This window comes from Micromonospora sp. MH33 (assembly GCF_003013775.1).
Classification (GTDB): Bacteria; Actinomycetota; Actinomycetes; order Mycobacteriales; family Micromonosporaceae; genus Micromonospora; species Micromonospora fulviviridis.
Genome location: NZ_MUYZ01000012.1, coordinates 1 through 53,845 on the forward strand (window position 1 = coordinate 1; position 53,845 = coordinate 53,845).

General features: G+C 72.8%; 52 protein-coding genes and 1 pseudogene. 30 read left to right on the forward strand and 23 right to left on the reverse strand.

Annotation, left to right across the window (positions count from 1 at the left end; translation table 11 throughout):
* Window positions 1-405 (forward strand): helix-turn-helix transcriptional regulator (locus B0E53_RS04055; protein ID WP_146167583.1); only part of this gene is annotated, 405 nt, incomplete at its 5' end.
* Between the two features lie 19 nt (window positions 406-424).
* Here the strand turns inward: B0E53_RS04055 and B0E53_RS04060 are convergent.
* Entirely contained in the window at window positions 425-1,699 is a 1,275-nt protein-coding gene (locus B0E53_RS04060; RefSeq protein ID WP_348639643.1) for a multidrug effflux MFS transporter, read from the reverse strand.
* Window positions 1,700-1,812: 113 nt separating this feature from the next.
* Here B0E53_RS04060 and B0E53_RS04065 point away from each other — a divergent pair, with 113 nt between their 5' ends.
* Both B0E53_RS04065 and B0E53_RS04070 read left to right on the forward strand, forming a co-directional pair.
* Entirely contained in the window at window positions 1,813-2,577 is a 765-nt protein-coding gene (locus B0E53_RS04065; protein ID WP_107074728.1) for a DUF427 domain-containing protein, read from the forward strand.
* A gap of 191 nt (window positions 2,578-2,768) precedes the next feature.
* On the forward strand, window positions 2,769-3,539 hold the full coding sequence (locus B0E53_RS04070) for an alpha/beta hydrolase (protein ID WP_246835230.1): 771 nt from the start codon (window positions 2,769-2,771) through the stop codon (window positions 3,537-3,539).
* 96 nt (window positions 3,540-3,635) lie between these two features.
* Here B0E53_RS04070 and B0E53_RS04080 read toward each other — a convergent pair whose 3' ends face one another.
* Genes B0E53_RS04080 through B0E53_RS39035 form a run of 4 tightly spaced genes read right to left on the reverse strand, consistent with a single transcriptional unit; the run spans window position 3,636 to window position 5,356 of the window.
* Complete coding sequence (locus tag B0E53_RS04080; protein WP_107074731.1) at window positions 3,636-4,403, reverse strand: NAD-dependent deacylase; 768 nt, start codon at window positions 4,401-4,403, stop codon at window positions 3,636-3,638.
* 23 nt (window positions 4,404-4,426) lie between these two features.
* Window positions 4,427-4,714: a DUF1905 domain-containing protein gene (locus B0E53_RS04085; protein ID WP_107074732.1), complete on the reverse strand. Its 288-nt coding sequence runs from the start codon at window positions 4,712-4,714 to the stop codon at window positions 4,427-4,429.
* Between the two features lie 4 nt (window positions 4,715-4,718).
* On the reverse strand, window positions 4,719-5,204 hold the full coding sequence (locus B0E53_RS04090; RefSeq protein ID WP_246835219.1) for a DUF998 domain-containing protein: 486 nt from the start codon (window positions 5,202-5,204) through the stop codon (window positions 4,719-4,721).
* Window positions 5,162-5,356: a hypothetical protein gene (locus B0E53_RS39035; protein WP_246835220.1), complete on the reverse strand. Its 195-nt coding sequence runs from the start codon at window positions 5,354-5,356 to the stop codon at window positions 5,162-5,164. The genes B0E53_RS04090 and B0E53_RS39035 overlap by 43 nt, the downstream gene beginning before the upstream one ends.
* A gap of 132 nt (window positions 5,357-5,488) precedes the next feature.
* Between B0E53_RS39035 and B0E53_RS04095 the strand changes: the two genes are divergently transcribed.
* Complete coding sequence (locus B0E53_RS04095) at window positions 5,489-6,778, forward strand: histidine kinase (protein WP_107074733.1); 1,290 nt, start codon at window positions 5,489-5,491, stop codon at window positions 6,776-6,778.
* Window positions 6,766-7,425 carry a response regulator transcription factor gene (locus B0E53_RS04100; RefSeq protein WP_107074734.1) on the forward strand — a complete coding sequence of 220 codons (660 nt, stop codon included), beginning with the start codon at window positions 6,766-6,768 and terminating at the stop codon, window positions 7,423-7,425. Before B0E53_RS04095 ends, B0E53_RS04100 begins: the two co-directional genes overlap by 13 nt.
* 5 nt (window positions 7,426-7,430) lie before the next feature.
* Here the strand turns inward: B0E53_RS04100 and B0E53_RS04105 are convergent, their stop codons facing one another.
* The 4 genes from B0E53_RS04105 to B0E53_RS04120 form a co-directional block, all read right to left on the reverse strand.
* On the reverse strand, window positions 7,431-7,853 hold the full coding sequence (locus tag B0E53_RS04105; RefSeq protein ID WP_107074735.1) for a thioesterase family protein: 423 nt from the start codon (window positions 7,851-7,853) through the stop codon (window positions 7,431-7,433).
* Between the two features lie 41 nt (window positions 7,854-7,894).
* Window positions 7,895-8,734: an amino acid ABC transporter ATP-binding protein gene (locus tag B0E53_RS04110; RefSeq protein ID WP_107074736.1), complete on the reverse strand. Its 840-nt coding sequence runs from the start codon at window positions 8,732-8,734 to the stop codon at window positions 7,895-7,897.
* 4 nt (window positions 8,735-8,738) lie between these two features.
* A complete protein-coding gene (locus B0E53_RS04115) occupies window positions 8,739-9,533 on the reverse strand; it encodes an amino acid ABC transporter permease (RefSeq protein WP_107074737.1) in 795 nt (264 codons plus the stop codon).
* Window positions 9,534-9,612: 79 nt separating this feature from the next.
* The gene (locus tag B0E53_RS04120; protein ID WP_107074738.1) at window positions 9,613-10,431 is read right to left on the reverse strand and encodes a basic amino acid ABC transporter substrate-binding protein; all 819 of its coding nucleotides are present in this window, start codon (window positions 10,429-10,431) and stop codon (window positions 9,613-9,615) included.
* A gap of 218 nt (window positions 10,432-10,649) precedes the next feature.
* Between B0E53_RS04120 and B0E53_RS04125 the strand changes: the two genes are divergently transcribed.
* Window positions 10,650-11,249, forward strand: coding sequence for a TetR/AcrR family transcriptional regulator (locus B0E53_RS04125; RefSeq protein WP_107074739.1), 600 nt, complete (start codon window positions 10,650-10,652; stop codon window positions 11,247-11,249).
* Window positions 11,246-12,874 carry an isovaleryl-CoA dehydrogenase gene (locus B0E53_RS04130; RefSeq protein WP_107074740.1) on the forward strand — a complete coding sequence of 543 codons (1,629 nt, stop codon included), beginning with the start codon at window positions 11,246-11,248 and terminating at the stop codon, window positions 12,872-12,874. Before B0E53_RS04125 ends, B0E53_RS04130 begins: the two co-directional genes overlap by 4 nt.
* A gap of 21 nt (window positions 12,875-12,895) precedes the next feature.
* Here B0E53_RS04130 and B0E53_RS04135 read toward each other — a convergent pair whose 3' ends face one another.
* The 3 genes from B0E53_RS04135 to B0E53_RS04145 form a co-directional block, all read right to left on the reverse strand.
* Window positions 12,896-13,198 carry a hypothetical protein gene (locus tag B0E53_RS04135; RefSeq protein WP_246835221.1) on the reverse strand — a complete coding sequence of 101 codons (303 nt, stop codon included), beginning with the start codon at window positions 13,196-13,198 and terminating at the stop codon, window positions 12,896-12,898.
* Complete coding sequence (locus B0E53_RS04140; protein WP_210405913.1) at window positions 13,192-13,503, reverse strand: hypothetical protein; 312 nt, start codon at window positions 13,501-13,503, stop codon at window positions 13,192-13,194. Before B0E53_RS04140 ends, B0E53_RS04135 begins: the two co-directional genes overlap by 7 nt.
* Window positions 13,504-13,871: 368 nt before the next feature.
* Complete coding sequence (locus tag B0E53_RS04145; RefSeq protein ID WP_107074770.1) at window positions 13,872-14,468, reverse strand: TetR family transcriptional regulator; 597 nt, start codon at window positions 14,466-14,468, stop codon at window positions 13,872-13,874.
* Between the two features lie 141 nt (window positions 14,469-14,609).
* Here B0E53_RS04145 and B0E53_RS04150 point away from each other — a divergent pair, with 141 nt between their 5' ends.
* The 8 genes and pseudogenes from B0E53_RS04150 to B0E53_RS04185 all read left to right on the forward strand — a co-directional run bounded on the left by B0E53_RS04150 (window position 14,610) and on the right by B0E53_RS04185 (window position 21,405).
* Window positions 14,610-15,380: an SDR family oxidoreductase gene (locus B0E53_RS04150; protein ID WP_246835222.1), complete on the forward strand. Its 771-nt coding sequence runs from the start codon at window positions 14,610-14,612 to the stop codon at window positions 15,378-15,380.
* On the forward strand, window positions 15,380-16,162 hold the full coding sequence (locus B0E53_RS04155) for an SDR family oxidoreductase (protein WP_107074741.1): 783 nt from the start codon (window positions 15,380-15,382) through the stop codon (window positions 16,160-16,162). Before B0E53_RS04150 ends, B0E53_RS04155 begins: the two co-directional genes overlap by 1 nt.
* Window positions 16,163-16,173: 11 nt before the next feature.
* The gene (locus B0E53_RS04160) at window positions 16,174-17,187 is read left to right on the forward strand and encodes an NADPH:quinone oxidoreductase family protein (RefSeq protein WP_246835223.1); all 1,014 of its coding nucleotides are present in this window, start codon (window positions 16,174-16,176) and stop codon (window positions 17,185-17,187) included.
* A 29-nt stretch (window positions 17,188-17,216) separates the two neighbouring features.
* Window positions 17,217-17,405: pseudogene (locus B0E53_RS38480) on the forward strand (SDR family oxidoreductase); the annotation flags it as partial.
* A 17-nt stretch (window positions 17,406-17,422) separates the two neighbouring features.
* On the forward strand, window positions 17,423-17,875 hold the full coding sequence (locus tag B0E53_RS04170) for a MaoC family dehydratase (protein ID WP_107074743.1): 453 nt from the start codon (window positions 17,423-17,425) through the stop codon (window positions 17,873-17,875).
* Window positions 17,872-18,900, forward strand: coding sequence for a phosphotransferase family protein (locus tag B0E53_RS04175; protein WP_107074744.1), 1,029 nt, complete (start codon window positions 17,872-17,874; stop codon window positions 18,898-18,900). The genes B0E53_RS04170 and B0E53_RS04175 overlap by 4 nt, the downstream gene beginning before the upstream one ends.
* A complete protein-coding gene (locus B0E53_RS04180) occupies window positions 18,900-20,150 on the forward strand; it encodes an acyl-CoA dehydrogenase family protein (protein ID WP_107074745.1) in 1,251 nt (416 codons plus the stop codon). Before B0E53_RS04175 ends, B0E53_RS04180 begins: the two co-directional genes overlap by 1 nt.
* A gap of 10 nt (window positions 20,151-20,160) precedes the next feature.
* Window positions 20,161-21,405, forward strand: coding sequence for a MalY/PatB family protein (locus tag B0E53_RS04185; RefSeq protein ID WP_107074772.1), 1,245 nt, complete (start codon window positions 20,161-20,163; stop codon window positions 21,403-21,405).
* A gap of 13 nt (window positions 21,406-21,418) precedes the next feature.
* On the opposite strand, the gene B0E53_RS04190 is transcribed toward B0E53_RS04185, so the two are convergent.
* On the reverse strand, window positions 21,419-23,080 hold the full coding sequence (locus tag B0E53_RS04190; RefSeq protein WP_146167584.1) for a hypothetical protein: 1,662 nt from the start codon (window positions 23,078-23,080) through the stop codon (window positions 21,419-21,421).
* A 674-nt stretch (window positions 23,081-23,754) separates the two neighbouring features.
* Between B0E53_RS04190 and B0E53_RS04195 the strand changes: the two genes are divergently transcribed.
* Window positions 23,755-25,716, forward strand: coding sequence for a CHAP domain-containing protein (locus B0E53_RS04195; protein WP_168215213.1), 1,962 nt, complete (start codon window positions 23,755-23,757; stop codon window positions 25,714-25,716).
* A gap of 176 nt (window positions 25,717-25,892) precedes the next feature.
* Here the strand turns inward: B0E53_RS04195 and B0E53_RS04200 are convergent, their stop codons facing one another.
* The gene (locus tag B0E53_RS04200; protein ID WP_107074748.1) at window positions 25,893-26,255 is read right to left on the reverse strand and encodes an STAS domain-containing protein; all 363 of its coding nucleotides are present in this window, start codon (window positions 26,253-26,255) and stop codon (window positions 25,893-25,895) included.
* Window positions 26,256-26,513: 258 nt separating this feature from the next.
* Here B0E53_RS04200 and B0E53_RS04205 point away from each other — a divergent pair, with 258 nt between their 5' ends.
* Window positions 26,514-27,266 (forward strand): GAF and ANTAR domain-containing protein, encoded by a 753-nt coding sequence (locus B0E53_RS04205; protein WP_146167585.1) that lies wholly within the window; start codon window positions 26,514-26,516, stop codon window positions 27,264-27,266.
* A gap of 22 nt (window positions 27,267-27,288) precedes the next feature.
* Here the strand turns inward: B0E53_RS04205 and B0E53_RS04210 are convergent, their stop codons facing one another.
* Together B0E53_RS04210 and B0E53_RS04215 are read right to left on the reverse strand one after the other, a co-directional pair.
* The gene (locus B0E53_RS04210; RefSeq protein WP_107074750.1) at window positions 27,289-27,954 is read right to left on the reverse strand and encodes a response regulator transcription factor; all 666 of its coding nucleotides are present in this window, start codon (window positions 27,952-27,954) and stop codon (window positions 27,289-27,291) included.
* Window positions 27,951-29,072 carry a sensor histidine kinase gene (locus tag B0E53_RS04215; RefSeq protein WP_246835224.1) on the reverse strand — a complete coding sequence of 374 codons (1,122 nt, stop codon included), beginning with the start codon at window positions 29,070-29,072 and terminating at the stop codon, window positions 27,951-27,953. The genes B0E53_RS04210 and B0E53_RS04215 overlap by 4 nt, the downstream gene beginning before the upstream one ends.
* A 146-nt stretch (window positions 29,073-29,218) precedes the next feature.
* On the opposite strand from B0E53_RS04215, the gene B0E53_RS04220 reads away from it, so the two are divergent.
* From B0E53_RS04220 to B0E53_RS04235, 4 genes are all read left to right on the forward strand, one after another.
* Entirely contained in the window at window positions 29,219-30,163 is a 945-nt protein-coding gene (locus B0E53_RS04220; protein ID WP_107074752.1) for an ATP-binding cassette domain-containing protein, read from the forward strand.
* The gene (locus tag B0E53_RS04225; RefSeq protein WP_107074753.1) at window positions 30,160-31,668 is read left to right on the forward strand and encodes an ABC transporter permease subunit; all 1,509 of its coding nucleotides are present in this window, start codon (window positions 30,160-30,162) and stop codon (window positions 31,666-31,668) included. The genes B0E53_RS04220 and B0E53_RS04225 overlap by 4 nt, the downstream gene beginning before the upstream one ends.
* The gene (locus tag B0E53_RS04230; RefSeq protein ID WP_107074754.1) at window positions 31,665-32,465 is read left to right on the forward strand and encodes an ABC transporter permease; all 801 of its coding nucleotides are present in this window, start codon (window positions 31,665-31,667) and stop codon (window positions 32,463-32,465) included. The genes B0E53_RS04225 and B0E53_RS04230 overlap by 4 nt, the downstream gene beginning before the upstream one ends.
* 212 nt (window positions 32,466-32,677) lie before the next feature.
* The gene (locus B0E53_RS04235) at window positions 32,678-38,137 is read left to right on the forward strand and encodes a carboxyl transferase domain-containing protein (protein WP_107074755.1); all 5,460 of its coding nucleotides are present in this window, start codon (window positions 32,678-32,680) and stop codon (window positions 38,135-38,137) included.
* Between the two features lie 110 nt (window positions 38,138-38,247).
* Here the strand turns inward: B0E53_RS04235 and B0E53_RS04240 are convergent, their stop codons facing one another.
* From B0E53_RS04240 to mmsA, 3 genes are read right to left on the reverse strand one after another with little or no spacing between them, the layout of a single operon-like run.
* On the reverse strand, window positions 38,248-39,354 hold the full coding sequence (locus B0E53_RS04240; RefSeq protein WP_107074756.1) for a sugar-binding protein: 1,107 nt from the start codon (window positions 39,352-39,354) through the stop codon (window positions 38,248-38,250).
* Window positions 39,355-39,409: 55 nt separating this feature from the next.
* A complete protein-coding gene (gene mmsB, locus B0E53_RS04245; RefSeq protein ID WP_107074757.1) occupies window positions 39,410-40,708 on the reverse strand; it encodes a multiple monosaccharide ABC transporter permease in 1,299 nt (432 codons plus the stop codon).
* Window positions 40,705-42,252 carry a multiple monosaccharide ABC transporter ATP-binding protein gene (gene mmsA / locus B0E53_RS04250; RefSeq protein WP_107074758.1) on the reverse strand — a complete coding sequence of 516 codons (1,548 nt, stop codon included), beginning with the start codon at window positions 42,250-42,252 and terminating at the stop codon, window positions 40,705-40,707. Before mmsA ends, mmsB begins: the two co-directional genes overlap by 4 nt.
* A gap of 338 nt (window positions 42,253-42,590) precedes the next feature.
* Between mmsA and B0E53_RS04255 the strand changes: the two genes are divergently transcribed.
* The 3 genes from B0E53_RS04255 to B0E53_RS04265 all read left to right on the forward strand — a co-directional run bounded on the left by B0E53_RS04255 (window position 42,591) and on the right by B0E53_RS04265 (window position 45,205).
* Window positions 42,591-43,631, forward strand: coding sequence for a LacI family DNA-binding transcriptional regulator (locus tag B0E53_RS04255; protein ID WP_107074759.1), 1,041 nt, complete (start codon window positions 42,591-42,593; stop codon window positions 43,629-43,631).
* A 107-nt stretch (window positions 43,632-43,738) separates the two neighbouring features.
* Entirely contained in the window at window positions 43,739-44,350 is a 612-nt protein-coding gene (locus B0E53_RS04260) for a hypothetical protein (protein ID WP_168215214.1), read from the forward strand.
* A gap of 111 nt (window positions 44,351-44,461) precedes the next feature.
* Entirely contained in the window at window positions 44,462-45,205 is a 744-nt protein-coding gene (locus tag B0E53_RS04265) for an N-acetyltransferase (protein WP_246835225.1), read from the forward strand.
* Window positions 45,206-45,214: 9 nt separating this feature from the next.
* Here B0E53_RS04265 and B0E53_RS04270 read toward each other — a convergent pair whose 3' ends face one another.
* Window positions 45,215-45,520: a DUF1330 domain-containing protein gene (locus B0E53_RS04270; protein ID WP_107074760.1), complete on the reverse strand. Its 306-nt coding sequence runs from the start codon at window positions 45,518-45,520 to the stop codon at window positions 45,215-45,217.
* A 424-nt stretch (window positions 45,521-45,944) separates the two neighbouring features.
* On the opposite strand from B0E53_RS04270, the gene B0E53_RS04275 reads away from it, so the two are divergent.
* From B0E53_RS04275 to B0E53_RS04295, 5 genes are all read left to right on the forward strand, one after another.
* Window positions 45,945-46,949: a hypothetical protein gene (locus B0E53_RS04275; RefSeq protein ID WP_246835226.1), complete on the forward strand. Its 1,005-nt coding sequence runs from the start codon at window positions 45,945-45,947 to the stop codon at window positions 46,947-46,949.
* A gap of 56 nt (window positions 46,950-47,005) precedes the next feature.
* Window positions 47,006-47,338: a putative quinol monooxygenase gene (locus B0E53_RS04280; RefSeq protein ID WP_107074761.1), complete on the forward strand. Its 333-nt coding sequence runs from the start codon at window positions 47,006-47,008 to the stop codon at window positions 47,336-47,338.
* A 273-nt stretch (window positions 47,339-47,611) separates the two neighbouring features.
* Window positions 47,612-48,559 carry an SRPBCC family protein gene (locus B0E53_RS04285; protein WP_246835227.1) on the forward strand — a complete coding sequence of 316 codons (948 nt, stop codon included), beginning with the start codon at window positions 47,612-47,614 and terminating at the stop codon, window positions 48,557-48,559.
* A gap of 10 nt (window positions 48,560-48,569) precedes the next feature.
* On the forward strand, window positions 48,570-49,745 hold the full coding sequence (locus B0E53_RS04290) for a zinc-dependent alcohol dehydrogenase (RefSeq protein WP_107074763.1): 1,176 nt from the start codon (window positions 48,570-48,572) through the stop codon (window positions 49,743-49,745).
* A 99-nt stretch (window positions 49,746-49,844) separates the two neighbouring features.
* Window positions 49,845-50,204: a hypothetical protein gene (locus tag B0E53_RS04295; RefSeq protein WP_107074764.1), complete on the forward strand. Its 360-nt coding sequence runs from the start codon at window positions 49,845-49,847 to the stop codon at window positions 50,202-50,204.
* Between the two features lie 47 nt (window positions 50,205-50,251).
* On the opposite strand, the gene B0E53_RS04300 is transcribed toward B0E53_RS04295, so the two are convergent.
* From B0E53_RS04300 to B0E53_RS04310, 3 genes are all read right to left on the reverse strand, one after another.
* Complete coding sequence (locus tag B0E53_RS04300) at window positions 50,252-51,082, reverse strand: S1 family peptidase (RefSeq protein WP_107074765.1); 831 nt, start codon at window positions 51,080-51,082, stop codon at window positions 50,252-50,254.
* A 111-nt stretch (window positions 51,083-51,193) separates the two neighbouring features.
* Complete coding sequence (locus tag B0E53_RS04305) at window positions 51,194-52,768, reverse strand: Na+/H+ antiporter (RefSeq protein WP_246835228.1); 1,575 nt, start codon at window positions 52,766-52,768, stop codon at window positions 51,194-51,196.
* 76 nt (window positions 52,769-52,844) lie between these two features.
* Window positions 52,845-53,465, reverse strand: a complete 621-nt coding sequence (locus B0E53_RS04310; RefSeq protein WP_107074766.1) for an L-threonylcarbamoyladenylate synthase — start codon at window positions 53,463-53,465, stop codon at window positions 52,845-52,847.
* Window positions 53,466-53,584: 119 nt separating this feature from the next.
* Here B0E53_RS04310 and B0E53_RS04315 point away from each other — a divergent pair.
* Window positions 53,585-53,845 (forward strand): hypothetical protein (locus B0E53_RS04315; protein WP_107074767.1); only part of this gene is annotated, 261 nt, incomplete at its 3' end.

The window sequence follows — 53,845 nt, forward strand, 5'->3', positions numbered from 1 at the left end:
GCCCGCGCCGCCGTGCCGGCGGACGTGCTGCCCCTGGACCGGGCCCGCTGCCTGCTGGTCGCCGGCCGCGCGTGCCGCCGGGCCCGCCGCCGTCGGGAGGCCCGGGAGGCACTTGAGGCGGCGGTCACCGAATTCACCGCGCTGGGGGCCGTCGCCTTCGCCGAACGGGCGCAGGCGGAACTGGCCCGGATCGGCCGGCGTGCCCCGACCGCCACCGCGCTGACCGCCACCGAGGAACGGGTGGCCCGGCTCGCCGCCGGCGGACGGACGAACCGGGCCATCGCCGACGAGCTGTTCATCAGCCCGAAGACCGTGGAGGCCAACCTCGCCCGGGTGTACCGCAAGCTCGGCATCTCCACCCGGGCGGAGCTGGGGGCGGCCATGGGCCGGCCGGCCCCCCGCTGAGCCCGGCCCGGCCCGGCGGTCAGTGCGCGGCGACGGCGACCGCGACCGGCTCGACCTCGGCCAGCCGCGCCGGCCGGACCACGGTGAGCAGCACGACCAGGGCCACCGCCATGCCGCCGGCGACCACGGCGGCCATCGCCACGCTGCCGGTGCCGAGCACGCCGACCAGCGGCGCGGCGAGCGCGCCCACGCCGAACTGGACCGCGCCGAGCAGCGCGGCGGCGGTGCCGGCCGCCTCCCCGTGCCGGGACAGCGCCAGGGCGGGCGCGTTCGGCATGGCGAGCCCGGCCGCGGCGAGCACCACCCAGAGCGAGGCCAGCACGGCCGCCAGGCCGCCGACGCCGGTGGCCGCGAAGCTCAGCAGCACCAGCCCGGCCGCGGTGCCGACGGCCAGCGCGGTGACCAGGATCCGCTGCGGGGTGTACCGGCGCAGCAGCCGCACGTTGAGCTGGGTGGCGGTGATGAGACCGACGGCTCCGGCGCCGAACGCCAGCCCGAACTGCTGCTCGTCCAGCCCGTACCGCTGCTGGAAGACGAACGACGACCCGGCCACGTAGGCGAAGAGCGCCGCCATGGCGAGCCCGGCGACCAGCACGAGCCCGACGAACGTCCGGTCCCGCAGCAGCGCGCGGTAGTCCCGGCCGACGGCGGCGACGCCGCCGTGGCGGCGGCGCGCCGGCGGCAGGGTCTCCCGGAGCCCGACCGCCGCGACCACGACCAGCAGCAGCCCGAAGACGGCGAGGGCCACGAACACGCCCCGCCAGTCCGACCAGCGCAGCAGCCCGGAGCCGAGGGTGGGCGCCAGGATCGGGGCCGCGCCCATCACGAGCATGAGCCGGGAGAAGAGCCGGGCGAAGGCGGCGCCGCTGAACAGGTCGCGGACCACGGCCATGGCGACCACCGAGGTGGCCGCGACGCCCAGCCCCTGGAGCACCCGGAGCACGCCGACCACCTGCACGGTCGGCGCGACCACGCAGAGCAGCGAGGCCAGGATGTGCAGCGCGATCCCGGCGAGCAGCGGCAGCCGCCGGCCGACGGCGTCGGAGAGCGGGCCGATCAGCAACTGGCCGAGGGCGAGCCCGGCGAGGGTGCCGGTGAGGGTGAGCTGCACGGCCGCCGAGGTGGTCTCCAGGTCGGCGGTGATGGCCGGCAGCGCGGGCAGGTACATGTCGATGGTCAGCGGCCCGATCGCGATCAGCGAGCCGAGCACCAGCACGAGGCGCAGCTCCTGCCCGCGGCTCAGGGCACCGGGTGTCTCGGCGGTCGGGGCGGGGGAAATCTGCGCACTGGTCACACCTGGCAGCAAACCCCGGACGGCCGGTCTCATTCCCACCGGCGGCGAAGGTGCCCCAGGTCACATCGGCTCGTTGAACCGTCCGCCGCACATTCCACCTGGGAGGAGACACCGTGCCCGACTACCCGCCGCCGGCCGCCGAGGTCGGCCGGATCGAGCCGTCGCCCCGCCGGATCCGCGCCTTCCTGGCCGGCGAACTGGTGCTGGACACCACCCGCGCCCGGTACGTCTGGGAGTGGCCGCCGTACCCCCAGTACTACGTCCCCGCCGACGACGTCCGCCGGGACCTGCTGGTCGACGAGGGACGCACCGAGGAGACGCGGCGCGGCACCGCGCGGGTGCACGGGCTGCGGGTCGGCGAGTTCGCCCGGGCCGGCTGCGCCCGGTGGTACGGCGACGACGCGCCGCCCGGGCTGGCCGACACCATCCGGTTCGACTGGGCCGCGCTGGACGCCTGGTTCGAGGAGGACGAGGAGGTCTTCGTCCACCCCCGCAACCCGTACTCCCGGGTGGACGCGCTGCGCTCCACCCGCCACGTCCGGGTCGAACTGGACGGGACGGTGCTGGCCGAGTCGACCTCGCCGGTGCTGGTCTTCGAGACCGGCCTGCCGACCCGCTACTACCTGAACCGCACCGACGTGCACTTCCGGCACCTCGCGCCGTCGCCGACCCGGACCGCCTGCCCGTACAAGGGCCGCACCAGCGGGTACTGGTCGGTGCGCGCCGGCGACCGGCTCCATCCGGACCTGGCCTGGTCGTACGACTTCCCCACCGCCGCGCTGCTGCCGATCGCCGGGCTGGTCGCCTTCTACAACGAGAAGGTCGACCTGGTCGTGGACGGGGAACGCCTCCCCCGGCCGCGGACGCACTTCTCCTGACCCGGCGCGGCGGGGCAGCACGGGGCCGCCGCGGCTGCGTAGGGTGAGGCCGCAGCCCGTGACCTCGCGGCCGGCGCCGTCGGGGTCCGCCACCCGCCACCACACCCCCGGACGGAAGGAGCGTCACCGTGACCGCCACCGACTGGACCACGGACGTCGCGGGCGTCGGCCGATACGCCGAGGTCAACGGCATCAACCTCTACTACGAGACGCACGGCACCGGGCACCCGCTGATCCTGCTGCACGGCGGGCTCGGGTCGGGTGAGATGTTCGGGCCGGTGCTGCCCGCGCTGGCCGCGCGGCACCAGGTCATCGCCGTCGACCTGCAGGGTCACGGCCGCACCGCCGACGTCGACCGCCCGCTCGACCTGCGCACGATGGCCGACGACATCGCCGCGCTCATCGACCACCTCGGGCTGGACCGGCCGCACCTGGTGGGCTACTCGCTCGGCGGCGGCGTGGCGCTGCGCGCCGCGGTGGCCCACCCGGAGAAGGTCGGCCGGCTCGTCGCGGCGTCCGCGCACGTGCGGTCGGACGCCATCTACCCGGAGATGCGGGCGCAACAGGGCCAGGTGACCGGGGCCGCCGCGGAGTTCATGACGGACACCCCGATGTACCAGCTCTACCAGCAGGTGGCACCGCGCCCGGAGGACTTCCCCCGGCTGCTCGACAAGATCGGCGCGCTGATGGCGGAGGACTTCGACCTGACCGAGGAGGTCAGTGACCTGCGGGTGCCGACGCTGATCGTCGCCGCCGACGCCGACATGGCGCCGCCGAGCCACTACGTGGAGGTGTTCCGGCTGCTCGACGGCGGCCTGCGCGACGGTGGCTGGGCGGGCGAGGGCCGGCCCAAGGGCGGGCACGCGCTGGCGATCCTGCCCGGGCTCACCCACTACAGCATCTTCAGCTCGCCGCTGTTCGCCGCGGTCACCCTCGCCTTCCTCGACGAGCCGGCGGGCTGATCACGGTCACCCCTTGCGGCCGGTGGTCGCGTGCCCAGCGACAGGTAGATGACCCCGGTGATCAGCAGCAGGTGGGTCCGGCTGTAGGCGTCCCGGTCACGCCGGGGCGGCGTCACCCCAGGCGGCCCGCACGAGGGCGGGGAGCACGCGGGCCGCCGCTCCCCGCAGGTTGACCTCGCACACCGCGTCCAGCGGCGTCTCCTCCGGGTTGACCTGGATCACCGTGCCGCCCCGACGCGCCGCGACCTGCGGGATCTCGGCGGCGGGATACACCAGGCCGGACGTGCCGACGGTGAGCAGCACGTCGCAGCGGTACGCCGCCTCGACGGCGGCCTCGAGCGCCTGCTCCGGCAGCGCCTCGCCGAACCACACCACCCCGGGCCGCACCGGCGCGGCGCAACGCCCGCAGCGGGGCGGCTCCAGCCGTCGGCCCTCCCCCGGCTCCGCCCCGCCGTCGGGCACCGGCGCCGGCTCGGCGCAGGCCGAACAGCGCGGCGCGAACAGGCTGCCGTGCAGGTGGATCGGGGCCGCAGAGCCGGCGCGCTCGTGCAGGTCGTCGACGTTCTGGGTGACGACCACGGTCTCCGGGACCCGCGCCGCCATGGCGGCCACGGCCCGGTGCCCCGGGTTCGGTTCGGCCCGCCGGACGGCGCCGCGCCGCCACTCGTACCAGCCCCAGACCAGCGCGGGGTCGGCGCGGAACGCCTCGGGGGTGGCGAGGGTCTGCGGGTCGACCTGTGCCCACAGGCCGGTCAGGGCGTCGCGGAAGGTGGGCACGCCGCTCTCGGCCGACATGCCGGCGCCGGTGAAGACCACCAGCCGCCGCGCCTGCGCGAGCAGCGTCGCCGCTTCCGCCAGGTCCATCCGCTCCCGTTCCCGTCGACCGGTCACCGCGTGACGCTCAGGTGGACGTCCACCCGGTCGCCCAGCGCGATCCCTTCGGCCCTGCGGACCGCCGTCTTCACGGGCACCACGTAGCGCCCGTCCTTCGGCCAGAGCGACGTCTGCCAGCCCGTCGCCCCGATCCGCGCGGTCACCGGGATCATCCCCCAGCCGTAGGTGACCGACGTCGAGGCCGCCTCCAGCTCACCGCACAGCTCGTCGGGGACGGTGACGAAGTGCCACGGCGCCGGCCCCCGCCAGAACCACACCTCACCGCTGAACTCCAGTTCCACCCGCTCAGGATAGGCGTCGATCCCGCCCGGCCCGGAACACCCGCGCCCCGACCAGCACCGTCCACACCAGCAGCGGGAACACCGCCACCCGCTCCATCCCGCCGACCCCGATACCCGCGTCGACCCGCGCGAGGAAGAGCACCACGCCGGCCACCCCGGTCGAGCCGAGGACCAGGCTCGCGGCACGCAGCCCGCCGAGCACCGGCGACCGCCCGGCCAGCGCCGCCACCAGCATCCCGAGGTTGCCCAGCACGAAGATCAGCAGCGCGCCCAGGAAGTGCCGGTTCTCGTCCACGTCGGCCGGTGCGGCGGCGGCCAGGGCGTACCCGGCAGCGGCGGCGAGCGTGAGCAGCCGCGCCGCGGTGGCGGCCGCCCCGCGGCCGAGCGCCGGCCAGGTGAGCAGCACCCCGAGTGCGAGCAGGGCCGCGGTGGCGCCCATCGCGCCGTTCATGGCGTCGTGCCAGGGCGAGCAGACCGGGTGCTGTCCCACCGGCCGCAGGTCACGTTGCCGAGGTCGCTGATGTTGTTGGTGGCCCAGCTGAACGGCGGTTGCCGCCAGGCCAGTCCGACGACCACGTTCGCGGCCAGGAACAGGGGTGTGGCGAGCAGCCAGCAGGCGGCGCCGAGGCGGTGACGATCCATGACCCCAGTCCAGCGGGCGGGGGCGGCGGCGCACTGGGCGTGGCGGGCCGGAACACGGTAGGGCCAGGCATACCCCGAGAGCGGGGTCCAGACGGCTGGGCTGCCCGAACACGACCTGGCTAGCGTGACGACATGACCTTGGACGAACCCCGGCACCTGGCGGAGGCCCTGCGCCGGCGCCGCTACCTGATCTCCGCGTGGCCCTGGCGCGCGCTCGCGTACGCCGCCACCACCGTGCCGCTCTCCGGCGTCCTCGCGGTCGGGTTGTCCGTGGTCGGGGCGCCACTGCTCGCGGTGGTCAGCGCGGCGCAGCGGGGTCGCCCCGTGGCCCTCCCCCTCGTCGTCCTCCTCACGGTCGTCGCCCTGGCCGCGCTGGCCGTCGCGCCGCTCGCGAGCGCCCCGCTGGCCGTGGTCGAGCGGTGGCGGCTCGGCGTGGTCGACGGGCGTCCACTGCCCGGGCCACGGGTGCGCGGGCTGGCCGCGCGGTACACGACCGCCGCCGCGTGGCGGGAGGTGGCGTACGCGGCCTGGCTGGGCGGTGTCGTGCCGCTGGCGTACGGGATGTTCGCGCTGCTCGCCCTGCTCGACGTCACGCTGGTCGCGGGCCCGTGGCTGGCCGGGGGCACCGAGCGGATCGTGCTGGTCTGGACCACCGTGGACACCCCGCGGGCGGCGGTCCCGTACGCGGTCGCGGGGGTGCTCGCCGTGCCGGGGCTGGGCTACCTGGCCGGCCTGCTCGTCGCGGTGCAGGCCGCGGTGGCCCGCTGGCTGCTCGCCGCCCCGCCCGACGGCACGGCCCTGCGCGAGGTCACCCGCTCCCGCGCCCGGCTGGTCGGCGCGTACGAGGCGGAACGCCGCCGGATCGAGCGGGACGTGCACGACGGGGCGCAGCCGCGGCTGACCAGCCTCACCCTCCAGCTGGGGCTGGCCCGGCTCGACGTGCCCGAGGACTCCCCCGCCGCGAAGCCCCTGGCCGTCGCCCACGAGCAGGCCAAGGAGCTGATGGTCACGCTCCGGCGGATCGTGCAGGGCATCCGGCCGCAGCAGCTCACCGAACTCGGCCTGGCCGGCGCCGTCCGCGAGCTGGCCGCCCAGGCTGCCGTCCCGGTCACCGTACGCGCCGACCTCGCCCGGCCGGTGCCGGAGCTGGTCGAGACCACCGCCTGGTACGTGGTCTCCGAGGCGTTGGGCAACGTCGCCCGGCATGCCGGGGCGAGCGGCGCCGAGGTACGGCTCACCCGCTCCGACCGCCGCCTGGTCGTGGAGGTGGCGGACGACGGCCGCGGCGGCGCCGACCCCTCCCGGGGCACCGGGTTGACCGGGCTCGCCGACCGGGTCGCCGCGGTGGACGGGCGGTTGCTGCTCGCCAGCCCGCCCGGTGGCCCTACCCTCGTCCGGGTGGAGCTGCCGTGCCGCCCGTGACCCGGGTCGTGCTCGCCGAGGACGAGGTCCTCCTGCGGGAGGGCCTCGTCGGCCTGCTGACCCGGTTCGGCTTCGCCGTAGTCGCCGCCGTCGGCACGGCGCCCGCCCTGGTCGACGCGGCCCGCACCCACCGGCCGGAGCTGCTGGTGACCGACATCCGCATGCCACCCGAGCACCGCGACGACGGGCTCCGCGCGGCGGTCACCCTGCGCGCCGAACGGCCCGACCTGGCCGTGGTGGTGCTCAGCCAGCATGTACAGAGCGGGTACGCGGCCGCACTGCTCGACAGCGGCGACGGCCGGCGGGTCGGCTACCTGCTCAAGGACCGGGTCGCCGACGTGGCCGAGTTCGCCGACACCCTGCGCCGGGTGGCGGCCGGCGGCACCGCCGTCGACCCGGACGTGGTGCGGCACCTGCTGCGCCGCCCCCGGGATCCCCTCGCGGCCCTGTCACCCCGGGAGCGGGAGGTGCTGGCGCTGGTCGCCGAGGGCCACTCCAACGGGGCGATCGCGGCGCGGCTGCACGTCACCGAGGCGGCGGTCGGCAAGCACGTCGGGAACATCCTCACCAAGCTCGACCTGCCGCCCAGCGACGACACCAACCGGCGGGTGCTGGCCGTGCTCACCTACCTGCGCGCCGGCGGGTAGGCCGCTCAGAGGTTCATCGGCGCGGGGTCGGTGGCCAGCTCCCGGAACCGCTCGCGCGGGTCGGGGACCAGCCGGCGGGTGGCCAGGTCCAGCAGGCCACCCACTCCGGTGATGGTGGCGACCTGGGTGCCGTCCGGGCGGGTCAGGTCCTGGACGATCTGGAAGGTCTTCCCCTCGCCCCAGCGGAACTCGCAGGACACGTCCACCTCGTCGCCGCCGCGCAGCTCCCGCAGGTAGCGCAGGGTGACCTCCAGGGCCACCGGCCCCACCCCGCCGGCGATGAGCCGGTCCTGCCGGATGCCGGCGGCGCGCAGGCACTCCCACCGGGCGTGCTCGCCGTACTGGAGGTAGACGGCCTGGTTCAGGTGGCCCTGCGTGTCGAGCTCGTAGCCGCGGACGGTGACGCGTACCCGGAACGGATCTGCCATGTGGTCGAGCCTAGCCAGGGGTTACGACGCCGCCCCGGCGGTCACAGCGGGTGACGGTCGTCGGCCGGCAGCCCCGGCGCCGCGGGTGGCTCGGCGGCCTCGTCGGGCCGCCCGAGCTGCGCGACGTGGGTCGGGTCGAGGACGCGGGAGAGAAACGAGCGGGTCCGCTCGTGCCGCGGCGCGCCCAGCACCTCCTGCGGTGGCCCCTGCTCGACCACCACCCCACCGTCCATGAACACGACCCGGTCGGCGACGTCCCGGGCGAACGCCATCTCGTGGGTCACCACCAGCATGGTCATGCCGTCCTCGGCCAGCTTGCGCATGACGGTGAGGACGTCGCCGACCAGCTCCGGGTCGAGCGCGGAGGTCGGCTCGTCGAAGAGCATCAGCTTCGGGTCCATCGACAGCGACCGGGCGATGGCCGCCCGCTGCTGCTGCCCGCCGGAGAGCTGGGCCGGGAAGGCGCCCGCCTTGTCGGTGAGGCCGACCCGGTCCAGGTTGGCCCGCGCGACCCGCTCCGCCTCGGCGCGTCCGCGCCGCAGCACCCGACGCTGGGCGATGGTGAGGTTGTCCAGCACGGTCAGGTGCGGGAAGAGGTTGAACGACTGGAAGACCATGCCGATGCCGCGGCGTACCGAGTCGATCTCGACGTCGGGGTCGGTCATCTCGGTCCCGTTGACCCAGATCCTGCCCGCGGTCGGCTCCTCCAGCAGGTTGACGCACCGCAGCAGCGTCGACTTGCCGGACCCGGACGGCCCGATGACGCAGACCACCTCGCCGTGGCCGACCTCGAAGTCGATGCCCTTGAGCACCTCGAGGGGGCCGAAGGACTTGTGCAGGTCGCGGATCTCGACGGCGGGCTGGGACTGGCTGGTCGTCATGGGATCACCGAGCCTTGGCGTAGCGGAGTTCGAGGCGGCGTACCACCTGGGACAGGGGCAGGGTGACGACCAGGTAGGTGAGGCCGGCCACCAGCAGCGGGGTGGCGTTGACCCGGTCGTTGAGCGTGTCCCGGCCGAACTTGGTCACCTCGATGGTCTGCGCCGTCACGCCGAGCACGTAGGCGAGCGACGAGTCCTTGGTGAGCAGGATCAGTTCGTTGGTCAGCGGTGGGATCACGATCCGGAACGCCTGGGGGATGACGATCGTGCGCATCGCGGTGAAGTGCGACATGCCGAGGGTGCGCGCCGCCTCCATCTGCCCCTTCGGCACGGCCTGGATGCCGGCCCGGATGGTCTCGGCCATGTAGGCCGCCGCGGTCAGCCCGAGACCGATCGTGATCGACCCGAACACGCCGCCCGGAATCTCGCGCTCCGGAAAGGCGATGGGAATGCCGTAGCCGACGAGGAAGAGCACCAGCAGCGCGGGCAGCCCCCGGAACAGCTCGATGTAGGCCGTCGCCACCCAGCGGTAGGGAGCCACCCGGGACAGCCGCATCAGCGCGAGGACGGTGCCGAAGACGAGGCCGAAGGCGAACGCGCCCAGCGTGTAGAGGATCGTGTTGCGCAGCGCGACGGTGATGATCGTCGGGAACATCGACTCGATGATGTCGACGCGGAAGAACGCTTCCCTCAGGCGGCCCCAGTCCGCCGCGAGGATCACCACGGCGATGACGGCCACGAAGGCCAGGTACTGGAGCCAGAGGGACAGCCGCTCTCGTTGGCGGCGTCGCAGCTTCACGGTTCGGCGCTCCTTGAGAGGTGCGGAGGTCGCCGCGGCGGAGGGCGCGCGGGCGCGCCCTCCGCCGCGGGCGGATGGATCAGGCGTTCGGCTTCTTGCCGATCCACTTCTCGTAGATCGTGTCGTAGGTGCCGTCCTGCTTCGCCTTGGCGAGCACCTCGTTGATCTTCTTGAGCAGCTCCGGGTTGCCGTCCTTCTTCACCGAGAAGCCGTACTGCTCACCGGTGTCGAACTCGGCGGTCACCTCGAACCCGCCCGCGTGTTCCTTGATGTACTCGGTCCAGACCGGCAGGTCGTTGACGGCGGCCTCGATCTGGCCGTTGGCCAGCGCCTGCTGCTCGGCGGCGAGGTCCTCGAACTCGACGAGCTGCAGGCCCTTCTCCTTCTCGAACTTCTTGGCGTAGTCGCGGCCGGTGGTCGCGGCCTGGACGCCGACCTTCTTGCCCTTGAGGTCGTCGAGCGACTTGTACGACTTGCCGGTCTTGACCAGCAGGGCCTGCGTCGCGTCGAAGTAGGGATCGGAGAAGTTCATCACCTTCTGCCGTTCCTCGGTGATCGTCATGCCGGCGGCGGCCGCGTCGCACTTGCCGGTGTTCAGGTCCTGGCCGGACTTGATCCCCTCGAACGGGGTGTCGACGATCTTCTGCTCGACGCCCAGGTCCTTGGCGACCAGGTCCATCACGTCGACGTCGAACCCGACCACCTTGCCGCTCGCGTCCTTGGACTGGAACGGCGCGTACGGCAGGTGGGTGCAGACGGTGAGCTTGCCCTTCTCGACGAGCTTGACCCCGCTCGCCTGGGTCTCGCCGTCCTCCGACTTGGCGCATCCCGCGCTCGCCGCGAGGGCGGCGATCGCCACGATGAGGCCGGCCTTGCGGACTGCGCTATGGAAAGTCACGGGCGGTGTCCCTCCGATCGACCCCGGGTGTAACAGACAGCCAGGGCTGGTGCAAAGACGATGTGACACGGGACGGTACCCGATCGGTGGAGCCGCACCAAGATCACTACGGGGCCCCGATTCCAAGCTGTGACCGTTGTGCCCGCTGAATCCGGCACCCGGGAGGCAACCGGGCGCGCACCTTGCCGGCAAGGACTGAATGATGGTTCACTTCTTGCGTGGCCTACCGGAGCACCGAGCGGGTGAAGGCTCGGCTCAGCGCCTCGCGCGAGCGGCTCGTCGCGGCCGCGCTGGAGATCATGGCCGAGCACGGCTACGCCGGGTGCTCGGTCGCGGCCGTCGCCGAGCGGGCCGGCGTCGCCACCGGCAGCGTCTACCGCCACTTCCCCACCAAGGCCCAGCTGTTCGCCGAGGTCTTCCGCACCGCCTCCCAGCGCGAGGTGGACGCGGTGGCCCGCGCCGCGGCGCGGCAGGCCACCGCCGCCGACCAGGTGTCCGCCGTCGCCGAGACGTTCTCCGGTCGCGCGCTGCGCTCCCCGCGCCTGGCGTACGCCCTGCTCGCCGAGCCGGTCGACCCGGCGGTCGACGCCGAGCGGCTCACCTTCCGCCGCGCGTACGCCGACCTGATCGCCGGCTACGTCGCGGCCGGAGTGGCGAGCGGCGAACTGCCCCCGCAGGACCCCGAGTTGACCGCGACCGCGCTGGTCGGCGCCCTCGCCGAGGCCATGGTCGGCCCGCTGGCCGCCGGGGTCGCCGGCCCGGGCACCATCCCCGACCTGATCAGGTTCATCCACCGCGCGCTGGGAGTGTCGCCGTGACCACACACGAGGTCGTCAACCAGGTTCCCCCGCTGGCCGGCTACGACGCGGCGGACGACCCGGCACTGCTCGACGGGCTGGACCGGGAGGGCGCCGGCTGGGCCGCCGCGGAGCTGCACGAGCTCGGCCGGCTCGGCGGCGCCGCGCCGGCGATCGAGCAGGGGCGGCTGGCCAACGAGCACCCGCCGGTCCTGCGCACCCACGACCGCTACGGCCACCGGATCGACGAGGTGGAGTTCCACCCGGCCTGGCACGAGTTGATGCGTACCGCCGTCACCCACGGCCTGCACGCCGCGCCGTGGGCGGACGACCGGCCGGGCGCGCACGTCGCCCGGGCGGCCAAGTTCTACGCGTGGCGCCCCGACGCCGGCCACAGCTGCCCGATCTCGATGACCTACGCGGCCGTGCCCGCGCTGCGGCACAGCCCGGAACTGGCCGCGCGGTACGAGCCGCTGCTCACCGCGACGGCGTACGACTTCGGGCTGCGTGCGCCGCTGACGAAGCGCGGGCTGCTGGCCGGCATGTCGATGACGGAGAAGCAGGGCGGGTCGGACGTGCGCGCCAACTCCACCATCGCGCACCCCGACCCGGACGGCACCTACCGGCTCCTCGGGCACAAGTGGTTCACCTCGGCGCCGATGTGCGACATCTTCCTCACCCTCGCCCAGGCGCCGGGCGGGCTGACCTGCTTCCTCGTCCCGCGGGTCCTGCCGGACGGCACGCGCAACCCGATGCGCCTGATGCGCCTCAAGGACAAGCTCGGCAACCGGTCCAACGCCTCGGCCGAGGTCGAGTACGAGCACGCGGTCGCCTGGCGGGTCGGGGACGAGGGCCGTGGCGTGCGCACCATCATCGACATGGTCAACCTGACCCGCCTCGACTGCGTCATCGGCGCGGCGGCCGGGATGCGGCAGGGGGTGACCACCGCCGTCCACCACACCACCCACCGGTCGGCCTTCGGCCGGTACCTGGTCGACCAGCCGCTGATGCGCAACGTGCTCGCCGACCTCGCGGTCGAGTCCGAGGCCGCCACCGTCCTCATGATGCGGCTGGCCGGAGCGACCGACCGGTCCGCGCGCGGCGACGCCGGCGAGACGGCGTTCAAGCGGCTCGCCCTCGCCGTCGGCAAGTACTGGGTGTGCAAGCGCTGGCCGGCGCACGCCGCCGAGGCCCTCGAATGCCTGGGCGGCAACGGCTACGTCGAGGAGTCGGGCATGCCGCGGCTGTTCCGGGAGTCGCCGCTGAACTCGATCTGGGAGGGCTCCGGCAACGTCGCCGCGCTGGACGTCCTGCGCGCGGTCGCCAAGGAGCCCCAGGTCATGGAGGCGTTCCAGGCGGAGGTGAGCGCCGCCGCCGGCGCCGACCCGCGGCTGGACGCCGCGCTGCGCCAACTGCGGGCCGACCTGTCCGACCGCGACGACCTGGAACTGCGGGCCCGCCGGGTCGTCGAACGGCTCGCCCTGGTCCTGCAGGGCTCGCTGCTGGTGCGGCACGGCCACCCGGCCGTCGCGGACGCGTTCTGCGCCTCCCGCCTCGGCGGCGACCACGGCCAGGCGTTCGGCACCCTGCCCGGCGGCGTGGACTTCGCCACGATCATCTCCCGCGCCGCACCCAAGGTGGAGTGACCGGAACCGCTGCGCCCCGGCTCAGCAGAACCAGCCGTCCTGCACCCAGCCGTTGCGATTGACGTGGCCGTAGGCGAAGCCGTAGATGTAGCCCCCGCTCCGCGGCCCCTTCACCAGGAAGGTCTGCCCGGCGTACAGGGTGCCCATCCAGGCGCCCAGCGGTTCGGTGCGGACGAACAACGACTCGGCGCACACCGTCTCCCGTACACCGACGGTGCCGTTGGCGGCCTGCGCCGGCGACGACACCGCCAGCAGTGCGACAGCCGTCGCGGCGGCGACGCCCGGGCGGGCCAGCCGCGCGGACCAGGAGGATGAGGTCACCATGAGTCGTAGCCTCCGATGCACTCGATGCGCATGTAGCCCCAGTCGTTGGGGCCGAAGTCGAAGGTCGCCGCCCAGCCGTTGTAGACCGGGTGGGCGCCGGGCGTGTGACCGATCTTGTTGCCGTACTCCAGCACCCGCTTGAGGCCGTAGGGCCCCGAGGCCGAGTCGTAGTTGTCGTAGAAGCTGGCGCTCTGGCAGACGTTGACGGCGTGGCGCGGCACCACGTAGGCCTGGGCGGCGGGGGGTGCGCCCAGCACGATGCCCAGAGCCGTTGCCAGCGCGACCGCCTTGGTGGACATTCGCATATTTAGCTCTTTCGCTAGACGATGCGCGCAAGGTAGCAGATTGCCAGTGCCAGCTACAACGATGTAGGTTTTCGCCAAGTGAATCGAGAAGTGGCGATGGCTTGGTGGGCGCGGGGTGAGCCGGTCGCGATGGTCTGGCCGCCGTCCTGGCGGTGACCGCCCTGACCGCCCCGTCTACGCCTACGGCACGCGCAAGTTCGCCATCGAGCGCACCGGGTTCATGTCCTCGAGCTGCGCCGGCGGCCGCAGCGTGATCGGCTCCAGCAACGGGATCGTCAGTGGATCATGGCGAAGTGGCACGGGAACCGCTTCGCCGCCGGCATCGCCTGGGCGTTCCTGCCCCGATCCTGCGTGTGGTGACCCTTCGCTCAGCGGGCGCCGACGATGCGCAGCGCCATCTCGGCGTACCGGGCGGCGATGTACTCGGGGACCAGGTCGCCGCCGTCCCGGTACCACCGGCCCACGTCGACGCCGAGGGAGAGCAGGGCGGCGGCCGCCATCCGCGGGTCCGGGGTCTCGAAGACCCCGGCGCTCACGCCTGCCTCCACGAGTTGCCGGATCGCCTGCTCGATGCGGTGGCGGATCTCCCGGATCTCGGCGTGGTGCGCGGGGCTGAGCGCGGCCAGCTCGTAGTTCACCACCCGGGTGGTGGTGTGGTCCCGGGCGTGGGTCACGACGAAGTCGTGGACCACCCGCCGCAGCGCCGCGGCCGGGTCGGCGGACGAGGCGACCGCCTCCCGCACCAGCCGCAACACGTGCTCGTGCCCCGAGCGCGAGATCAGGTAGAGCAGCTCCTCCTTGGACTTGTGATGGACGTACAGCGCGGCGGGGCTCAGCCCGGCCGCGGCCGCGATGTCGCGGGTCGTCGTGCCGTGGAAGCCCCGCTCGGCGAAGGCGGTGACGGCCGCCTCGAGCAGCCGGGCGCGGGTCGCGTCGGCGCGGGACTGCTCGGCGCTGTCGGTCACCACGCGTCCACCCTTCCCTCCTGAGCCTCGGCCGGCATTGATACCACAACCAGCCGGCGGGGAGCTGTTGACGACGCCCGCCAGGCTGTCGCACACTCCCTCAGACACATTCTAAGCAAGCGCTTAGTAACTTCGGAGGGGGTGGCCGTGTCGGAGGCCGCGTCGAGCAGATTCGCCGGTCGCACGGCGATCGTCACCGGTGCCAGCCGCGGCATCGGCCTGGCCATCGCCGAGCGGCTGGTCGCCGACGGCGCCAAGGTGGTCGTCACGGCGCGCAAACGGGAGGCGCTGGACCAGGCGGTCGCCCGGCTGGGCGCCGAGCACGCGGTCGGCGTCGCCGGGCACGCCGACGACCCCGACCACCAGGCCGAGGTGGTGAGCCGGGCGGTCGACACCTTCGGCAGCGCGGACTTCCTGGTCAACAACACCGGCATCAACCCGGCGTACGGCCCGCTGGTCGAGCTGGACCTGGCAGCGGCCCGCAAGGTCTTCGAGGTGAACTGCCTCGCCGCGCTGTCCTGGGTGCAGCAGGTCCACCGGGCCTGGCTGGCCGGGCACGGGGGCGCCGTGGTCAACGTCTCCTCGGTGGCCGGCGTCCGGCCGGCGTCCGGCATCGGCTTCTACGGCGCCAGCAAGGCGATGCTCACCCACCTCACCCAGCAGCTCGCCGTCGAGCTGGGCCCGGACATCCGGGTGAACGCCGTCGCCCCGGCCGTGGTGAAGACGAAGTTCGCCACCGCCCTCTACGAGGGCCGCGAGGAGCAGGTCGCGGCCGCGTACCCCCTCAAGCGGCTCGGCGTCCCCACGGACGTCGGCAGCGTCGTCGCGTTCCTGCTCTCCGAGGACGCCGCCTGGATCACCGGTCAGCTGCTCGTCGTCGACGGCGGCCTCACCCTGAACGGGGGTGTCTGATGCCGGTACGGGACAAGGGCGTCGTCGTGACCGGCGCCGGGCACGGTATCGGCCGCGCGCTGGCCACCCGACTCGCCGCCGAGGGAGCGCGGGTCTTGGTCAACGACCTCGACGGCGTGGCGGCCCGGCGGGTGGCCGAGGCGATCGGCGGTTGGGCCGCCCCCGGCGACGCCGCCACCGAGCAGGGCGTCGCCGCGCTGGTCGAGACGGCCCGCGGCCACCTCGGTGACATCGACGTCTGGTTCGGCAACGCCGGGATCGACCGGGGGCGCGGGCTGGACGCCGGCGAGGCGGAGTGGGCCGCCAGCCACGAGGTGAACGTCATGGCCCACGTGCGGGCCGCGCGACTGCTGGTCCCCGCGTGGGTCGAGCGCGGCGCGGGCCGCTTCGTGGTGACCGCGTCCGCGGCCGGGCTGCTCACCACGCTCGGCAATCCGGCGTACGCGGTCAGCAAGCACGCCTGCGTCGCGTTCGCGGAGTGGCTGTCGGCGACGTACCTGCATCGCGGCGTCGTGGTGCAGGCCATCTGCCCGCAGGGCGTGCGGACCCGGATGCTCGACGACGCCGGGCCGCTGCGGGACCTGCTCAGCCGCGACGGGGCGCTCACCCCGGAGGACGTGGCCGAGGCGACGTGGCAGGCCCTGCACGACGACCGGTTCCTGGTCCTGCCGCATCCCCGGGTGGCCGACTACTACGCGCACCGCGCCGCCGACCCGGACCGCTGGCTGGGCGGCATGAACAAGCTCCAGCGACAGCTCGAGGACCAGGGGGCGTTCCGGTGAAGGCATGGCGGGTGACCGAGCTCGGCGAGCCCCGGGACGTGCTGCGGCTCCTCGACGTGCACGACCCGGAGCCGGGCCCCGGACAGCTCGTGGTCCGGGTGCTGGCGTCGCCGGCCAACTTCCCCGACGTCCTCATGTGCCGCGGCGAGTACCAGGTCCGGCCCGAGCTGCCGTTCACGCCGGGTGTCGAGCTGTGCGGCGAGGTCGTCGCGCTCGGCGAGGGGGTGGCCGGGTTCGCCGTCGGCGACCGGGTGCTCGGCGGCGCCGCGCTGCCGCACGGCGGGTTCGGGGAGTTCGCGCTGCTGGACGCCGCGACCACGTTCCCCGCGCCCGCGGCGCTCGACGACGCCGAGGCCTCCGCCCTCTACATCGGCTACCAGACCGGCTGGTTCGGCCTGCACCGGCGGACCGCGCTGCGCGCCGGCGAGACGCTGCTGGTGCACGCGGCGGCCGGCGGCGTCGGCAGCGCGGCCGTCCAGCTCGGCAAGGCGGCCGGGGCCCGGGTGATCGGCGTCGTGGGTGGTCCGGAGAAGGCGGCGGTGGCCCGCGCGCTCGGCGCCGACGTGGTGGTGGACCGGCACGACGAGGACTTCGTCGAGGTGGTCAGGGCCGAGACCGGTGGCCGGGGCGCCGACGTCGTCTACGACCCGGTCGGCGGGGACACCTACCAGCGTTCGACCAAATGCGTGGCCTTCGAGGGCCGGATCCTCGTGGTCGGCTTCGCCGGTGGCCGGATCCAGTCCGCCGCGCTCAACCACGCCCTCGTGAAGAACTACTCGATCGTCGGCCTGCACTGGGGCCTCTACCAGCGCCACGACCCGGCCGCCGTCGCGGAGTGCCATCGTGCCCTCACCGCGCTGGCCGCCCGGGGCGCCGTACGGCCCCTGGTCAGCGAGCGCCTCCCGCTCGACGAGGTGGCCGCCGGGGTGCAGCGGCTCGCCGACGGCGCCACCGTCGGCCGGGTGGTGTACGTCCCGGTTCCGACCCGCCCCATCCCCACCCACCGAGGAGTTGACGCCCCATGACCAGCACCCGCACCGCCGTCGTCACCGGAGCGGCCCGTGGCATCGGGGCCGGCGTCGCCGACGAGCAGGCGGTACGGGCGGCCGTGGACCGGATCGCCGGCGAGCTGGCCACCGGCACGCCGGAGGACATCGCGCACGCCGTGTCGTTCCTCGTCAGCGAGGGCGCCGGCTTCGTGTCCGGCCAGGTGCTGTACGTCGCCGACGGGCCGAAGGCCTGAGTGGGGAGGGCGAGACGATGAGGGTCTTCCAGGGCATCGCGGAGCTGGAGCAGGCGGTCGGCACCCACCTCGGGCACTCCGACTGGCACCGGATCACACAGCAGCAGATCGACGCCTTCGCCGAGGCGACCGGTGACCACCAGTGGATCCACGTCGACCCGGTGCGGGCCGCCCGCAGCCCGTTCGGCGGGACCATCGCACACGGGTACCTGACGCTGTCGCTGGTGCCCATGCTGGTCTGGCAGGTTTACCGGGTCGAGGGGCTGACCATGGGGGTGAACTACGGCGCCAACAAGCTTCGCTTCCCCGCTCCGGTCCCGGTCGACTCCGAGGTGCGGGCCGGCGTGGAGCTGCTGTCGCTGGTGCCCGGCGGCGGCGGCTACCAGCTGACCGCGAAGGTGACCGTCGAGCTGGCGGGCGCCGAGAAGCCGGCCTGCGTCGTCGAGACCGTCAGCGTCCTGGTCCCGTGACCGCCCCGACGCTCCAGGACCCGCCCGGCCTCGACCTGGCCCGGCTCGCCGACTGGTTCGCCGCCTCGGTGCCCGGGGCGGCGGGAGTGTCGACCGCCCGGCTGATCGCCGGCGGGAAGTCCAACCTCACCTACGAGGTCGGCGACGGGCGGACGACCTGGATCGTGCGGCGGCCGCCGCTGGGGCACGTGCTGTCGACCGCGCACGACATGGCCCGCGAGCATCGCGTCATGTCGGCGCTGCACGCCACCGACGTGCCGGTCCCGGCGACCTACGCGCTCTGCGCGGACGTCGACGTGCTCGGGGCACCGTTCTACGTGATGGAGCGGGTCACCGGCACGGCGTACCAGCACGCGGCCGAACTCGAACGGCTCGGCCCGGAACGCACCCGGGTCATCTCGACCCGGCTGGTCGACACCCTCGCCACCCTGCACGCGGTCGACCCGGCGGCCGTGGGGCTGGCCGACTTCGGCCGGCCCGAGGGATTCCTGGCCCGGCAGGTGCGGCGGTGGCGCAAGCAACTCGACGCGTCGTACTGCCGGGACCTGCCGGCCGCCGACGAGCTCTACGCCCGCCTGGCGGCCGGGGTGCCGGCCGACTCGGCGCCGGGCATCGTGCACGGCGACTACCGCCTCGACAACGTCCTCGTCGACGACCGCGACCGCCTCGCCGCGGTCATCGACTGGGAGATGGCCACGCTCGGCGACCCGCTGGCCGACCTGGCGCTGCTGGTGCTCTACCAGCGGCTCGGCCGGCTCGTGGGCACGGCGGTGGCCGAGGCGTCGTCCGCGCCCGGCTTCCTGACCGAGGACGAGATCCTCGAGCGGTACGCGGCGGCCGGCGGACGGGCCCTCCCGCGACTCGGTTTCCACCTCGGCCTGGCGGCCTTCAAGCTGGCCGCGATCCTTGAGGGCATCCACGTCCGCCACCTGCGTGGCCAGACCGTCGGGGCCGGCTTCGAGCAGCTCGGCGAGGTGACCGAGCTGCTCCTCGACGCCGGCCTGACCTACCTGAAGGAGCGCTGATGGACTTCGCCCTGGACCCGCGGACCGAGGGGCTGCGCGACAACCTCCTGGACTTCATGGACCGCCAGATCCACCCGGCCGAGCAGGTCTTCCACGAGCAGCTCGGGCAGCTCGGCGACCGCTGGGCCTGGGACTCGGTGCCGGTGCTCGCGCAGCTGCGCACCGCGGCCCGGAAGCGGGGGCTGTGGAACCTCTTCCTGCCGGGTGAGCACGGGGCCGGGCTGACCAACCTGCAGTACGCCCCGCTCGCCGAGATCACCGGGCGGAGCCATCTGGCGCCCGCCGTGCTGAACTGCGCCGCTCCGGACACCGGCAACATGGAGGTGCTGGCGATGTTCGGCACCGGCCAGCAGCGCAAGCAGTGGCTGGAACCGTTGCTGGACGGCGAGATCCGGTCCTCGTTCGCCATGACGGAGCCCGACGTGGCCTCGTCGGACGCCACGAACATCGCCACCCGGATCGAGCGGGACGGCGACCACTACGTGATCAACGGCCGGAAGTGGTGGATCACCGGCGCGATGAACCCGAACGCGCGGATCCTGATCGTGATGGGCAAGACCGATCCGCACGCCGATCGGCACCGCCAGCAGTCCATGGTGCTGGTCCCCCGGGACACTCCGGGCCTGGAGATCACCCGGGGCATGGAGGTGTTCGGGTACGACGACCACGACCACGGCGGGCACGCGGAGCTGGCGTTCCACGACGTACGCGTGCCGGTCGAGAACCTGATCGGCGCCGAGGGCGACGGCTTCGCGATCGCGCAGGCCAGACTCGGCCCCGGCCGCATCCACCACTGCATGCGCTCGATCGGCCTCGCCGAGCGGGCCGTCGAGCTGATGTGCGCGCGCGCCGAGCAGCGGGTCGCGTTCGGCCGGCCGCTGGCCGAGCAGGGCGTGATCCGGGAGTGGATCGCCGAGTCGCGGGTGCGGATCGAGCAGCTGCGCCTGCTGGTGCTCAAGACGGCCTGGCTGATGGACACCGTCGGCAACAAGGGCGCGCACACCGAGATCCAGGCCATCAAGATCGCCACCCCGGCAACCGTCCAGTGGATCCTGGACAAGGCGATCCAGGTGCACGGCGCCGCCGGGCTGTCCCAGGACTTCCCGCTGGCGAGGGCCTACGCCGGCATCCGCACGCTGCGCTTCGCCGACGGACCCGACGAGGTGCACCGGAACGCCCTGGCCCGCCACGAGCTGCGGCGCCAGGCCGCCGCGAGGCAGCGGAACGACACCGAGGGGGGTACGGCCTAGGGTGGTGGGCATGGCAGGCCCCGCCCCCTCCGCCGACGGCTCCGCGGCCCGGAATCCGCTCACCGCGCTCACGCTGGACGAACTCCGGCAGCGCAGCAGCGTGAAGTGGCGGATGCACCCGCCGGACGTGCTTCCCCTCTGGGTCGCGGAGCAGGACGTGCCCCTCGCCGCGCCGGTGGCCGACGCGCTGCGCCGCGCGATCGACCTCGGCGACACCGGTTACTCGCACGGCACGGCGTACGCCGAGGCCCTCGGCGAGTTCGCCGACGAGCGCTGGGGATGGCACGACTTCCGGGTCGACCACACCACCGTCGTTCCCGACGTGATGATGGGCGTCGTCGAGGTGCTCCGGCTGGTCACCGACCCGGGTGACGCCGTGGTCGTCTGCTCCCCCGTCTACCCGCCCTTCTACGCGTTCGCCGGCCACGCGGGCCGGCGGGTGATCGAGGCTCCGCTCGGACCCGACCTGCGGATGGACCGCGCCGCTCTCGACGAGGCGTTCCGCCGCGCCCGGGCCGGTGGCAGCCGGCCGGCGTTCCTGCTGTGCAACCCGCACAACCCGACCGGTGTGGTCCACCGCCGGGACGAGCTGGAGGCGGTCGCCGGCCTGGCCCGCCGGCATGGGGTGCGGGTGGTCTCCGACGAGATCCACGCCCCGCTGGTGCTGCCCGGGGCGCGCTTCACCCCGTACCTCACGGTGTCCGGCGCCGAGGACGCGTTCGCCCTCACCTCCGCCTCGAAGGCGTGGAATCTCGCCGGCCTCAAGGCGGCGCTCGCGGTCGCCGGGCCGGAGGCCGCCGCCGACCTGCGCCGCATGCCGGAAGAGGTCAGCCACGGGCCCAGCCACCTGGGCGTGCTCGCGCACACCGCCGCGTTCCGTGCCGGCGGGCCGTGGCTCGACCTCCTCCTCGACGGCCTCGACGCCAACCGCACCCTGCTGGAGACCCTGCTGGCGAAGCACCTGCCGGCCGTCACCCACCGCCGGCCCGAGGGCACCTACCTCGCCTGGCTGGACTGCACCCGGTTGGGCGTCGCCACCGAGCAGCCGGCCGGCGAGCCCGGGGTGGCCAGCGACCTCGCCGGGCCCGCGAAGATGTTCCTCGACGACGCGCGGGTCGCCCTCAGCTCCGGGCACGTCTTCGGCACCGGCGGGGCCGGCTTCGTACGCCTCAACTTCGCCACCCCACCCGCGATCCTCACCGAGGCCGTCATCCGGATGGGCCGGGCCGTGGACCTGTCACAATCGCCGAGCTGAGCTGGGAGAGGAACTACCGCTTGGCGCTCTCGTGTACGGCCCGCGGCAGGTTGAGCCACCACGACGCGGCGGCACGCGTCATGGCCGGGGCCTGATCGTTGTCGCACACGCTCTTCAGCAGAGTCCCGTGGTGGGCGAGGCCGAGCCCGTAGATCAGACCGCTCAACGCCCAGGCGTTCGTCTTGTTCCTGGTCTCCTGCCACAGATTGGCATGGTGGTTCAGGGCCGCCTTCCAGTAGCGGTCCTCACTGCGCCCGCCGATGTGCCCGATGGCCTGTGTCGCGGCGACGGTGATGGAGGGCGGGACCCCCTCTGCCGTGCTGAGTCGCTCGATGATGGGCCGCTGGTCCTCGTCGCCGAGGATGCGCAGCGCCTCGATCATGGCGTGGGCCACGTCGACGTTGAAGGTGGCGGCGTGGCTTCCGACTTCCAGGGCCAGCGCGGCGGCGAGCGGCCGCCGGTACGGAGTCCCGAACAGCAGGATCGCCGCGTACAAGCGCACGTCGAACACCGGGCTGAACAACATCTCGTCGAGCAGCACCGGCAGTAGTTCATCGTGGAAGACCCGATCGTCGCAGGGCATGGTGGCCGTCGTGGTGTTCGCCAACCGGGCGATGAGGACGTGCCCCGCCTCGGCTGCGGCGAGCCGGCCCGCGGCCAACACCTGACTGAGTGTCGGATCACCGGTAACGACGTGGCGCAGCCGGGCCTTTGCCGAGGCGGACACGTCCGACGGCAACCGGCGAAGGAGCTCGGCGGCGAGCGGTTGGGCGTCCTCGTAGCGGGCCGGGTCGAGCGCGAGCTCGTTGACGATCGGCACGAGGCATCGCAGCTGGGACTCGCTGAAGTGTCCGTATCGCAGCTTTCGGACACACGCCAGGAGGGCGCCGTACTGGGCCCGGTCGTTCGTCGGACGCACGAGCTGGTCGAGCACGTGCCGGCTGGCATCGGGATGCGGGCTGGCGTCCAGCGCGCTCACGGTTTCGACGAACACCTGGTTCGTGCGGTCGCCGGCCAGGCTCGCACAGGCCGCCACCGCGTGCTGCTGGGCGACGGGGTGGGCGAGCAGACGGTTGAGGGCCTCGTAACGCTGCATCCACGCCAGGCCGTCGGCGACGATCATCTCGGCCAACAGTCGCTCGGCAATGTCGGTCCAGGCCGAGCGTGGCGTGATCATCTGTCGTGGCGCGACGGCCAGGTAGGTGGTCAGCTCGTCCCAGTCCGAGCCCGTAAGGAGATCGTCGGACCGGGCCGCCTCCACCAACTCCTCCAGCCGGGTCAGCCGGCGCGGGTCCCCCTCCCGTAGCTCCCGGTCCAGCAGCGGGGCACTGCAGATGGCGGTGGCCGAATACCGGTAGATCACGTCGAGCAGCGCCACCAGGCTGTTGGCGGGCAACTGAAGCAGTTCCTCGTACCGCCGTACCGCCAGATAGGGCACCCGGACGATCGCCGTCTCCCACCGCGAGATGCGGCAGGGGCTGGTCTTCTCGGGCCAGCAGCCGCCCTGGAAGGCACCGGCGAAGGCGTCGCCACGCAGCCACTGCTCGTTCCGCCCGTACAGGCGGTTGACGCGCAACAGCCAGGCAACCCGGTCCTGCTGCGTCGGCCAGCCGGACCGCGCCGCCGTCGGCCGCCCGACATGGTGCGGCCGGCCGCGTCGTCCTCCGGTGCCCACCGGGCATTTATTGCACCCGTCCGGGGCGTCTGCAACAGATCGACAGCAAACCGACACTCTAAGCAACCATGGGCGCCACGGCGAGAGATGCGAACGCGTCCCGTGCTCGCTGTTCCTCTCCGATCTCGATCCCTCAGCTGCACGAGGAGGACCCGTGGTAACCAGTCGGAACACCCTGAAGCGCATTCTCCTGACCGGCACCCTGATCGCCGGTGGACTGACTCTCCTACCTAGCGAACCGAGCCAGGCGGCAGTGGTGCCGAACTTCTACGAGTGCAACCCCGTGAGTGGTTGGTGCTACCAGACCAACCCGCCCTACAGCAGCAGCGTGCCGAGAAGTTGCCGCTGGAACGACTACGCGACCAACACGAGCGGCATGTGGTACACGGGCTGCACGGCCGGATACTGGCGGCCCTACGTCCACAGGTGACCGAGGCTAAGTCCCGCTCCCCTGGCACCACGACGAGGCCGTTTGCCTCGACTACATCCGCGTCCAGGATCAGGAACGACGACCCCTGGGCGCCGAGTGAGAGGCGTACGGCTGGCGCCCGCTCCCGCGTCGAAGCCAGGTCGACGCGGCGCGACGGCGGCACCGAGCAGAGTCCCGACCCGACCGGGCGACCTCCGACCGAGAGGACAGCGACATGCGTCGAACAACCTGGACCAGGACCGTCATGACCCGACCGCCGAGCGCGTGGAGGGTGTTCACCGTTGTCCTCCTCGCCGCGCTGTCGTCGCTGGTGGCGCCGGCCGACGCACGAGCGGCCTCCGGCGAGACGTCGGTGTGCCGATCCACGGACTACAGCTGCCTCGCCGGCACCGGGTACACCGGGCAGTCCGTGTGGGGCTCGTGGGGCCCCGGCCACAACTGCGTGAGCTACGCCGCCTACCGGCTGCGGGCCAACGGGGCGGCCCAGTCCTGGTCGCCGATCGGCAACGCCTACCAGTGGGACGAAAAGGCACGGGGCGCCGGCGTGCGGGTCGACACGACTCCCGCGGTGGGCTCGATCGCCCAGTGGGACACGGGCAGCTTCGGGCACGTCGCGTACGTCGAGGTGGTCACGGCCGCCTACATCGAGATCAGCGAGGACGCCTACCTCACCGACACGTCCGGCTACGCCTCCCGCCGGCGCCTCGACCGTGGCGGCACGACCTTCGCGTCCGCCGAATTCCTCCACGTGCGCGACGTCGTCACGCCGGGCCAACCCGGCGTCCCCGGTACGCCACAGGTGCTGGCGCACGGTAGCCGGGTGAACCTCCAATGGGCCGCGGCCGCCGGGGCGAGCGAGTACCAGGTGATGCGCAACGGCGTGCACCTGGCGACGGTAGGCGGCGCGGGTTTCCTCGACACGCAGGCGTCGCCCGGGCAGGCGTACAGCTACACGATCGTGGCGCGCAACGCCGCCGGCGCGACCGCCGGACCCAGTCGGTACGTGCAGACCACGGGCAACGCGGGCGACCGGGCGTACCTCGCCTCGGGGTTGGGGCCGGCGGTGTGCGGCCGGGCAGGTGACCAGACGTACCAGGCACTGGTCTGCAGCATCCGGCGGCCCGACGGATGGATCTCCTCGGCCTCACCCAAGGGAGACTGGGGCTACGCCAGCGACCGAGCCTGGCTCGTCAACACCGACGGCACCATCTCCTACTGCCGCCGCGTCGGCGAGGGCGACCAGGCCCGCTGCGACCGCTTCGACGGCACCACCTGGACCTCGGCCACCTCACCCCGCGCCGACCTCGCCTACCACGAGAACCGCGCCTACCTGAGCACCAAGGACGGACCCGCCATCTGCGGCCGCGCCGGCGACCAGAACTCCCAGACGCTCGTCTGCAACGTCTGGACCAGCACCGGATGGCTCACCAACCGCTACTCCCCCGCCAACGACTGGGGCTACGCCACCGACCGAGCCTGGCTCACCAACACCGACGGCACCATCTCCTACTGCCGCCGCGTCGGCGACGGAAGCCAAGCCCTCTGCGACCGCTTCGACGGCACCACCTGGACCTCGACCATGTCCCCCCACTACGACCTCGGCTACCCCGACAACCGCACGTACCTCGCCTCGGGGTTGGGGCCGGCGGTGTGCGGCCGGGCAGGTGACCAGACGTACCAGGCACTGGTCTGCAGCATCCGGCGGCCCGACGGATGGATCTCCTCGGCCTCACCCAAGGGAGACTGGGGCTACGCCAGCGACCGAGCCTGGCTCGTCAACACCGACGGCACCATCTCCTACTGCCGCCGCGTCGGCGAGGGCGACCAGGCCCGCTGCGACCGCTTCGACGGCACCACCTGGACCTCGGCCACCTCACCCCGCGCCGACCTCGCCTACCACGAGAACCGCGCCTACCTGAGCACCAAGGACGGACCCGCCATCTGCGGCCGCGCCGGCGACCAGAACTCCCAGACGCTCGTCTGCAACGTCTGGACCAGCACCGGATGGCTCACCAACCGCTACTCCCCCACCAACGACTGGGGCTACGCCACCGACCGAGCCTGGCTCACCAACACCGACGGCACCATCTCCTACTGCCGCCGCGTCGGCGACGGAAGCCAAGCCCTCTGCGACCGCTTCGACGGCACCACCTGGACCTCGACCATGTCCCCCCACTACGACCTCGGCTACCCGGACACGTTCTGATCAGGCGCGGCCGGGAACGGCGCTTCGGCCCGTGAGTCGACTCACGGGCCGAAGCGCGTGGCTGCGGTCACGGGGCCGTTTCGGGCTGATCCACCTCGGGTATCTGCCGCAGACCGGCGGGCAGCAGTCCGGTGTGATCGCTGCCCTCCGCGGACGGACGTGGAGGGAAAGGCAGGTCACTCGGTGGTGAATTCGTCCATGAGGCCGACGATGTCGAGGACCTTGACGGTGATCCGGGAGGGCTCGCGCACCACCAGGGTGCAGCCCGCCGAGGCGACTCGCCGGCGGACCGTCAGCAGCGCGTTGACGCCGGCGGCGCAGAAGAAGGTGACCCCGCTCAGGTCGAGCACCAGGACCGCCGGCGGTCCGCCGGCCACCAGCCGGTCCACGAGGTCGACGAGCCGGTCGACGGTCGCCAGGTCGAGCGGGCCCCCGACCCGCACCACCTCCGCCGGGCCCTCCCGGGCGAGCGCCAGGGACAGGGTCGGCGGGCGGGCGATCTCCCGCGCCTCGGGATGTTGCGCGTGGTGGACGGACATGAACTGCTCCTCCGTTGAGGATGGCAGACCGGGTTGATGCCGGCGCCCACCATCGGCGGCGCGGCACTGGTCCTGGGCTCATGTCCGAACCCACCTCGACCCTAGCCCCGTTCCGCCCGATTGGCACCCCCGCCCACGGGGGAAACGTGGGCTCCCTGACAGAAAAGCACCGGCCGCGCTCCCTCAGGGGCAGGCCGGAGCAGTGGCGTCACCTTCGGTGCAACCGAACGGGCACATGGATTACAGGAGGTAGCGGTGGTGTCCGGTGCTGCTGACCCGTCTCTGGCCTCGGCCTACGGCCGACTGCTGACGATGCTCGCCGACTCGCCTCACGTCGACGTGTTCCTGGACCAGATCGTCCGGGTCGCGGCGGAGGTCGTCGCTCCGGCCGTGGCGTGCGGGCTGACCGTGCGCCGCGACGGCGGCGCCCTCACGATCGCCAGCAGCGACGACCTCGCGGCGCAGGGTGACGAGGCCCAGTACCGGGTCGACGAGGGCCCCTGCCTCGCGGCGCTGCGCGAGGGGCAGGTCGTCGAGGTGTCCGACCTGCGCGACGACGGACGCTGGCGCCGCTACCGGGACCACGCGCTCCGGCTCGGCATCCGTAGCTCGCTGTCGCTGCCGATGACGGTCGACGGCGTGACCCTCGGCGCGTTGAACCTCTACGCCACCCAGCCGCGCGCCTTCACCGACACCGCACGCCGGCACGCGCTGGCGTTCACCGACCAGGGGTCCACGGCGCTGGGCGTCATCCTGCGCCAGGCCGACCAGGCGCTGCTGCACCAGCAGCTCACCGACGCGATGGCCTCCCGCAGCGTCATCGACCAGGCCCTCGGAGTGATCATGGGCCAGCAGCGGTGCACCGCCACGGAGGCCTTCACCCTGCTCCGGCAGGCGTCGCAGAACCGCAACCGCAAGCTGCGGGACGTGGCCGCGGAGATCATCACCCAGGTCACCGGCGAGTCCCCGCAGCCGGCCCCCGGATTCGTGGCGCCCCGCCAACAGTCCTGAGCGACCCGTCAGCAGCCGTCCTTCACCGGTCTCCGGGGACCACCAGGCCGGACTCGTACGCCACCACGACGGCCTGGGTCCGGTCGCGGAGGCCGAGCTTGGCGAGCATCCGGCTGACGTGGGACTTCACCGTCTCCTCCCCTACCACGAGCCGGGCGGCGATCTCGGGATTCGACAGACCCTCGGCGATCAGCCGCAGCACCTCGGTCTCCCGGGCGGTGAGCGCGCGGAGGGCCGGATCCGGGTCCCGGCGGCGTACCCGCATCCTGGCGAACTCGGCCACGAGCCGCCGGGTCACCGTCGGGGCGAGCAGCGCCTCCCCGGCGGCGACGACGCGGACGGCGTCGAACAGGCGCTCGGCGGTCGCGTCCTTGAGGAGGAAGCCGCTCGCGCCGGCGCCGAGCGCGTCGTACACGTGCTCGTCGAGGTCGAACGTCGTCAGCATCAGCACCCGCGGCGGCTCCGGATCGGCGAGGAGGCGGCGGGTCGCCTCGATGCCGTCCATCCCCGGCATGCGGATGTCCATCAGGACGACATCGGGGCGCACCTGCCGGCAGATCCGCACGGCCTGCCCGCCCTCGGCGGCCGAGCCGACGACCGCGAAGTCGGGCTGGGTCGCCAGCAGGACCTCGAAGGCGGCACGCACGACGTCCTGGTCGTCGACCACGACGATCCGGGTGGTCGTCACGGCGTGGCTCCCTTCGTCGGCAGGACGGCCTCGACGAGGAATCCGGCGCCCGGTGCCGCACCGGCCGTGACCTGGCCACCGACCATAGCCGCCCGTTCCCGCATCCCGGTCAGCCCGTGCCCGCGGCCGCCGGTCGAGGCGGGACCGGGGCCGTTGTCGTAGACCCGCACGCTGAGGTCGTCGCCGCGGTAGTGCAGCTCGACGTCGACGGCCGCGCCGGGGGCGTGGCGGCGGGCATTCGTCAGCGCCTCCTGCACGATGCGGTACGCCGTCAGCTCGACCCCGGGATCGAGCGGCTCGACGCGGCCGCTCACGATCAGGCGTACGCCACTGCCCACCGCGGCGTCGCGTACCTCGTCGAGGAGGGCGTTGAGCTGGCGGAGCCCGGGTTGGGGGCGAAGTGTCGGCGCGGCGTCCACGTCCTCCCGGAGTACGCCCAGCAGACGCCGCATCTCCGTCAGGGCGATCCGCGCGGTGTCCCCGATGGCGGTCAGCCGGCGAGCCCCGTCCGGTGGCAGGCCCGGTGTCGCCAGCCGGGCCGCGTCGGCCTGCAGGGCGATCATGGTGATGTGGTGCGCCACCACGTCGTGGAGTTCCCGGGCGATGCGGACCCGTTCGCCGCGGGCCGCGTACTCCATCAGCGATGCGGCCGACGACCGTTCGTGGGCCCGGTGCCGGTTCCGCTCGTCCCGCAGTCGCTCGGTCGCCCCGGCAGCGGCCGCCAGCGCCGCGACCGCCAGCAGGATCAGGGCGACGGACCGCCCGCCCGGCCGGTTGCTCGACAGCGGCGACGCCGCGTACCCGACGAAGGGCAGGACCAGGGCACCGGCTGTGCCAAGTGGACGCCGGCGGCCGGCGACTCCGTAGAGCACGGCCAGCGCGGTGGTCCCGGCGACCGTGACCGGATAGGAGATCATCAGGCCGGACAGGGCCGCCGAAGCGGACAGCAGGGCCGCCGTCGCGGGCCAGAGGCGGAGCAGGGCGACGGGGGCGACCAGCGCGAGCGCGACGAGAGCCCCGATCGCGGTCGGCGGCCGGCCGTACGCGCCCGCCACCGCCTCGGTCACCGCCACGGCGCCGAGGGCGGCCGTGGCCGCGGCCGGCCCGATCCCCTTCACGCCCGCCATTGTGACCGGCCGCGACACCGGTGTCGTCCATCCCGGCAGGGACGCCGCCTCCCCCACGCGAGGGAGGCCGCCACCGGCGGAAGACCCCTCTGCGCCGTGACGCGCCCGCCGGTCACCGCCGCCTAACGTTTCCTGCCATGGAACCCACGATCGAGGTACGCGCGCTACGCAAGCGCTACCGCAGCGCCGTCGCGGTGGACGGGCTGTCGTTCACCGTCCGGCCCGGCGAGGTGACCGGTTTCGTCGGGCCCAACGGCGCCGGGAAGTCGACCACCATGCGGCTGATCCTCGGGCTCGACGCGCCGGACGAGGGCGAGGCTCTGGTCAACGGCCGCCCCTACCGCTCTTTGCGTACGCCGCTGACCCAGGTCGGTGCGCTGCTCGACGCCTCGGCTCTGCACCCGGGCCGGCGCGCCCGCGACCACCTGCTCTGGCTGGCCCACAGCAACGGCATCGGCCGGCGCCGGGTGTCCGAGGTGCTCGACCAGGTGGGCCTCGCCTCGGCCGCCCGCCGCCGGACCGGAGGCTTCTCGCTCGGCATGCAGCAGCGGCTGGGCATCGCCGCCGCCCTGCTCGGCGATCCCCCGGTGCTGATGTTCGACGAGCCGGTCAACGGGCTCGACCCGGACGGCATCGTCTGGATCCGGGACCTGATGCGGTCCCTGGCCGCCCAGGGCCGGGCGGTCCTGGTCTCCAGCCACCTGATGAGCGAGCTGGAGGACACCGCCGACCATCTGATCGCGGTCGGCCGCGGCCGCCTCATCGCCGACACGAGCGTGGCCAAGCTCCTGGCCGCGGCGTCCAAGGACCGCGTCGAGGTCACCACCGCGCAGCGGGCCGAGGCGACGACCGTGCTCGCCAACGGGGGCGCGACCGTCACCGTGGCCGGTCCGGACACCGTCGTCGTCGAAGGGCTGCCCGGCGACCGGGTGTCGGCGCTGCTGACCGGGGCCGCCATCCCGTTCTCCGAACTGCGACGGCACCGGGCCTCCCTCGAGGAGGCGTACATGGACCTGACGCGGGGTGCCATCGAGTTCGCGCCGGAGACCGGAGCGCCGAGGACCGAAGGGAGCGTACGGTGAGCGCTCGCGAATCCTTCCCCCGCCTGCTGCTGGCCGAGTGGACCAAGCTGCGGTCGGTGCGGCGCTGGGTCATCACGCTGCTCGGCGCGGCCGTCCTGACCATCGGCCTGAGCTACCTGGCCGCTTCGGGCAGCAGGACGAACATCAACGAGCACGCCGAGTTCGTCGGCGGGCCGCACGGCGACCCGGTCGCCGACGCGTTCTACTTCGTGCACCAGCAGGTCACGGGTGACACGACGCTCACCGTGCGGGTCGCCTCGTTGACCACCGAACCGTTCCGGCGCGACGTGAGCATGGGCTCCGACCGGATGACCAGGCTCGAGGACCGGAGCCCGTTCGCCCAGCCGGCGGCCGGCATCATGATCAAGGACGGTACGCGGCCCGGCTCGTCGTACGCCTCGGTGATGCTGACCGCCACTCAGGGCGTACACCTGCAATGGGACTTCGACGCCGACGGCAGGGGCAGCGCGAGCAGCGGGGCCCGATGGTTGCGGCTCGTGCGCTCGGGCGCCACGATCACCGGATACGAGTCGGCCGACGGTGCCGGGTGGCAGAAGATCGGTACGGCGACGCCGAAGAACCTGCCCTCCACCGTCGAGATCGGCTTCTACGTCTCGTCGCCGGCGACCGTGTACACGTCACGGGGCGGCGGCAACTCGTCCGTCGGTGAGCAGCCGACCAGCGCCCGGGCCGCGTTCGACAACGTGCGGCTCGGCTCGGGTGGCACCTGGCGCGGGGAGGCGATCGGCGGCGAGGACCGACTCGGCGAGAAGGGCGGGGTACGCGGGGGCGGCCAGGTCACCGAGGCCGACGGCGCCTACACCGTGGTGGGCACCGGCAAGGTCGGTCCGCGGCCGCCGGACGACGACATGGTGGAGATCGCGCTGGTCGGCGTCGTCGCCGGGCTCATGGCCCTCATCGCGATCGGGGTCCTCTACGCCACGTCGGAGTACCGCCGGGGCATGATCCGGACGACGTTCGCCGCGACCCCGCGCCGGGGCCGTGTGCTGGCCGCGAAGGCGATCGTCCTCGGTACCACCTCGTTCCTCGTGGGGCTGGCCGGTGCGGTCGGGGCCTTCGTGCTCGCCATCCCGGTCCTGCGCACGCACGGCTTCACGCCGCCGGGTTTCCCCCGGCCGTCCCTCCTGGACGGTCCGGTGTTGCGGGCTCTGCTGCTCACTGCCGCGTTCATGGCCGGGGTCGCCGTCGTCGGCCTCGCGATGGGCCTACTGCTGCGGCACAGTGCGGCTGCGATCACGATCACCGTCGTCCTGGTGCTCGGACCGCTGATCATCGGCATGATCCTGCCGGGCAGCTCGCCGAGGTGGCTCATGTACACCACCCTGGCGGGCGGGATGGCCACCCAGCGGGCGAAGCCCCCGACGATCACGCTTGCCGAGCCGTGGGCCCTCATCGGCCCGTGGGCCGGGGCCGGTGCGGTCGCGGCGTGGGTCGCCGTCACCCTCGGGCTCGCCTGGTGGCAGCTGCGGCGGCGGGACGCATGACGGCGCGGCGACCGCTCCGTGCCCTGCGGGCGGAGTGGACGAAGCTGAGGACCCTGCCGAGCACCGGCTGGCTGGTGCTGCTCACCGTCGCCGGCACGGTGGGCGTCGGGTTCGCCGTCACCGGGTCGCTGCACTACGCGCACTGCGACTCGCCCTGCACCCTCGACCTCACGAAGCTGTCGCTGGCGGGCGTACGCCTCGGCCAGGTCGGGATCGTGGTCCTGGCGGTCCTGACGGTGACGGCGGAGTACAGCACGCGGACGATCCAGCCGACCCTGGTGGCCGTACCACGCCGGCTCCTGGTCGTGCTGGGCAAGCTCGGGGTCCTGGCCGTCGTCGGGGCGGCCACCGGCGTGCTGGTGGTGGCCGGGTCCCTGGCGGCCGGCCGGGCGACGCTGCCCGGCAACGGGTTCACCGCGGCGCACGGTTTTCCGGCGCTGTCGCTCGCCGACGACGTCACCCGGCGGGCGGCCATCGGCACGGTTCTCTACACCGGGCTCGTCACCCTGCTGGGAGCGGGGCTCGGGCTCCTCCTGCGCGACACCGCCGGTGCGGTGACGGCGGTGCTGGCACTGCTGTACGGCTCGCCGGTCGTCGCCATGTTCGTCACCGATCCGACCTGGCAGCACCGCATCCACCGGTTCGCCCCGATGGACGCCGGGCTGACCATCCAGTCGACCCGCAACCTCGCCGCCGAGCACATCGGGCCGTGGGCCGGGCTCGGCGTCCTGTCCGTGTACGTCGCCGCGGCGGTCATCGGGGGGCTGATCGTGTTCCAGGGCCGCAACGCCCGCTGACCGTACTCCCCGGTAGCGGGACGGGGCTCCGCGTAGAGTGCCCGCTCGGCGGCGGGACAGCCAAAAAGTTTTGTTTGGTTCCTACAACTCGCGCCGCTCAGGGTTCGGCGGTTACGACATGGCGCCGCCGGCCCGCACGCGGAAAGGTGATCACTGCCGGGGGCCGTCGCCTCGCGGCGCGTACACGTGGGTCCAACGGAGGGGTCGGTCGGGTGTTCAGCCGTGTCGCCATCGTCAACCGTGGAGAGGCCGCGATGCGGCTCATCCACGCCGTCCGAGAGCTGGCCGCGGAGACCGGGACTCGGATCGAGACCGTCGCCCTGCACACCGACGTCGACCGCGACGCCACGTTCGTGCGCGAGGCGGACGTCGCCTACGACCTCGGTCCGGCGTCCGCGCGCCCGTACCTGAACCTGGCGGTGCTGGAGCGCGCGCTCGTGGAGACCCGGGCCGACGCCGCCTGGGTGGGCTGGGGTTTCGTCGCCGAGGACCCGGCGTTCGCCGAGCTGTGCGAGAAGATCGGGGTCACCTTCGTCGGGCCGAGCCCCGAGGCCATGCGCCAGCTCGGCGACAAGATCGGCGCGAAGCTCATCGCCGAGGAGGTCGGCGTCCCGGTCGCGCCGTGGAGTCGCGGCGCCGTGGAGAACCTGCCCGCCGCCCTGGCGGCCGCGGCCGAGATCGGCTACCCGCTGATGCTGAAGGCCACCGCCGGCGGGGGCGGGCGCGGCATCCGCGTGATCACCAACGAGGCCGAGCTCGCCGACGCGTACGAGCGCACCAGCCAGGAGGCGGCGCGGGCGTTCGGCAGCGGCGTGGTGTTCCTGGAGCGCCTGGTCACCGGCGCCCGGCACGTCGAGGTCCAGGTGATCGCCGACGGCCAGGGCACCGCGTGGGCGCTCGGCGTCCGGGACTGCTCGGTGCAGCGGCGCAACCAGAAGGTCATCGAGGAGTCGGCGTCGCCGGTGCTCAGCCCGGCGCAGGCCGCCGAGCTCAAGGCGTCGGCCGAGCGACTCGCCGTCGCGGTCGGCTACCGTGGCGCGGCGACCGTCGAGTTCCTCTACCACCCCGGCGACCGGCTGTTCGCGTTCCTCGAGGTCAACACCCGCCTCCAGGTGGAGCACCCGATCACCGAGTCCACCACCGGGTTCGACCTGGTCAAGGCGCAGCTGCACGTGGCCGCCGGCGGGCGGCTCGACGGCGAGCCGCCGGCGGAGCGCGGGCACGCCATCGAGGCCCGGTTGAACGCCGAGGACCCGGACCGCGACTTCGCGCCCTCCCCCGGCCGCATCGCCCGGCTGGACCTGCCCGCCGGGCCGGGCATCCGGGTGGACACGGGTGTCAGCGAGGGCGACACCATCCCCGCCGACTTCGACTCGATGATCGCCAAGATCATCGCCTACGGCCGGGACCGCGACGAGGCGCTCGGCCGGCTGCGCCGGGCGATGGCGAACACGACGGTGATCATCGAGGGCGGCGCGACGAACAAGAGCTTCGTGCTCGACCTGCTCGACCAGCCTGAGGTGATCGACGCCAGCGCGGACACCGGCTGGATCGACCGGGTCCGCGGCGAGGGCCGGCTCGTCGCGCACCGGCACTCCGCCGTCGCCCTGGCGGCCGCCGCCATCGAGGCGTACGAGGAGGAGGAACGCGTCGAGCGGCAGCGGCTGCTGTCGACGGCGTCCGGCGGACGCCCGCAGGTGCAGCACGCCAGCGGCCGGCCGCTGGACCTCAAGCTGCGCGGCGTCGGCTACCGGATGCGCGTGGCGCGGGTCGGCGCGCACCGGTTCCGGGTCGGCATCGAGACGGCCGGGGGTGTCCGCACCGCCGACGTCGAGCTGGACCGCTTCGACCGGCACACCGGGCAGATCGTGGTCAACGGCGTCCGGTACCGCGTGCTCACCGACACGTACGGGCCGACCCACCTGGTCGAGGTGGACGGCGTGACGCACCGGGTCAGCCGCGACGAGGGCGGCGTGCTCCGGTCGCCCATGCCCGCTCTGGTCGTCGCCACGCCGCTGGCGGTCGGCGCCGAGGTCGAGGCGGGCGCGCCGGTGCTGGTGCTGGAGGCCATGAAGATGGAGACGGTGCTGCGGGCGCCGTTCCGGGCGCGACTCAAGGAGTGTGCCGTCTCGGTGGGCAGCCAGGTGGAGGCCGGCGCGCCGCTGCTGCGGCTGGAGCCGCTCGCCGACGAGGGCGCCGAGGCGGCCGACGGCCCGCCCGCGGCCGCCGTCGAGCTGGACCTGCCCGCCGAGCCGGTGGAGATCCCGGCGCGGCAGCGCGCCGCCCGCGGCCAGGAGGACCTGCGCGGGCTGCTGCTGGGCTTCGACGTCGACCCGCACGACGACCGCCGGGTGCTCGACGACTACCTCGCCGCCCGCAAGGCGGCCACCGAGGACGGCCACCGGCCGCTGGCCGCCGAGCTGGAGCTCGTCAACGTCTTCGCCGACCTCGCCGAGCTGAGCCGCAACCGGCCGACGGGCGAGGACGGCGACGGCCACGTCCCGAGCGCCCGCGAGTACTTCCACACCTACCTGCAGAGCCTCGACATCGAGCGGGCCGGGCTGCCGGGCGCGTTCCAGGCCAAGCTCGGCAAGGCGCTCGGGCACTACGGGGTCACCGACCTGGAGCGCTCCCCCGCGCTCGAGGCCGCCGTCTTCCGGATCTTCCTGGCCCAGCAGCGCGCGTCCGCCGACGCCACGGTCGTCGCGACGCTGCTGCGGTCGTGGCTGCGGGAGCCGCCGCCGGACGAGACGCTGCGGGAGCCCGCGGGCCTCGCGCTGGAGCGGCTGGTGGCCGCGACCCAGGTCCGCTTCCCGGTGGTCGCCGACCTCGCGCGGGGCGTGGTGTTCGCCTGGTTCGCCCAGCCGCTGCTGCGCCGCAACCGCGCCCGCGTCTACGCCGAGGTCCGCCGGCACCTGCGCCACCTCGACGCGCACCCGGACGCGCCGGACCGCGCCGAGCGCATCGCGGCGATGGTGCGCAGCACCGAGCCGCTGGTGCGGCTGCTCGGCCAGCGGCTCGTGCGCGACCACCTGGACAACGCGGTCATGCTGGAGGTGCTGACCCGGCGCTACTACGGCAACAAGGGGCTCACCGGCGTCCGCACCCGCGAGGTCGCGGGCTGCACGTTCGTGGTCGCCGAGCGCGCGGACTCGACCGTGGTCTCGGCGGCGGTGCGCTTCGACGCGCTCGGCGGGGCGCTGCGCGGGCTCGCGGAGCTGGCGGGCGACACGGATGCCGTCGACGCCGACATCTACCTGGCGTGGGAGGACCAGCCGGAGGGCTTCGACGCGATGGCGGCCGCGCTGCACGAGGTCGTCGCCGCGCACCCGTTGCCGCGGCAGGTCCGCCGGGTCACCGCCACCGTCGCGGGCCGCGCGGGCGCGGTGATGCACCACCACTTCACCTTCCGGTCGTCGGACACCGGGATGACCGAGGATCGGCTGATCCGCGGCCTGCACCCGTACATCGCGCAGCGGATGCAGCTGGAGCGGCTGAGCAAGTTCGACCTGACCCGGCTGCCGTCGGCGGACGAGGAGGTCTACCTCTTCCAGTGCGTGGCGCGGGAGAACCCGTCGGACCAGCGCCTCGTGGCGTTCGCGCAGGTGCGCGACCTGACCGAGCTGCGCGAGCAGGACGGGCGGCTCGTCGCGCTGCCGACGACCGAGGACACGGTGGCCGCCTGCCTCGACTCGATCCGCCGGGCGCAGTCGCGGCGGCCGTCGAAGTCGCGCTTCCAGACCAACCGGATCGTGATCTACGTCTGGCCGCCGAGCGAGCTCACCCGCGAGGAGATGGAGATGATCGCCGGGCGGGTGCGCCCGACGACCGCGGGGGCCGGGCTGGAGGAGATCCTGTTCATCGCGCGGCAGCGCGACCGCAGGACCGGCGAGCTGACCAAGATCGCCGTACGGATCTCCTTCACCGCCACCGGCGGCGCCGAGCTGAGCGTCGGTGAGCCGCCGGTCGAGCCGGTCGAGCCGCTCGACGACTACCGGCTGAAGGTGCTGCGCGCGAGCAGCCGCAACACGGTGTACCCGTACGAGCTGACCGGCCTGCTCGGCGACTTCGTCGAGCACGACCTCGACGACCGGCACGCGCTGGTGCCGGTCGACCGGCCCAGGGGGCGCAACAGCGCGGCGATCGTCGCGGGCGTGGTCACCACGCCGACGCCGCGGCACCCGCAGGGCGTCACCCGGGTCGTGCTGCTCGGCGACCCCACGAAGTCGCTCGGCGCGCTGTCCGAGCCGGAGTGCCGCCGGGTGATCGCCGCGCTGGACCTGGCCGAGCGGATGGGCGTGCCGCTGGAGTGGTACGCGCTCTCCGCCGGCGCCCGGATCTCCATGACCTCCGGCACCGAGAACATGGACTGGGTGGCGGCCGCGCTCAAGCGGATCGTCGAGTTCACCCAGGCCGGCGGGGAGATCAACATCGTGGTGGCCGGCATCAACGTCGGCGCGCAGCCGTACTGGAACGCCGAGGCGACGATGCTCATGCACACCAAGGGCGTCCTGGTGATGACGCCGGACTCGGCCATGGTGCTCACCGGCAAGCAGTCGCTCGACTTCTCCGGCGGCGTGTCGGCCGAGGACAACTTCGGCATCGGCGGCTACGACCGAGTGATGGGCCCGAACGGGCAGGCCCAGTACTGGGCGCCGAGCCTGCCCGCCGCGCGCGACGTGCTGATGGCGCACTACGACCACACGTACGTGGCGCCGGGCGAGTCGGCGCCGCGGCGGGCGACGACGAGCGACCCCGTCGACCGGGACATCTCGGCCTTCCCGCACACCGTGGCGGGCAGCGACTTCACCACGGTCGGCGAGATCTTCTCCGCCGCGGCCAACCCGGACCGGAAGAAGCCGTTCGACATCCGGACCGTGATGCGGGCGCTCGCCGACCAGGACCACCCGGTGCTGGAACGCTGGGCGGGCATGGCCGACGCGGAGACCGCGGTGGTGCAGGACGTGCACCTCGGCGGCATCCCGGTGTGCCTGCTCGGCATCGAGTCCCGGTCGGTGCCGCGCCGCGGCTTCCCGCCCACCGACGGCCCGGACACCTACACGGCGGGCACCCTGTTCCCGCGCTCGTCGAAGAAGGCCGCACGGGCGATCAACGCGGCCAGCGGCAACCGGCCGCTGGTGGTGCTGGCGAACCTGTCGGGCTTCGACGGCTCGCCCGAGTCGATGCGCAAGCTGCAACTGGAGTACGGGGCCGAGATCGGCCGCGCCATCGTGAACTTCCGCGGGCCCATCGTGTTCTGCGTGATCTCGCGCTACCACGGCGGCGCGTTCGTGGTGTTCTCGAAGGCGCTGAACCCCAACATGACCGTGTTGGCGCTGGAGGGATCGTTCGCCTCGGTGCTGGGCGGTGCCCCGGCCGCCGCGGTGGTCTTCTCCGGGGACGTCAACGCCCGCACGGCGGCCGACCCCCGGGTGCGCGACCTGGAGGCCCGTGTGGCGGCCGCCGCCGGCGCCGACCGTGCCGCGCTGACCGCGGAACTGGACGAGCTGCGCTCGTCGGTCCGGGCCGAGAAGCTGGGCGAGGTGGCCACGGAGTTCGACCGGGTGCACAGCATCCAGCGTGCCGTCGAGGTCGGCTCCGTCGACGCGGTCATCCGCGCGGCCGAACTCCGCCCGCGCGTCATCGACGCCATCGAGGCGCACCTGCGCTGACCGGCGGGCGCGGTCGGCGGCGAACGCCCCGACCGCGCCGCGGTCGAAACCCAGGCGCACGAGGAAGGGCCCCGGAGCGAACTCCGGGGCCCTTCCTCGGTGCGAGGAGATTACTTGGTGAGCGGGGCCAGCTTCGGGTCGTTGGCGTACGCCTCGGCCGCGTTGGCCTTGGTGACGGCCACCGGCGGCAGCAGATAGGTGTCCACGACCTTCACGCCGTTGTTGTACGACTTGGTGTCGTTCACCTCGGGGGCGTTACCGGCCTGCAGGGACTTCACCATGGCGATGGTCTGCTTGACCAGGTTCCGGGTGTCCTTGTTGATCGTCATGTACTGCTCGCCAGCCATGATCGACTTGACCGACTCGACCTCGGAGTCCTGACCGGTGACGACCGGGATCTTCTTGCCGGCACCCTTGATCGACGTGATGATCGCGCGGGCCAGGGTGTCGTTCGGGGAGAGGACGCCGTCCAGCTCCTTGTTGCCGTAGGTCGAGGTCAGCAGCTGGTCCATGCGGGCCTGGGCGCCCTCGGCCTTCCAGCCCTGGATGGCGGTCTGCTTGACGTCGGTCTGCTTCGAGGCGACGACCACGTTGCCCTTGTCGATCTCCGGCTTGAGCACGCTCATGGCGCCGTTGAAGAAGACACCGGCGTTGTTGTCGTCCGGCGAGCCGGAGAACAGCTCGATGTTGTACGGGCCGTTCGGCTTCTTGGCCTTCATGCCGTCCAGCAGGGCCTGGCCCTGGAGCTGGCCGACCTTGAAGTTGTCGAACGCGACGTAGTAGTCGAGGTCCGGGGTGTTGGTGATGAGGCGGTCGTACGCGATCACCTTCGCGCCGGCGGCGTGCGCGGCGGCGACCTGGGTCGACAGCTGAGCGGCGTCGGTCGCGCCGATGACGATGACCTTCGCGCCCTTGGTCACCATGGCCGTGATCTGGGCCTGCTGGTCCGCGACGGTGGTCGACGCGCCGGCGTACTGGACGTCGCTCTTGAAGCCGGCCTCCTTGAGGCCGTTGGTGAACAGGTCACCGGCGAGGACCCAGTTCTCCGAGGTCTTCGACGGCAGGGCGACGCCGATCAGGGAGTCGGCCGCGAAGCCCTTGGTGTCGCCCTTCGAGCCGCCGGTGTCGCCGTCGCGGCCGGAGCCGCAGGCGGTGGCGGTCAGGGCCAGCGCGGCGATGGCGCCGATGGCCATCGACTTGCCGATCAGTTTACGCATGGCTGGTGGTGCCCTTCTGGAGAGGTGTTAAGGGGGTGTGAGGCGGGGCGGAACGTCAGCTCGGTACGGCCGTGCGGGCGGTCTCCCGGTCCGCGTCGGGTGGTGCCGTGGGCGGGGCGGGAGTGTCGCGGCGGAACGAGCGGGTGAGGCTGCCGATGACGGAGAACTTGCCCTGCTTCTTGTTGTAGACGTCGAGAGCGACGGCCAGCAGCAGCACCAGGCCCTTGATGATCTGGACCCGGTCGGTGCCGACGCCGAGCAGCTGGAGGCCGTTGTTCAGCACGGCCATGACCAGACCACCGACGATCGAGCCGCTGATGGTGCCGATGCCGCCGGCGACGGCGGCGCCACCGATGAAGACCGCGGCGATCGCGTCCAGCTCCCAGCCGTTGCCGTCCTGCGGCCCGGAGGCCGCCGAGCGGGCCACGAAGATCATCCCGGCCAGGGCGGCCAGGACGGCCATGTTCATCATGACGAAGAAGTTGACCCGCTTGAGCTTCACGCCGGAGAGCTCCGCGGCGCGGGAGTTGCCACCGACGGCGTAGATGTGCCGCCCGCCGGCGGTGTTCCGGGTGTAGAAGGAGTAGGCCAGCACCAGCGCCACCAGGATGATGCCGGAGACCGGGAAGCTCGTGCCGACCCGGCCGCTGGCGAACCGCAGCGACGCGAAGACGATCACGCCGACCATGACGGCCATCCGGAGCACCGAGATCCACATCGGGGCCTGCTCGGCGTCCATCTCCCGCCGGGTCTTGCGGGCCTGGAACTCCCGCCACACCACGGCCACACACGCGGCGAGGCCGAGCAGGAGCGTCAGGTTGTTGTAGCCGGTGTTCGGGCCGACCTCGGGCAGGAAGCCCGAGCCGATCACCCGGAAGCCCTCCGGCACCGAGATCGTGTTCGCGTTGCCGATGAACTGGTTGCCGCCCCGGAAGAGCAGCATGCCGGCCAGGGTGACGATGAACGCCGGCACCCCGACGTAGGCGACCCAGAAGCCCTGCCAGGCGCCGATGATCGCGCCGATCACCAGGCCGAACAGGATGGCGACGGGCCAGGGCAGCGACCACTCGGCCATCGACTTGGCGACCAGGATGCCGGTGAAGGCGGCGATCGAGCCGACCGAGAGGTCGATGTGCCCGGCGACGATCACCATCAGCATGCCGATGGCCAGGATGAGGATGTACGAGTTCTGGTTGAACAACGCGATCAGGTTGTCCGACCGCAGGGTCAGGCCGTCCGTGAGGATCTGGAACAGGACGACGATCGCCACCAGGGTGAAGATCATCCCGAACTGGCGGGCGTTGGACGTGGTCCCTCCGAAGAGGTTCTTCTGCAGGTCCTTGATTCGGCTCATCGTGTCTGCATCTTCTTCGTCGAGGTCATCTGCTTCATGAGGGTTTCCGGGTCCGCGTCCTGCCGGGCGATCTCGCCGGTGATGGTGCCTTCGAACAGGGTGTAGATGCGGTCGCAGAGCCCGATCAGCTCGGGCAGCTCCGAGGAGATGACGACGACGCCCTTCCCCTCGTCGGCGAGCCGCTGGATGATGCCGTAGATCTCGTACTTGGCGCCCACGTCGATGCCGCGGGTCGGCTCGTCGAGGATCAGCAGGTCCGGGTCGGTGAACATCCACTTCGCCAGGACGACCTTCTGCTGGTTGCCGCCCGAGAGCTTGGAGACGCCCTCGTCGACCGTCGGCGCCTTGGTGCGCAGCTCCCGCCGGTAGGACTCGGCCGCCTGGTACTCCGCGACCTCGTCCAGGACGCCGTGGCGCGAGATCTTGGACAGCTTGGCGGCCACCGTCGAGGTCTTGATGTCGTCGAGCAGGTTCAGGCCGAGCGCCTTGCGGTCCTCGCTGACGTACGCGAGCCCGTGGGCGATCGCGTCCGCCACCGACTTCAGCACGATCTCCTTGCCGTCCTTGATGATCGTGCCCGACTCGTACACCCCGTAGGAGCGGCCGAAGACGCTCATGGCCAGCTCGGTGCGGCCGGCGCCCATCAGGCCGGCGAAGCCGACGATCTCACCGCGCCGCACGGTGAAGCTCTCGTTCTTGCAGACCTGGCGCTCGGCGGAGATCGGGTGGCGGACGTTCCAGTTCCGCACCTCGAAGAAGACCTCGCCGATCTTCGGCGTGTGGTCCGGGAACCGGCTGCTCAGCTCGCGGCCGACCATGCCCCGCACGATCCGGTCCTCGTCGACGCCGTCCGCCTTGACGTTCAGCGTCTCGACGGTCCGGCCGTCGCGCAGGATGGTGATCTGGTCGGCGATCGCCTCGATCTCGTTCAGCTTGTGCGAGATCATGATCGAGGTGATGCCCCGCGAGCGGAAGCCGCGCAGCAGGTCGAGCAGGTGCTGCGAGTCGGCCTCGTTGAGCGCCGCGGTGGGCTCGTCCAGGATCAGCAGCTTGACGTCCTTGGCGAACGCCTTGGCGATCTCCACCAGCTGCTGCTTGCCGACGCCGATGTCCTTCACCAGGGTGTCCGGGTCCTCCCGCAGGCCGACCCGGGCCATCAGGTCCAGCGCCATCCGGTTCGCGGCCTTCCAGTCGATCGCTCCCCGCTTGCGCGGCTCGTTGCCGAGGAAGATGTTCTCGGCGATCGACATGCCCGGGATGAGCGCGAGCTCCTGGTGGATGATCACGATCCCGGCGTTCTCGCTCGCCCGGATGTCCGAGAAGCGGGTCTCCGCGCCCTGGTAGATGATCTGGCCGTCGTAGCTGCCGTACGGGTAGACCCCGCTCAGGACCTTCATGAGCGTCGACTTGCCGGCACCGTTCTCGCCGACGATCGCGTGGATCTCGCCGGCGCGGACCACCAGGTTGACGTCGGCGAGCGCCTTGACGCCGGGGAACTCCTTGGTGATGGAGCGCATCTCCAGGAGGACGGGCAGACCGCTCATCGCTCCCACCACCTTGCCAACGGCATGGCCGCCTCCGCGGGGTTATGACCTTCGCTCACTTTTCGTTGTCGTGGGCAACCCAATCTCGTCCGGAGCCCTTCCGCAAGTGCTCAAGTCGCTCATTTGCGTAACAAGTCGGTAATATCGATCGCCACGCTGAGTGACGTTCGCGACGCTCCCCGAACTTGCCGACAAGCGGCGACGCGGTGCTGCCGGTCAGCCCATGACATCGTTGACGCGCATCGTATAACGCTATTTTGCGAAGCACCTTCATGGCCCGGTCAGGCCTGGTGACGCGGTGCGGCCCGCCCGGGCGCGCGGGTGTCATAATTCCGGCCATGACCACGGACCGGAAGGCTGGTCGACCGAGCCTGGCGCAGGTCGCGGCGCTGTCCGGGGTCTCGATCAAGACGGCTTCCCGGGCCCTCGCAGGCGAGCCCCGGGTGGCCGCGGACACCCGGTCGCGGGTCCGCGACGCCGCCGACCAGCTCGGCTACCGGCTGAACGGGGTGGCCCGCGAGCTCCGTCGCGGCGCGAGCACCTCCACGCTGGTCGGCCTGCTCATCGGCGACCTGGCGAACCCGTTCTACTCCCGGCTGGCCGGGGGCCTGGAGCGGGAGTTGCGCATGCGGGGCCTGCAGCTGATCACGGCCAGCACCGACGAGGACCCCGAGTGGGAGCGCCGGCTCGCCGACGCGCTGCTGGAGCGGCGGGTCCGGGGCCTGGTGATCGCCTCGACCGCCCCCGAGCACGCCCACTTCGCGGCCGAACACCACCACGGCATCCCGTTCGTGTTCGTCGACCGGCCGCCGGTCGCGCTGGCGGTGGACAGCGTGCTGCTGGACAACCACCACGGTGCCCGACAGGCCGGCGCCCACCTGACCGCGGTCGGCCACCGGCGGATCGGAGTGGTGGGCGACCTGTCGCGCCTGAGCACGCACCGTGACCGGCTGGACGGCTTCGCCGAGGCGATGCGCGCCGCCGGCGTGGCGAACTGGGCGGACTACCTGGTGGAGAACGCACACGACGTGGCCACCGCCGAGCGGGCCGTGCTCGGGTTGCTGGGCCGCGCCCCCGCGCCGACCGCCCTGTTCACCATGAACAACCGGATCACCCTCGGCGCCCTGCGGGCCCTGCGGGGCCATCCGGCGCCCCCCGCGCTGGTCGGCTTCGACGAGGTCGACCTCGGGGACGTCCTGGGCGTGAGCGTCGTCGCGCACGACCCGGAGGAGATGGGACAGCGGGCGGCACGACTGCTGCTCGACCGGATCGACGGGCATCGCGGGCCGGCCCGGCAGGTGGTGATCCCGACGCGTCTGCTCGCCCGCGGCTCGGGCGAACGGCCGCCCGCCTCCCCCGCGACGACGGCCGGCTCCTAGCCCGCCATTGACAGCACACCTCCCGGGGCTCTACACAAGACCTTGACGCTTGTCGATGACAACGATGTCACCAGGTCGTCGTCCGCGCCTCGAAGGAGGAACGCCTCATGCTCCGATCAGGCCCGTCCCGCCTGCTCGCCCTGGTGGCCACCGCCGTCACCGGCACGTCCGCACTCGTCGCGGTCGCCTCGCCCGCCGCAGCGGCGCCGCTCAACCTCACCCCGTACGTGAACCCGTTCATCGGCACCGACGACAGCAACGCGCCGAACCCGGTCGGCGGCGGTGCCGGCGGCAGCACCGTCCCCGGCCCGGTGCAGCCCTTCGGCATGGTGCAGCTGAGTCCGGACACCCCCACCGCCTCACCGTCCGGCTACCGGTTCAGCGACACCCAGATCGAGGAGTTCAGCCTCACCCACTTCAACGGCGCCGGCTGCGCCAACAACGAGGACCTCGGGATCCTGCCCATCACCGGGGCGGTCGGCGCCTCCCCCGGCACCTCCTGGACCGCCTACCGCGCCACTCAGGACAAGGCGCAGGAACAGGCCCGCCCCGGCTGGTCGACGTGGACGACCGTCGCCCAGGTCCGGGGCAACACGGCGGGCGCGAGCAGCCACCCGATGTCCGTGGACGGCAGGTACCTGCTGGTCAAGGTCCTCACCCCCACGCAGACCACCGACCCGGCCGCCCGGCTGTACGAGGTGGAGGTCTACGGCACCTGACGCAGCTCCCGCTCCTGGTCGCGGACAGCGGCCGGCGCCGCAGGGCACCGGCCGCTGTCCGGGCGGAAAAGGGCGTGCGGACCGGGCGGTGGCCGATCTACCGTGCCCGGCGTGACCCTGGACATCGTGAGCCTGGCGGAGCGTCCCGACCTGGCGCCGCTGCTCGACAGCGACTTCGACGGCGCCTGGCCGCAGTTCATGCTCTGGGACCCGATGGGCTCGGTGTACTACAGCGTCGCCCACGACCTCTACCCGGAGTTCGTCCTCGCCGCGGTCGACCCGGCCGAGCCGGGCCGCGCCGTCGCCCGGGCGTACGCCGTGCCGCTGCGCTGGACGGAGGACGAGCTGCCCGACGGCGGGTGGGACCGGATGATCCAGCGGGCCGCCGTCAACCGGCTCACCGGCGCCATCCCCAACCTGGTCTCCGCGCTGGAGATCTGCGTGCGACCGGACCGGCGCGGCGGCGGGGTGTCCGGGCTGATGCTCGCGGCGATGCGCGAGGCGGCCGCCCGCCAGGGCTTCGACACCCTCGTCGCGCCGGTGCGCCCGAACGGCAAGGCCGCGCTCCCCGACCTGCCGATGACCGAGTACGCGACGCGGGTCCGCCCCGACGGCCTGCCGGTCGACCCGTGGCTGCGGGTGCACGTGCGGGCCGGCGGGGTGATCGAGCGGGTCGCGCCCCGGTCGATGGCGGTCACCGGCACCCTCGTCGACTGGCGGCGGTGGACCGGGCTGCCGTTCGACACCAGCGGGCCGGTGCACGTGCCGGGCGCGCTGGCGCCGGTGCTGGTCGACGTGGCACACGACCACGCCGCCTACGTCGAGCCGAACGTCTGGGTGCGGCACCGGCTGTAGTGCCGGCGGTCAGGCCGGCCAGGCGTGGCCGATCCCGTCGAGCAGGAGGACCACTCCCTCGGTGGCCGCCTCCCGGTCCCGGGAGATCTCCCGGTATTCCGGCGAGGTGGACCAGCGCTCGAAGTCCTCGCGGTTGTCGAAGGACATGAGCACGGCCTTCTCGTGCGGCCAGCTCCCCTCGACCACCCGCGGGGATCCGTCGGCGGCGAGCAGCCGGCCGCCGTGCCGCGCCAGGACGGGCAGGAAGGCGGCGACGTACCGGTCGTAGCGCGCCCGGTCGTGGATGGTGATCTGGGCGAGGGCGTAGACGGTCACCGCCCCAGGTTACGGACCGGTACGCGTCCCCGGTGTCCCCCGGGCCGGCAGCGCCGGGCGGCCTACCGGCCGACCGTGCGGACGGTGAAGTCGCGGACCGCCCGCGGCGCCGGGCGTGCGTGCCGTGATGTCCACGGAGAACTCGACCGACCCGCGCCCGCTCCACCTCGGACCATCGTCCGAAATCGATGCCGACGAGGGCATCCACCGCACGGCTCGGCCCGCCGGCCCGGACGGCGGGCCGTTCCGCCGGGCGGCGCCGCCGGGCCGACGCCGGGCCGCGCCACCGTGGACCGTCGGGTCGGGAACGGCTACGGCACGGGAGCTGTCAACTGTCCGAACCGCCCTGGCCATATCGCCCCTGACCTGCGGATACTGGGAACAGAGGGCAGCGGCGCGAGCCGCGCCGGTTGGGGGCAGTCACATGATCGACCAGGAGACCCAGCCCGAGGGCACACCCGGCACTCCCGCCCCGGCGGCGCCCGCCGGTGGTCCCGCGAGCGGTGGTGGTGCCGGAAGCGGCGGCAGCGGCGGGTCCGGCGTGCCCGCCGCCGTGTGGCAGGTGCGGGTGCGCACCAAGCTCGATGACCTCTACCAGCAGCTGAGCGGCCTCGAAACCCGCGCCGCCGCGAACCCCGCCCGGGTCGCCGCGCTGCGCGCGCAGCTGTCCGGCGTGGAGTCCGCGCTCGGCCGCAGCGGGGTGGTGGAGTGGCTGCGCGGCGGCAAGCTGGAGTACGCCTGGCAGAGCATCCACTCGGTGGAACGGGCCATGGTGGAGCTGCGGACGCCGGAGGAGCTGCTCGGCCTGCTGCCGGCGTACCAGGCCGCGGCCGCGCAGTTCCTGAAGGCCGACGACAAGGTGCTCACGGACTTCGACGCGTCGGCCGACGCCGCGGCGCCGGTGCGCTTCCAGGCCAAGGTCCGGGCGCTGCTGCTGCGCTACCACTCGGCATCGGACGAGTTCCACGAGTCGGTACGCCGGTTGCGCAACCGGATGCTGGGACTGTCCGTCTTCGCGCTGGTGGCCGAGGCGCTGATGGTGCTGGTGCAGTGGCGCAGCCGGGACGTGCAGCTGCTCAAGCCGCCGACCGACGCGGCCGGCGTGCCGGCCTGGCGCCTGCTCTTCTTCGTACTCATCGCCGGGGCGCTCGGGGCGTTCATCAGCGCCCTGCCCTCGATGATCACCTCGCGTTCCGGTGGCCTGCCCTACAAGCTCCCCTTCCAGCAGGGCCTGCTGAAGCTGGCCATCGGTCCACTCGTCGCGGTCGTCGGGATCATGCTGGTGATCGGTGGCCTGGTGGAGACCACGGTGAACAGCACCGCCGCCCTGCTGGGCGTCGCCATCGTCTTCGGCGCCGGGCAGCAGGCGGTCACCGCGTTCGCCGACCGCCGGGCGTCGGAGCTGCTCGCCCCGGTCACGAAGAGCTGAGCGGGGGCGGCGGCGAGCCGCTGCCGAGGGCCGCCGGCCTGGGTAGCCTGAGGCGCATGATCTTCATTACCGCGAAGTTCCGGGTCCGGCCCGAGGACGCCGACCGCTGGCCGCAGATCGCCGCCGAGTTCACCGCCGCCACCCGGGCCGAGCCGGGCTGCCTCTGGTTCGACTGGTCCCGCAGCCTCGACGACCCGACGGAGTACGTGCTGGTCGAGGCGTTCCGGGACGACGAGGCCGGCGCGGCGCACGTGCGGTCGGCGCACTTCCGCGAGGCCCAGCGCACGCTTCCGCCGCACCTGGCCGAGACGCCCCGGATCGTCAACACGACCGTGCCCGGGCAGGACTGGTCGCGGCTCGGCGAGATGGCCGTCCCCGAGGGCGACTGACCGCCGGCCCCCGTGCTGGCGCAGGTGCTCGTCCCAGGAGGGGTCGCGGGTCAGCCCGCGCAGGTTGCCGCGCGGGTCCGCGCTTCCGTGCCGCGCCGGGTTCCCGCCGCCGGTTCCACACTCCGGCCGACCGCTCGCGTGTGCGGCCGGGATTAGCGGGAAAGGCACGGCGGCCTGTCGGTACCCGACCTCCCACTCGAGCGGGGCACCGACACCTTCTCGAGCACGGGGTGACGACGTATGACACGAGAGACGACCATGGGGATCCGCTCGGTGACCGACAATCTCGGGATCCAGCGGGCGACCCGAGACCAGGGGTCGGAGGGACTGGCTCGCTTCCTGGGCTGGTTCAGCCTCGGCCTCGGCGTGACCGCGCTCGCGGCGGGGTCACGGCTGGCCCGGGCGGCCGGCGTGGACGACTCGCGCACGGCCAGGACGGTGCTGCGAGCCACCGGCATCCGGGAGATCGGCCACGCCGCGGTGCTGCTGGTGCCCCGGCGGGCCGGGCTGGGGCCCTGGACCCGGGTGGCGGGTGACGTGCTGGACCTGGCCGCGACCGGCCAGGCGTACCGCAACCGGTGCGGCGACCGGCGCCGGCGGGCCGGTCTCACCCTCGCCGTCCTGGGCGGGATCACCGCCCTCGACCTCTACGCCTCGGTGCGCGCCACCCGGAACCGGCGGATCAGCCCGGAGGGCTTCGCGCACGGCTCCGTGACGGTCAACCGCACGCCCGAGGAGGCGTACCGCTTCTGGCACGACTTCGAGAACCTGCCCCGGTTCATGTACCACCTCCAGTCGGTGACCACCACCGGCCCGCGACGCTCCCACTGGTCGGCGAAGGCACCGGCCGGCCGGACGGTCGAGTGGGAGGCGGAGATCGTCGAGGAGCGCCCCGAGCAGCTCATCCGGTGGCGCTCCGTCGACGGCTTCCGGGTGCCCAACTCCGGCACGGTCCGGTTCACCCCGGCCGCCGGTGGCAACGGCACCGAGGTGCGGGTGGAACTGGAGTACGCGGTGCCGGGCCGCCGGGTGGGCACGCTGGTCGCGAAGGCGTTCGGCGAGAACCCGCAGCAGCAGATCTGCGACGACCTGCGGCGGTTCAAGCAGGTCATCGAGACCGGCGAGCTGACCCGGTCGGACGGGACGCCCGACGGCACGAGCATCCAAAACCAGGCAAAGCAGCGTCCGGCCCGCCCGCTGGCGGCCCGCCGGACCGCGTGAGGGAGGCACCGTGAAGGCCAACTGCTGGGTCGCGCCGAACCGGGTGGCCGTCGAGGAGGTACCGGACCCGACGATCCTCAACCCCCGTGACGCGGTCGTCAAGGTCACCTCGGCCGCGATCTGCGGATCCGACCTGCACCTGCTCGACGGACTCATCCCGGCCATGAAGCGTGGCGACGTGCTGGGCCACGAGTTCATGGGCGAGATCGTCGAGCTGGGCTCCGGGGCGCGGGACGGGCTGCGCGTCGGCGACCGGGTGGTCGTCGGCTTCCCCATCGCCTGCGGGGACTGCGCCTCGTGCCAACGCGGCCTCTACTCGGTCTGCGAGAACTCCAACCCGAACGCGGCGATCGCCGAGACCGCCATGGGCCACGCCCCCGCCGGCATCTTCGGCTACTCGCACCTGTTGGGCGGGTACGCGGGTGGGCAGGCCGAGTACGTCCGGGTGCCGTACGCCGACGTCGGGGCGCTCAAGATCGAGGACGGCCTGCCGGACGAGCAGGTGCTGTTCCTGTCCGACGTGCTGCCCACCGGCTACATGGCCGCCGAGATGGGCGACGTCAAGCCCGGGGACGTGGTGGCGGTCTGGGGCGCGGGTCCGGTCGGCCAGTTCGCCGCGGTGAGCGCCTTCCTGCTCGGCGCCGAACAGGTGGTCGTCATCGACCGGTTCCCGTACCGGCTGCGGATCGCGCGGGACAAGGCCGGCGCGGAGACGATCAACTACGAGGAGACCGACGTCCTGGACACGCTGCGCGAGATGACCGCCGGCCGCGGGCCGGACGTCTGCATCGACGCCGTCGGCATGGAGGGGCACCACGCCTCGGCGGCGTTGCACGCGTACGACCGGGCGAAGCAGGCGGTGAAGGCGGAGACCGACCGGCCGCACGCGCTGCGCGAGGCGATCCTGGCCTGCCGCAACGGCGGCACCGTCTCGGCCATCGGGGCGTACGGCGGGTTCATCGACAAGTTCCCGATGGGTTCGTTCATGAACCGGTCGCTGACCCTGCGCTCCGGGCAGGCCCACGTGCAGCGCTACATGCGCCCCCTGCTGGAGCGCGTCAGCAAGGGTGAGATCGACCCGAGCTTCATCATCACCCACACCATGCGGCTCGACGACACGCCGCACGGCTACGACATCTTCAAGAACAAGCAGGACGACTGCCTGAAGGTGGTGCTCAAGCCCTGAAGATTTCCAACGATCAGCATCCTCGATATTGAAACTTGTTTGCGCCAGCGGCTACTCTCCGGGGAAGTGATCCACTATCCACCTTGGAGGGGTCGGACCATGCGCAAGCTGATGTCGGCGGTCGGTGCGGGGGCGTTGCTGACGGCGGGTCTGTTCGTCGGCGCCGCACCGGCGCAGGCGGCGGCCTGCACCCTGGTGCAGTCCGAGATCTACAACGGGGCCAACATCATCGCCTGGGCCCGGGGCCTGGAGGGCTGCTCCGGCGACGTCTACTGGGAGATCCAGTCGGGCGACGGCGGCGGCTGGCAGGTGACCGAGAGCGGCACGACGCACTACGACAACCAGACCGTCAGCTACTACGGCGACGTCGAGCTGCCGTGCTACCTGCGGCTGTACGCGAAGTTCGGCACGCAGGAGAAGCTCACCCAGCCGGCGCGCAACAACAACTGCGCCGGCTGACCCGACGGCCCGGGCGGGGGATGCGTGCCGCACCCCCGCCCGGCCGGTCACGGGATGGTGAGGCCGTACGCGGCGAGGATCTCGGTGATCGGCTGGTAGTAGCTGGTGCCCCCGCTGGTGCAGTTGCCGCTGCCGCCGGAGAGGATCCCGAGCACCGTGCCGGTCGACGCCACGTAGAGCGGGCCGCCGCTGTCGCCGGGTTCGGCGCAGATGTTGGTGCGGATCAGCCCGTACACGGCGCCCTCGGCGTAGTTGACGGTCTGGTTCAGGCCGGTGACCGAGCCGCACCGCACCCCGGTGGTGGCGCCGCTGCGGCAGACCGCCTGGCCGACGTACGCGTTGCCGGCGCCGTAGAGGGTGACCTGGCCGGGGTAGGTGTACACGGCGCTGGGGTGGGCCACCGTTCCGGTGTGGCGGACCACGCCGTAGTCGTTGCCCGGGAAGCTGGTGCCGGTCCGGCTGCCGAGCACCGTGGTGCGGGCGCTGTCGGCGTACCAGGTGCCGGCCAGGTTGGTGCAGTGCCCGGCGGTGACGAAGTAGTAGGTGCTGCCGCTGCGCACGTTCGCGCCGAGCGAGCAGCGGCCGCCCCCGCCGTAGATCGCCTGGCCGCCGGCGATCAGGGTGCGCAGCCGGCCGGGTTCGTGGCGGAGCACCGCGCCGGCGCGGGCGGCGGTGCGTCGGAGCGCGGCCAGTTCGGCGCCGGTGACGGTGTCGTCGACGGTGAGGGTCAGCCGGCCGCCGGCCGGGTCGATCCCCCAGGCGGTGCCGGGGGTACGCACCGCGGCGAGTCCGGGATCCGGGGCGGTGCCGGCCCGCGCGGCGGTCGGGACGGCGGCGAGCAGGGCGGTCAGGGCGAGGACGGCGAGCGATCGGCGCATCCGGGATGCCTCCTCCATCGTTGAGGATCGATGCCCGTCCAGCATCCGCCCCGGCCGCTCCCCGTTCAACCTCCCCGGCGTCCACCAACGGACACCCGCGCCCGGCGACGCTCAGTCCTCCGGCTCCGGGCCGAGCAGCCGGATCTCCTCGATGTCGATGGCCGCCTGCAGCTGCCGCAGCACCACGTCGTCGATCTCGTTGCGGTTGCGCAGCCGGGTGACCTCCTGACGCTTGCGGTCCAGCACGCCGAGGCGCAACCGTCGGGCCATCTCGCGCTCCTCGTCGGCCTCGTCGCTGCGTGGGGAGCGGACGTCCGCCAGGTGGTCCTGGTAGTCGGAGCGGAGCCGTTCGACGGTGTCCGGGGACGCGCCGAGTTCGGCGGCGACCTGGGGCAGCGCGTCCAGGGCGGCCTCGGTGGCCCGGATCCGGGCCCAGCGCACCTCGTGCTCGCGTTCCCGGTCGCCCATCAGGCGGGCCCAGGCGACCACGGCCGGCAGGGTGGTGCCCTGCACCACCATGATCAGCACGATCGCCACCACGGTCACGAAGATGATCAGGTCGCGCTCGTGCACAGGGGTCCCGGCGTGCGTGGTGACCGGCACGGCCAGCGCGGCGGCCAGCGAGACCGCGCCCCGGAAACCGGCCCAGCCGGCGGCGGTGCGGACCCGGGCGTCGAAGCGGCGGGAGCGGCGGGACTCCCGGCGGTCGATGCCCTGCAACCCCGCCACGGACAGGTGCACCCAGATCATCCGGGTGGCCACCACGACGAGGACGACCAGCACCGCGATGCCGAACGACTCCAACGGCGAGTGACTGGTGATGCTGCGCAGCGACCGGGGCACCTGCATGCCCAGCAGCACGAAGAGACTGCCATTGATCATGAAGGTGGAGAGGTCCCAGAACGCGTACGCCGTGAGCCGGGAGCGGGCCCGGATCACCCGGGGCCCCGCGTACGAGAGCAGCAGGCCGGCGACCACGACCGCGAGCACGCCGCTGGCGTGGACCGCGTCGGCCAGGAGGAAGGCGACGAACGGGGTGAGGATGCTCAGCCCGCCCTCGCGCATCGGATCGTCGACGTGCTTGCGGATGACGACGACCACGCCGCCGACGAGCAGGCCCGCGAGGACTCCCCCGAGCGACTTGCCGACGAACTGTCCACCCAGCTGGAGCGCGTCGGGCACCGCCCCGCCGGCGATCACCCCGACGGCCACCGAGAAGAGCACCAGCGCCGTGCCGTCGTTGACCAGGCTCTCCGTGCGCAGCGTGGTGAGGATGCCGCGGGGCATCCGCTTGGCCAGGCCGGCCACGGCGGCGGCGTCGGTGGGCGCGAGCACCGCGCCGAGCACCCACGCGGCGGCGGGCTCGACACCGAGGGCCTGGGCCACGTACGCCACGGCGACCATCGTGAGGATCACCAGCGCGACGGCGAGCAGGGCGATCACCACGAGGTTGGCCCGGATCTCGCGGAGGCTGATGACCAGGCTCTCCCGGTAGAGGATCGCCGGGAGGAAGAGCACCAGCACCACCTCGGGCTCGAGGATCACGTTGGCGAACGGCGGCAGCAGGCCGAGCCCCGCCCCCATGGCGATGAGCAGCACGGGCGGCGCGACGCTGTACCGGCCGCCGATGGTGGTGCCGATGAGCACGGTGGCACCGAGCACCGCGATAAGCACGAGTGCGCTCATGCCGTACCCCCGTCACCGTCCGCCGGCTCCCACGGTGCCGCACCGCCGCGGCGCGGCGGGGTGGAACGGCCGATCGCTACTCGAAGCGGGACGGGTCGGCGGCGCCGCGGCGCAGGATCTCCGGTTCGGGCCCGGACAGGTCGACCACGGTGGTCGGCTCCAGGCCGCAGTCCCCCGCGTCGACCACGGCGTCGACCACGTGGTCGAGCCGTTCCTTGATCTCCCAGCCCTGGGTCAGCGGCTCCTCCTCGCCGGGAAGCAGCAGGGTGCTGGAGAGCAACGGCTCGCCGAGTTCGGCCAGCAGCGCCTGGGTCACCGTGTGCTTCGGTACGCGGACCCCGACGACCCGCCGCCGCGGGTCCTGGAGGCGCCGGGGCACCTCGGCGGTGGCCGGCAGGATGAACGTCCAGCTGCCCGGGATGGCGGCCTTGACCTGACGGAAGACCGCGTTGCTGAGCTTGACGAACTGGCCGAGCTGGGCGAAGTCGGCGCACACCAGGGTGAACGGGTGCCGCGCGTCGAGGCGCCGGATCTCCCGGATCCGCTCGACCCCGGCCCGGTTGTCCAGGCGACAGCCGAGGGCGTAGCAGGAGTCCGTCGGGTAGGCGATCACCCCGTCGGCGCGGAGCAGGTCCACGATCTGCCGGAGCACCCGGGGCTGGGGATTGTCGGGGTGCAGGTCGTAGTACCTCGCCACGTCGACGAGCCTATTCCGCCGGACGGGCGGAGGCGAGCGGAGAAGATCCGGCGTGACCAGGTTTGGCGTACGGGCGTTCTGGAAACAGAGGGGCGGCTCGAATGAGGGGGGACCTGTTCATGTCCGAAGCCAGCACAGACCGCACCGACCGTCCGGCCGAGGTGACCGATCCGCTGTTGTGGGGCCTGTCCACCGCGGTGGCCGACGCCCACCAGCCCGACGAGGACCGGGTCTGTACCAGCCCGAGCTGCGTGGGCGCGGCCTGGCCCTGCGCCGCCTGGAACAACGCCCAGGAGGGGCTGCGCGCCGCCCGGGCTCCGCGTCCCGCGCCGCCGGCCGCCGCCGCGACCGGGGAGCCGGGCCGCGGCGACCCGCTGACC

Bases quoted from the DNA above. Each gene is read 5' to 3' on its own strand.
- B0E53_RS04080 (WP_107074731.1), bottom strand. From the start codon at position 4,403: ATGGACCTGGCGGAAGCGGCGACGCTGCTCGCGCAGGCGCGGCGGCTG.
- B0E53_RS39035 (WP_246835220.1), bottom strand. From the start codon at position 5,356: ATGGATCGTCACCGCCTCGGCGCCGCCTGCTGGCTGCTCGCCACACCC.
- B0E53_RS04095 (WP_107074733.1), top strand. From the start codon at position 5,489: ATGACCTTGGACGAACCCCGGCACCTGGCGGAGGCCCTGCGCCGGCGC.
- B0E53_RS04105 (WP_107074735.1), bottom strand. From the start codon at position 7,853: ATGGCAGATCCGTTCCGGGTACGCGTCACCGTCCGCGGCTACGAGCTC.
- B0E53_RS04110 (WP_107074736.1), bottom strand. From the start codon at position 8,734: ATGACGACCAGCCAGTCCCAGCCCGCCGTCGAGATCCGCGACCTGCAC.
- B0E53_RS04135 (WP_246835221.1), bottom strand. From the start codon at position 13,198: ATGGTGACCTCATCCTCCTGGTCCGCGCGGCTGGCCCGCCCGGGCGTC.
- B0E53_RS04140 (WP_210405913.1), bottom strand. From the start codon at position 13,503: ATGCGAATGTCCACCAAGGCGGTCGCGCTGGCAACGGCTCTGGGCATC.
- B0E53_RS04155 (WP_107074741.1), top strand. From the start codon at position 15,380: ATGCCGGTACGGGACAAGGGCGTCGTCGTGACCGGCGCCGGGCACGGT.
- B0E53_RS04170 (WP_107074743.1), top strand. From the start codon at position 17,423: ATGAGGGTCTTCCAGGGCATCGCGGAGCTGGAGCAGGCGGTCGGCACC.
- B0E53_RS04180 (WP_107074745.1), top strand. From the start codon at position 18,900: ATGGACTTCGCCCTGGACCCGCGGACCGAGGGGCTGCGCGACAACCTC.
- B0E53_RS04185 (WP_107074772.1), top strand. From the start codon at position 20,161: ATGGCAGGCCCCGCCCCCTCCGCCGACGGCTCCGCGGCCCGGAATCCG.
- B0E53_RS04195 (WP_168215213.1), top strand. From the start codon at position 23,755: ATGACCCGACCGCCGAGCGCGTGGAGGGTGTTCACCGTTGTCCTCCTC.
- B0E53_RS04200 (WP_107074748.1), bottom strand. From the start codon at position 26,255: ATGTCCGTCCACCACGCGCAACATCCCGAGGCGCGGGAGATCGCCCGC.
- B0E53_RS04220 (WP_107074752.1), top strand. From the start codon at position 29,219: ATGGAACCCACGATCGAGGTACGCGCGCTACGCAAGCGCTACCGCAGC.
- B0E53_RS04230 (WP_107074754.1), top strand. From the start codon at position 31,665: ATGACGGCGCGGCGACCGCTCCGTGCCCTGCGGGCGGAGTGGACGAAG.
- B0E53_RS04240 (WP_107074756.1), bottom strand. From the start codon at position 39,354: ATGCGTAAACTGATCGGCAAGTCGATGGCCATCGGCGCCATCGCCGCG.
- mmsB (WP_107074757.1), bottom strand. From the start codon at position 40,708: ATGAGCCGAATCAAGGACCTGCAGAAGAACCTCTTCGGAGGGACCACG.
- mmsA (WP_107074758.1), bottom strand. From the start codon at position 42,252: ATGAGCGGTCTGCCCGTCCTCCTGGAGATGCGCTCCATCACCAAGGAG.
- B0E53_RS04255 (WP_107074759.1), top strand. From the start codon at position 42,591: ATGACCACGGACCGGAAGGCTGGTCGACCGAGCCTGGCGCAGGTCGCG.
- B0E53_RS04260 (WP_168215214.1), top strand. From the start codon at position 43,739: ATGCTCCGATCAGGCCCGTCCCGCCTGCTCGCCCTGGTGGCCACCGCC.
- B0E53_RS04275 (WP_246835226.1), top strand. From the start codon at position 45,945: ATGATCGACCAGGAGACCCAGCCCGAGGGCACACCCGGCACTCCCGCC.
- B0E53_RS04280 (WP_107074761.1), top strand. From the start codon at position 47,006: ATGATCTTCATTACCGCGAAGTTCCGGGTCCGGCCCGAGGACGCCGAC.
- B0E53_RS04295 (WP_107074764.1), top strand. From the start codon at position 49,845: ATGCGCAAGCTGATGTCGGCGGTCGGTGCGGGGGCGTTGCTGACGGCG.
- B0E53_RS04300 (WP_107074765.1), bottom strand. From the start codon at position 51,082: ATGCGCCGATCGCTCGCCGTCCTCGCCCTGACCGCCCTGCTCGCCGCC.
- B0E53_RS04305 (WP_246835228.1), bottom strand. From the start codon at position 52,768: ATGAGCGCACTCGTGCTTATCGCGGTGCTCGGTGCCACCGTGCTCATC.